We start from the raw sequence: 57,671 nt of genomic DNA, 5'->3' as shown, positions 1-57,671 counted from the left end.
GCCCACTACCATGGCACCTGCCTCTTTTGCTTCTTCAGGCATGATCTCAGGATTAGGATTGGCCATCGCAAAAATAATAGGGTCCTGCTTCATTGTCCTGACCATATCTGATGTCAGAGCTCCTTCTGCAGAAACTCCAATAAATACGTCTGCATCGACGATGACATCCGCCAGGCTTCCTTGCTTATTGTCGCGGTTCGTGTATTTCGCCACTTCATTTTTAATATCATTCATGCCCTGCGGACGGCCTTCATAAATAGCGCCTTTTGTATCGCACATGATGATATCCCTGACGCCATAGCTGTACAAGAGCTTAATGATGGCAATTCCGGCAGCGCCTGCACCATTGGCTACGACTTTGACCTCATTCATCTTCTTTCCGGCTAGCTTAAGGGCATTGACCATCCCTGCAACTGTCACGATTGCTGTGCCATGCTGGTCATCGTGGAAGATCGGGATATTGGTTTCTTTTTTCAGCCTTTCTTCAATCACGAAGCAATTAGGAGCCGCAATATCCTCCAGATTGACGCCCCCGAAGGTCGGCTCAAGAAGCTTTACAGTTTCAACGATCTTATCAATATCGGTTGTATTCAGGCAGATGGGAAATGCATCAACGCCTGCAAAGCTTTTGAAAAGGACCGCTTTCCCTTCCATTACAGGAAGCGCAGCCTCCGGGCCGATGTTGCCGAGTCCAAGCACGGCTGTCCCGTCTGATACTACAGCAACCATATTGCCCTTCATTGTATACTCATATACTGTTTCCGGTTTATCATATATCGCCTTGCACGGCTCAGCCACTCCCGGCGAATAAGCAAGGCTCAGATCCTTGGCATTACGTACCTGGACCTTGGATTTCGACTCCAGCTTTCCCTGGTTTTCGCGGTGCATATGCAAAGCTTCTTCTCTTAGTGTCAAAACGGCTCACTCCTTCGTTTATGCAGAAAAGGTTTCATTTGCTATATTATTAAATACTTATTTTAGTGGTCAGACCAGTCAATCTATTTACCAATATAACATATCCTGATTTGATGTAAAGACAAAACAACCGGTCCAAATGACGTATTTTCGTCCGTTTCTGCCTAATTTCAGGACGACTTGCTGCTGTAACCTTTCTGCCGGAAGAAGCAAAATTCCTGCCTGTAACAGGCAAGAATCCCACTATTTTATAATTACATTTTCAGTGCCGAGCACGCTGCCCAGATCTTTGAGCAGCTTTTCAGAGGCATCTGCTCCGTTCCCTTCTGCCAGGCGGATCGTCTTTTGGGAACCTGCATAATGAAGGACGACCGGAACAGATCCAGGATTCCTCCCCAGAATAGCTTTGAGCTCCTTCAGGCCTTCAGGTGTTTCTTTATCTTCGGAGACCTTCAAATATAATGTCCTCTCACTCTTGCCTGCTTCTGCTGCAGCCTGTCCCATCTCTGCCGCGCGGTTCACAATAAACTGCCTCTTTCCATCCCGCTCCTCGGCTTTTCCTTCCAGAAGGAGAATAGCTCCCTGCTTCAGAAGTGCCGAATCTCTCTTATATACCGCAGGGAATACGACTGCCTCCATTTCTCCGCTCTGGTCATTCAGGGACAGGAAAGCCATGGCCTCCCCCTTCTTCGTCCTGATTTTTTTAACTTCAGATAGATAAGCCGCAGTTCTTATATTCCTGCTGCCTGGTTCCATATCTGCCAGCTGTGTGACACCGAGGGAAGCAAAACTGGAAGCGTACACGGAAACAGGGTGGTCTGACAGATACAGGCCCAGATACTCTTTTTCATACTGAAGCTTATCTTCAATGCGGATGGGGTCATTTTCCGCGTACTTCGGCTTGATGGAAAATTCATCTTCAGAGAAGAAATCCTCCTGGCCGGACTCATCTGGCTTAACCAGCTCTGCATGCTCAATCGCTATATCCAGAGTGGCAAGCAGAACAGCCCGGTCCTCCCCGAATTCATCAAAGCTGCCCGAATGGACAAATGCCTCGAGAACCTTTCGGGATGCTGATTTTGCCGGAACCCTTATGCAAAAATCAAACAAGTCTTCAAAACGCTTCTGCCTCCGGGCGTGGAAGACATCCTTCAGGACTGATGCGCCTATCCCTTTCACTGCTGCAAGGCTGTAGCGGATGCCGCCGCTCTCCGCCTGGAAGGTATAGCCGCTCGAATTGATTGATGGCGGAAGAAGCGTGAGCCCCAGATGCTTCAGCTCACGGATATACTGGGCAAGCTTGTCTTCATTGCCTGAAGCCTGCGAAAGGAGTGCCGCCATAAAGTTCAATGGGTAATTAGCTTTCAAATAAGCAAGCTGGTAAGCGATAAAGCTATAGGCGACAGCGTGGCTTCTGTTAAAGCCATAATTAGCAAAACGCACAATCAGGTCATAAACTTCCTGGGCTGTTTTCTCGTCATAGCCGCTATTCACGGCACCTGAGGCAAAATGGGCCCTCTCCCGGTCCAGCACATCCTTCTGTTTTTTGCTGACAGCCCTTCTCAGCAAATCTGCTTCCCCCAAAGAAAAGCCGGCCATCTTGGAAGCAATCTGCATGATTTGCTCCTGGTAGACAATGACCCCGTAAGTTTTCTCTAAATATGGCTTCAAGTCAGGATGCGGGTAAGAAATCGGCTCCTTCCCATGCTTTCTGTTAATGAAGGATGGGATATTTTCCATCGGCCCCGGCCTGTATAATGCATTGACCGCCACGATATCTTCAAATCTGGTCGGCTTCAGCTTCTTGAGCACGTTCCGCATCCCATCGGATTCAAGCTGGAAGACACCTGTCGTTTCCCCGGAGCTCAGCAGTCTGTATGTCTTTTCATCATCCAGGGGAATCTTTTTTATATCGGGTTTCTTTCCTGTTTTCCGCTGTATGGAGGATAAAATCGTTTCAATAAGGGAAAGATTGCGCAGCCCGAGGAAGTCCATTTTTAATAGGCCGGCATCCTCCAAATGCTCCATTGAGTATTGCGTCAAGTAGACTCCTTCATGGCCCGCTTGGATTGGAACCACATTAACGAGGGGAAATTCGCTGATAACCACACCTGCAGCATGTGTTGACGTATGCCTTGGAAGCCCTTCAATTTTCAGCGCTGTTTCAAATAACCTCTTATTCAGGCTGGATTCTGCCGTAAAAGCACGCAGCTGTTCTGATTCTTTGTAGGCTGTTTTCAGGTTTGTGCCTGGGCGGGACGGGATCAGGCGCGAAACCTGCTCAAGCTCTTTTGCATTCAGGCCGAACACCCTTCCTGTGTCCCGCATTGCCGCTTTGGCTGCCAGCGTGCCAAACGTAATAATCTGGGCCACATGGAGCTCGCCGTATTTTTTTGCGACGTATTTGATGACCTCATCTCTCCTATGGTCTGGAAAATCTATATCGATATCAGGCATGGATATCCGCTCGGGATTCAGAAAGCGCTCAAACAGAAGCTCATGCTCAATTGGATCCGCATCGGTTATATAAAGGACGTACGACACCATGGATCCGGCCGCTGATCCCCGGCCAGGGCCAGTAAGGATGCCATTTTCCCTGGAGAATTTGATAAAATCCCAGACAATCAGAAAATAATCGCTGAACTTCATTTTTTTAATGATGCCTAACTCGTATAGAAGGCGTTTGCGGTGAACCTCCGAAGCATCAGGATAGCGTTCCTCAAATCCTTTCCAGCACAGTTCTTCCAGCAGGGTATCTGCATCCCCCTCCGGAACAGGATATTTTGGCAGATGCTTCTTATCAAGCTCCAGCATGACATTGCACTGCTCCATAATTTTAATGGTGTTCCCCAAAGCTTCAGGACTTTCTGTGAAAACCTCTGACATTTCTTCTGCTGTCTTAAGATAATATTCATTACTAAGAAGACGGAAGCGGTTTTCGTCCTGCAGTTTATCGCCGTTTTTGATGGCCAGAAGGCATTCCTGGGCAAAAGCATCTTCTTTTTCGGCATAAAACACCTGGTTTGCCGCAGCGGTCTGGATGCCATGCTTCACAGACATTTCCTTCAGCTTCCTGTATATCTTCTTTTCTTCCGGAAGGCCATGATCCTGATAGGCCAGATAAAACCGGTCTTTTCCGAAAATCTCTGTATAGAGGCGAATGGATTCAAGCGCCTTATCTTCTTCACCGCCCGCAATATACTGTTCGATTTCTCCTTCAAGGCCCGGTGTAAGTGCAATAAGCCCTGAGGAATAATGCTTCAGCCATTTGACAGGGATTCCCCCGTCCGCTTTCGTTTGAAGAGTGCTCGATATTTTCAGGAGGTTCTGGAAGCCGTCCTGGTTTTGGGCCAGGAGAACTAAAGGGCTCGGTCCCTTTTCCCCAGCCCCTGATTCAATATCTGCGCAAAGGCCGATGATTGGTTTAATAGAATGCTTGAGACATTCCTTGTAAAATTGAACCGTACCATACATCACATTCCGGTCTGTCAAGGCAATGGCACGGAAGCCTTTCTCCTTTGCCCGCGCCACAAGCTGTTCAACCGAAACGGTACTTGTCAGCAGGCTGTATGCACTATATACATGAAGGTGAATAAATGACATAAACTCACACCCTTAATCCGTCGTTCCGGGCACAAAGCCTTGCAGGGAATCTGAACCTCCCCCGCCGGCTCCGCACTAGAAAGAAACTTTTATAATATCAATTATAGAACGTCCGTTTCCAAAAAGAAAATAGAAAAGCGGAAGCGGCTTGCCCAATTAAGGTACGCAGGCTAAAAACGCCACATCCTGTGGCAACGCCTGCATGACCCGCGTCCTGCGGGCCCAGCATAAGACGCCTGAGAATAAAAGGCGTTCTTTGCCTTTAATTCTCAGGTGGCTTATGACTCGAGTCTCTAGCCGCTGGAGCTGGACAAAAAGAAATCCGGAAAAGCCTTGCTCATCTGCCTTAAAAATCCCTCTAATCTTTCCTGATCATGAACATAATGGCCGAAGTTTGTCCATAAGATGGAATAGGGGAAATTTATGAATCTTTTAAACGAGCGACTATCTCGATAAGGAAGGATTACACTATGAAACACCAGCCATTTTTTGCTTCAATGATGGAAAGCTATTTTATTGCACTGGGTGTTTTGATCGGCGGATCGATTATCGGGGGACTTGCAGCTTTCCTGACCGGCAAGCCGCCTCTGACTGAGGTGTTCCGCCTCTCCAATATGATCAGGATCTGGGCGATCGTCGCCGCGATCGGGGGGACTTTTGATGCTGTATACAGTTTTGAAAGAGGGCTGTTTCAGGGAGAGACAAAAGATATCTTCAAACAGTTCATGCTCATTCTTTCCGCATTGGGCGGAGCACAAACGGGGGCATTGATCATCAGCTGGCTCACACAGGAGCATATATCATGAGGATTCCTCCTTACTACAGGAAGCCGGCATGGCAGCAGCTGTTTGCCGGCATGGCCATTGGCGGCGCTGTCAGCTGGTTCATCTTTTTGTTTATCTTCGGCGTATGGCAGGAGGATTATAGTTTTAAGATAGAAAAACAGGAAGAAACAATTGCAGGGCTAAGAAATGATATCAAGCTATGGCAGGAGAGCTTCAAGGAACAGAACAAGAAAAGCCTTAAACAGATGACTGTCCAGGACATAAAAGTAAAAATAACAAACGCCGATAAATACAAGCTTGATACATTGAGTGTGCTTCAGGTCGAGGACAGCGTCAAGGAGGATATAAGAATTCTGGTGGCCAAGGATATGGAAAGCGTATCGAAAAGCACAGGGCTGATCAGGAAAGTCATCGAAAACCGGACATTCCGCATCAATGATAAAAGATACCGCCTTGAAGTAAGTGAAATGGTTATTTTCACAACATTGACGATTTCCCTGAAGATATCATTTGAAGATTAAGGAAAGGCGCCCATTTAGCCGGCGCCCTTTCAGCCCTGTTACTGGCAGATTTCCTCCAAATCTTTGATGACATTGTTCTTTTCTTCCCATGAATGGATGGAAGCACCTGCTGCCAGAGGATGTCCTCCGCCTTTATACTTTTTGGCCAGGCCATTGATGACCGGCCCTTTTGAACGGAGTCGGACTCTGATCTGGTCTTCTTCCTCTATAAAGAATACCCACGCTTTGATTCCCTGGACATTGCCAAGCACCCCGACAAGAAGGGATGCATCTGAGGCCTTAAGTCCGTATTGCTCCTGAAGCTCCCTGCTGATAGTCACGGATGCTGCCCCATTTGCAAGAACCTCGAAATTCTGCAGGACATATCCGTTCAGTTTGACCACATTCGGCTTCAGCTCGTACATCTTGTCATAAAGATCTGTACGGGAAAAGTTATAGCGGATCAATTCTCCAGCAATTTCAAAGGTTTTTTCCGTTGTGCTCGGAAACAGGAACCGTCCCGTATCCCCGACAATTCCCCCGTATATCAGCCTTGCTGCCTCATCAGACATCTTTAAACCGGCATCTTTCCCATCCAGGTAGAATTCATAGATCATTTCACTGACAGAGCTGGCATCGGTATCAACCCACATAAGGTCGCCATAAGGATCTTCGTTCGGGTGATGGTCGATCTTAATGAGCTTATCGCCCATCGTATATCTCTGATCACAGACACGCTCCTGATTGGCTGTGTCGCACACAATGACCAAAGCCCCTTTATAGGCTTCATCCGGGATGCTGTCAAGCCGCCTCATGAAGTTTAGCGACTCTTCCTCCTTCCCGACCGTATATACCTTTTTTTCCGGGAAAGAAGTTTTAATAATTTCCGCAAGCCCGCCCTGGGAGCCGTATGCATCAGGATCAGGCCTTACATGGCGGTGGATGATGATGGAATCATATTTTTTTATTTCATCAAGAATTTTTGCTTTCATTGTGATCTCCTTTTAGAAAGAATATCTAATTATTAGCATAAAAGAATCAAAAGAAAAAGAAACGTCCTGCTCTTTTTATGGCTTTTCCTCCTGATTATCGTTAAAATAATAGAGGTGCCGGCTCATAATCAGCTGTCACTTAAACTAATCTTAAGAGAATGATCCCGGAGGAATTCAAATGCCTGTTTTAGTCATACTGATTATTATTTCCATTGCATTCTATGTATTCTATAAAATAAAGACTGTAAGAAGCCAGAGGCCTGCGGAAAAAAAGTGGCTGTCTGCCAAGTCAAGCATCGCGCTGGGACTGTTTGTCGCCTTATTCGGCATCAACCAGCTCTTCCTTTACAGCACAACTGTCACCTATATTGTCGCTGCTGTCTTCATTATTCTCGGCGGAATCAATGTCTGGGCAGGCTTTAAAGCCTACCAGCACTATCTCCCATATGCCGCTAAGGAAGCAGAAGAAATTCGCAAACAGCAAAATTGAAGCCTTTTTCAAAAAGCCGTTCCTTATGGAAGCGGCTTTTATTTATGGCTTGGTTAAAGATGCGGATGCTGCCTCATGGGCAAGCCGCCTCCGCTTTTATCATTTACAGTTATTCCTCTTCGATCTTCTAAAACAGTCCAGTTCCGGGCGCTAGCCCCTCGAGGTTTTAAGTTAAGCAGATCAAAAGGTTAGGCTCTGTTAAAGTCTGTTGTTGAAGATTTGATTAAATGGAAATATAAAAGCAGGAAGCCTTATTTGAGTGACCAGCAGGGCTTAAATAAGCGGAGATTCTCCGGTTAATTGCTGAATATGGCACGATTAGGTGCAAATAAGCGGAAGATTTCCGTTTAAGCGGAGCGAGGTTGCCCATTTTCCTGTTTTTTGAATCGATAGCCGGAATCTCTCCGTCTATTTGAGCTATTTTTAGCGCTTTTTTGAAATTAGGGGGAATTTCTCCGCTTATTTTTCAACCTATCATTGATCCCTATTCAGGTCCGGGAAGGATCCGCTCTTTTATGGCTGGACTGGGATTGCTCTTAAATAGATTTTAACTATAGGGCGCATCAGCTTAACAAGCAAATCTTACAAAATGGAACTTTCCACAAATCAGGAAGCCCATTTTTTATTTTTTATATCAACACTGAACTTTAACAGCGCCAAAGGTTAAAGAGCAAATCATTCGCTCTGTTCGTCTTATCCTTGTCGCCGTCTCTGGGCAAGCGCCCTCCACTTTTCTTAATGCCGGTCAATGAGCTGGCACATCATCATGGCTTTCCCTACGAGGATGCCTTCGCTGAAGACTTCTACGTCTACTTTGCCGAATTTGCGCCCTGCCTCAAGTATTTTCGGGACGATTTCGAGTATGCTGTCGATCTGGACGGGCTTTAGGAAGTAGATGGTCATATTCTCTACGACAAGATCCCCTTTTTTATAGCTTCTCAGGACTCTGTTGGCTGCTTCGGTGACAATGGTTGTGAACACGCCGTAAGAGATGGTGCCGAGCGGATTGGTCATTTGGGGGCTGACCTCGCAGCGGTATACATCTTCTCCCCTTGCCTTTCCGCGCGACAGGACCAGCTGGCTTGTTACGGTATCATCTATCGTCTCACCCACCTGCGGCTGCCTTTGGATCATCTGCAGCGCCTTGAGCACATCCTGCCTGCTGATGATTCCCTGAAGCCGGTTTGCCTCATCCGCAACAGGAAGGACCTCGATGCCTTCCCAGACCATCATATGGGCGGCAGAAGCTACACTTGTCTTTCCGTTTACAGTCATCGGGCTTTTGGTCATCAGTTTATCGATAGCTGCGTCCGGAGCATGTCCCATAATATCCTTCGAAGTGATCATGCCCTGGATTTTCATATTCTGATCCACGACAGGGAAGCGGCTGTGAAGGGTTTCCCTGTTGCGGCCATGCCAGTCTGAGACAGTTTCAGAGGAATTAAGGAATACCGTTTCCTGAAGAGGGGTCAATATATCCTCCACCATGACAATCTCTTTTTTGATCAGCTGATCATAGATGGCCCTGTTGATCATCGTGGCTACAGTAAACGTATCATAGCTTGTAGAGATGATTGGCAGCTGAAGGTCATCTGCCAGCTTTTTGACTTCATCATCCGTATCAAATCCGCCTGTGATCAGGACCGCCGCCTCTGCTTTCAGGGCAAGCTCATGGGCGCGTGTCCTGTTCCCTATGATCAGCAGGTTTCCGGCGCCTGTATAGCGCATCATGGCTTCCAGCTTCATGGCGCCGATCACGAATTTGTTGAGAGTCTTATGGAGGCCGTCGCGCCCTCCAAGGACAGTCCCGTCTACAATATTGACCACTTCAGCAAATGTCAGTTTTTCAATATTCTCTTTTTTCTTCCTTTCGATCCTGATGGTGCCTACTCTTTCAATCGTGCTCACATAGCCTTTATTTTCAGCATCCTTGATTGCACGGTAAGCCGTCCCCTCACTCACTGACAAGGCCTTTGCTATTTGCCTGACGGATATTTTTTCACCGATCGGAAGCTCATCTATATATTGCAGAATTTGTTCATGCTTAGTAGCCAAAACCTTCACCCTTTATTTAAAATTGCTGTTCATCTTGTAAAATTTTCTTATTTTATTATAAGGTGAATTCCCGGCCGATTCAATTTTACTATTGATGTTATAACAAATGATCGCAGAACTGAAGCCTTCAGGCTACTTGCTGAAGCTCCTGGCCGGCCTCTTTTTCCTTTTGGCTGCTGCTCCCGCAGAAAGCCTTGCCTTTGCTTTGACTTGCGAAAACAGGAGTCCGGATAAATTGCCGGCCATCACAAACAGGGCCAGCAGCAGCCAGACCCCGGCAAAAATGCCTTCCGCCCCCGGGCTTTCAATCGACAGCTTCGGGACCGCATAGTATAGCATCATCCCGCACAGCAGGATACACAGTAAATACCGATTGTTCTTCATTGCAACTCCTCCTTTTTCTATTTTATATCTATGCGGACATGCCTGAAAAAGACCTTTAGAGAAGGAGAGTTTGGTTGCAGGAACAAAAGCGCAAGCGCCTTGATCACCCTTAAGGAACACAGACTAAGAACGCCACGACCTGTGGCAGCGTCTGGATGCCCCCCCTTCCTGGGGGCCTCAAGACGAACCTCCCGGAAGGGCGTTCTTGCCTTTTTGGGAGGTTTGGCTTGTGATCTCGGCGCAGCTGCTGGACGTTGATCAAGAATTGATATTTATCCACAAGACTTACAATTTATAAATTCCTTTACAGAAAAAAAGAAGTGCAGCCGCAGCTGCACTTACAGTTCGATGGATTCTCCCGCTTCAAGCACCTTGCCTTTGCCTTCAGGAAGCATTTCAATGAATTTTTGCGGATCCTGTTTGATCGGAGGGAAAGTATTAAAATGGATAGGGACTGTCACCCCTGCCTGCAGCAGCTCAGCTGCATATGCTGCATCCTCAGGACCCATTGTGAAGTTATCTCCAATCGGAAGGAATGCAGCATCAATCGGATGACGGTCGCCGATCAGCTTCATATCGGAAAATAATGCAGTATCTCCTGCATGGTAAACCGTTTTGCCCTCAGCCATGAAAAGAACGCCGGCCGGCATGCCAAGATAGATAATCTCTTTATTTTCTGTCATCAGTCCCGTGCCATGAATGGCAGGTGTAAGCTTTACCTTTCCAAAGTCGAACTCATAAGCGCCCCCGATGCTCATCGCATGCGTCTTGATGCCCTGCCAGCCTAAGTAAGCTGCAAGCTCGGCATTTGCAATGACAAGAGAATCATTGTTTCTTGCCAGCTCTACTGTGTCTCCCAGATGGTCGCTGTGGCCGTGTGTCAGGATAATGACATCCGGTTTGACGTCCTCTGCCTTCAGGTCTGTCAGTTCATTGCCTGTGATGAATGGATCGAATAAGATCACTTTGCCTTTTGTTTCAATTTTTACGACAGCATGCCCATGGTATGAAACCTTCATCGCTATCTTCTCCCTTCAAATTCTTATGTAAACTAATGTTCAACAAAAATACAGGATTTCCTCCTGGATATAGTCCTATACCCTTTCTTATTCACAATTAAAAGTTTACAATTAACGTGAAGCAAACTGCACTTACATACGATTTAGGAGGTTTTTTGCATGGACAGCAGAATCAGCAAGTTATCACAATGGATGAAGGAAGAGAATATAGACTTCAGCTTTATCACTTCTCCCGATAATGTCTTTTATTTAAGCGGGTTTCTCAGCGATCCTCACGAACGCCTCCTTGGCCTGGGCGTTTTCCAGGATGAAGAGCCTTTCCTTGTCTGCCCCGGGATGGAAAAAAATGATGCAAAGAATGCCGGATGGAATTATGAAATCATCGGCTACAGCGATACGGATAATCCTTGGGAATTCATCTCGTCGGCCATCCAGAAAAGGAATCAAAAAGTCAGCAGGGCTGCAGTTGAAAAAGAACATATGAATGTAGAGCGATACGAGGCAATTTCTGCTTTATTCTCCGGCGGAGCATTCGTTTCTGCCGAAGAGAAGCTGAGAAAGCTAAGGATGGTGAAGGATGAGAAGGAGCTGAAAATCATCCGTGAAGCTTGCGCCCTGGCCGATTTTGCCATTCAAACAGGCTGTGAGGAAATTAAAGAAGGAAAGACCGAGATGGATGTCCTCGCTGCGGTCGAGTATGCCTTGAAGAAAAAGGGCATCAATGAAATGTCCTTCTCCACGATGGTCCTGACCGGCGCAAACGGCGCTTCCCCGCACGGAACTCCGGGAATGACCAAAATCAAGAAAGGCGATCTTGTCCTTTTTGATTTGGGTGTCGTAGTCGACGGCTACTGCTCAGACATTACCCGCACTGTCGCATACGGGGAGATCAGCGAGAAGCAGAGAGAAATATATGATACAGTTCTTAAAGCGCAGCTGGCTGCCGTGGAGGCATCAAAGCCGGGGGCTGCCTGCTCTGAAATAGATATGACGGCAAGGAATATCATCGCAGAGGCCGGCTATGGGGAATACTTCCCTCACCGCCTTGGCCACGGTCTCGGAGTGAGTGTACATGAATATCCTTCATTGACTTCAGCCAACTCCCTCCAGCTTGAAAAAGGCATGGTATTTACCATTGAACCTGGCATCTATGTACCTGGTACTGCCGGAGTCAGGATTGAAGATGATTTGGCCGTAACAGAAAACGGCGTTGAGATTTTAACGAAATTCCCGAAGGAACTTCAATTTGTCTGATTGACGGAACAAAAGCGCAAGCGCCTTGATCACCCTTAAGGAACGCAGACTAAAAACGCCGCGTCCTGTGGCAACGTCTGCATGATCCCCTTCCTGGGGGCCTCAAGACGAACCTCCCGGGAAGGCGTTCTTTGCCTTTTTTGGGGGGGTTCGCTTGTGACCTCGGCGCAGCTGCTGGACGTGGATCAAGAATTGAAAATTATCCACAAGTCTTACAATTTATAAATTCCTTAACAACAAAAAGATCCGGAGCAGCTGCTCCGGATCTTTTCTGTTTTACTGCTGCTCAAGCAGTGTCGCTGTATCAGAATAGTCAAGGCCATGTGCCTCGGCTACAGCTTTATACGTAACATAGCCGTTAAGGGTATTAATGCCCTTCAGCAAAGCTTCATTATCAGCGCATGCCTGCTTATAGCCTTTATTGGCGATCTGGACCGCATACGGCACAGTGACGTTTGTCAGGGCAATCGTCGATGTGCGCGGCACAGCGCCAGGCATATTGGCGACCGCGTAATGAACGACGCCATGCTTTTCATAAGTTGGATTGTCATGAGTAGTGATCCTGTCAGTCGTCTCAAAGATCCCGCCCTGGTCGATCGCAATATCAACCACGACAGAGCCTGGGTTCATACTCATGATCATTTCTTCTGTCACAAGCTTTGGCGCTTTTGCTCCCGGAATAAGAACCGCACCGATTACCAGATCAGAATCTTTGACTGCTTCCGCAATATTATATGGATTGGACATTAATGTTGTCACATCATTACCGAAGATATCATCCAGCTGGCGCAGGCGTTCCGGGCTCAGGTCGATGATAGTCACCTTTGCACCAAGTCCTACCGCCATTTTAGCTGCATTGGTACCGGCAACACCTCCGCCGATGATCGTCACTTTTCCGCGCTGCACGCCAGGCACACCGGATAATAGAATCCCTTTGCCGCCGTGGACCTTCTCCAGGAACTGCGCTCCGATCTGGGAAGCCATCCTTCCGGCAACCTCGCTCATAGGGGTCAAAAGGGGCAACGCATTATTGGCAAGCTGGACCGTTTCATAAGCGATCCCAACCACTTTATTATCAATCAGAGCCTTCGTCAGCTCCGGCTCTGGAGCTAAATGCAAGTATGTAAATAAAATCAAGCCTTCGCGGAAATAAGCATATTCACTAGGCAGGGGCTCTTTTACCTTCATGACCATTTCCATGGACCATGCTTCCTCTGCACTGTTTACAATTTTCGCGCCAGCAGCTGTATAATCTTCATCAGTGAAACCGGATCCCATGCCAGCCTGGGTTTCAATAAATACTTCATGGCCAAAATTCAGCAAATTGACAACGCCAGCCGGTGTCATTGCGACACGATTTTCATTGTTTTTTATCTCTCTGGGTATTCCGATACGCATGCTGCATACCTCCTGCAAAATATAGTAAATAGGATAGAACCGATACTACTATAACACCTTTATAGGAAAAGAAGAAAGAAAAATTTTTATATTGCCTGCAAACCCTTACATTGCCGTCATGATACGCTCTGGTTAAAATTGCATAGTTATTAGGTGATGATGACATCTTTGCGGGCCGGCGATAAAAAAATATCCTGCGGCAGCACTGCTTATTGTAAAATGGGTGTTAGAAAGAGAGCTGATGCAAGTATGGCTTCAACTGCCAACATACAACAAGACAGCAGGGGAAAAATTGAGCAGCTTGGGCTGGAGGCCGTTCCCTCCCACCTTAAACAAACTCCCTGGTATGATTTCACGATTCTGCAGATGGCCTTTTCGGTAAATTCGGGGAATTTCCTTGTCCCTGCACTTGCCGTGATTTCAGGGGGGCTTTCTTTTTATGCTGCCGTGGCATCCACTATGATTGGGGCTGCTTTCGCCTTTCTGCTTGTGTCCTTCTTGACGCTTCCCGGATCCCGCTACGGACTTCCTGCCCAATATGCAATCAGAAGCATGCTTGGCACAGGGGCGGCAAGATATGTTTCGTCCCCGATCCGTACTTTGACATCCTTATACTGGTTTGCTGTTCAGACGATTGGCGGGACCGCTGTACTGACTGAGCTGGGGAGCAGGCTTTTTTCTGTCAGGCTGCCTTTTCTGGCAGTTTCGGTCTGCCTTGCCCTGATCATGGCCATATTGGCTCTTGTCGGCTTTGATGCGGTGAAAAAGGCAACACGTTATTTTATGCCATTTCTGCTGATCGGCCAGGCTGCACTATTTGTCCTGCTGATCCAAAAAGCGGGCCAGACTGATTACAGTCCGATTCTAAACCATGGCGGCTGGGAGCTTTCTTCATTCCTGTTCTATTCAAGCCTGGCTTTTGTCCAATACGTTTCAGGAGTCAGTGCCTCTTCTGATATGGCAAGGTACGCGAAATCAGAACGGGGGGCTTTTTGGGGGCTTTTTTCAGGAAATACAGCTGGCTTTGCGGTCACAGCCGTTTTAGGCGCACTGTCTGCAAGCCTCCTGGGAGAGCTGAATCCTTTTGTGTCTGCAAGCACCCTCACATCTTCTGTTCCCCTGCTGGTGCTGATTTTCGCCTGTGCCATGATGTCCATGATTTCCATTAACCTGAATAACGCCTATACAGGCGGATTCAGTCTGCTGAATACACTCCAGGGGCTTGGAAGGATAAAAAGTGCATGTCTATTCGGGCTCGCTGCGGTCATTCTGAGCTGCTTCCCTGATATCGTTGAATCAGCGCAGAAATACATATCTCTGCTCGGCACCTTTGTCATTCCCATTTCTGCGGTTATTGCAGCAGATTTTCTTTTTGTAAAAAGGCGGAAGCTGACTGAAGCAGATCTGCTCGTCCTGCGGGAGCCTGGTTTTGTAAATAAGCAGGCGATCATCAGCATGGCTTTTGGGATCATTTTTTACAGCCTCCTGCCAGAAAATGCTTCTCCAGGCTTTGTTTCATTTATAGCCACCGCTTCCCTTTACATCTGTCTTCAGCTGCGAAAAGGGAGGCAATAAAGGGAAAAGCGCAAGGCAAACGCCCTGCACTTTTTTCAATGTTTTATTTTGTTTCCTCTTTGCTGCTGTAAGTGTCGACTCTTCCATTTTCCTGGTCGATGACACCGCTGTTGTACGAATCCATGATTTGTGCACTTACCTGGCTGTGTCCCTGATCGTCATAGATATAATGAGACTGCCCTTTTGGCTCTTTTGGCATCGTCATTTCCCCCTTATAAATTTTTTTCATCTTTACTATCTTTCGAATTTCTGTAACAGTTATGCATTTTGGGGTAATGTATAATAAAGGTAAAAGGAGGAGATGCAAATGACGCTCACGTATAAAAACATTTTAGTAGCAGTAGACGGCTCCAAAGAGGCGGAATGGGCCTTCAAGAAGGCAGTCGGGATAGCGGTCAGGAACAAAGCCAGGCTGACCCTTGCCCATATCATCGATACACGCACCTTTGCAACTGTCGAAGCCTATGACAGGACAATTGCTGAAAGGGCTGACACATTTGCAGGCGAGCTGCTTAAAAAGTATCAGCAGGAAGCAGTGGAGGCTGGAGTAGAAGATGTGGAATATGTGACAGATTATGGTTCTCCGAAAGTGAAGATCCCCAAGGAAATTGCCAAGGTCCAGCATGCAGATCTGATCGTCTGCGGGGCAACTGGTTTGAATGCAGTCGAACGCTTCCTCATCGGCAGCGTTTCCGAGCATATCACCCGCTATGCCCCTTGTGATGTGCTTGTGGTCAGGACCGAAAAAGACCCGGAATAAAAGTTAAAGGCCGCTGCCTCCCGGCAGCGGCCTTTATTGTTATGAATAGACTTTGTCCTTCAGGCGCCCTTTTGCTTTTTCCAGCGCCTTTTTTATTTGGGCAAACCCTGTGCCCCCCTGGCTGTTCCTTCTCGCGACAGCCGCTCTCGGGTCAAGGACTTCATAAATATCCTCTTCAAAAAGTGCGCTTGCCTCTTTATATACATCCATTGGCAGGCCGGAAAGGAAGCAGCATCTATTCACACAGTCAAGTACAAGCTTCCCGACAATTTCATGCGCTTCCCTGAATGGCAAGCCTTTACCGGAAAGATAGTCAGCCAGTTCTGTCGCATTGGAAAAATCGCTTTTCGTGGCATTTTCCATTACTTCACTGTTAACCGTCATGGACCCGACCATGCCGGAAAAAATTTTAAGTGAGCCAATAACCGTTTTAACCGTATCAAACATTCCCTCTTTATCTTCCTGCATATCTTTGTTATAAGCAAGAGGCAGCCCCTTCAGCACCGTAAGCAGGCCGACAAGATTGCCATAGACACGGCCTGTTTTTCCGCGGATCAGCTCTGCCATATCCGGGTTTTTCTTTTGCGGCATAATGCTGCTCCCTGTCGCAAAGCTGTCATCGAGCTCAATGAACCGGAATTCCTGGCTGGACCAGAGAATGATTTCCTCGCTGAAACGGGACAGGTGCATCATCAGGATGCTGCTTGCTGAGAGGAATTCAAGGATAAAATCCCTGTCGCTTACGGCATCCATGCTGTTTTCATAAATATTATCAAAGCCGAGCAGACTCGCTGTCAGCTCGCGGTCGATCGGAAAGGTTGTACCGGCAAGGGCGCCTGCACCAAGAGGAGAAACATTGATCCTTTTCAGATTCTCACTGTATCTCTCCTTATCCCTTTCCAGCATCCAGAAATAAGCCATCAAGTGATGCGCAAACGAAATGGGCTGGGCTCTCTGAAGATGAGTATAGCCCGGCATGAGGGTTTCCACATTCTCCTCTGCCTGGGAAAGCAGTGCTGCCTGGAGCTCTTCAATCAGCTCGATAACATGTGCTGCCTGTTTCTTTAAATACAGGTGCATATCTGTTGCTACCTGGTCATTCCTGCTTCTGCCTGTATGAAGCTTGCCGCCGACAGGCCCGATTTCGTCCGTAAGCAGGCTTTCCAGGTTCAGATGGATATCCTCAAGCTTTACGGAGAAAGGAAGCTCCCCTTCCTGGGATTTTTCCTTTAACAGCTTGAGCCCCTTTTGGATCTGTGCTGCTTCCTCTTTTTCAATGATGCCGCAGCGGGACAGCATTTCCACGTGCGCAAGGCTTCCCTCTATATCCTCCTCAACAAGCTCCTGGTCAAAGGAGATGGAGGCGCCGAATTCATCCACCCATTCCTCTGCCGATTTCGTGAATCTTCCTCCCCAAAGTTTCTTCACACTGTCACCTTCTTATTCTGTACAATGCTTTGAACCTTGGTCGGCAGACCCCATAACTGGATGAAGCCAACAGCAGCATTATGGTCGAATTCATCTTCAGAGGTATAAGTGGCCAACTTTTCATCATAAAGGGAATAAGGAGATTTTCTGCCTTCGACGATGCTGTGCCCCTTGAACAGTTTCACCCTTACAGTTCCAGTCACATGCTTTTGCGTTTCCTCAAGGAAAGCCGTTAAAGCCTTTTTCAATGGTGAGAACCAGAGCCCTTCATAGATCAGCTCAGTCAGTTTTTTCTCGATGACTGGCTTGAAATGGGCAAGCTCTTTCACAAGGGTAAGGTCTTCAAGTTCTTTATGCGCTTTGATCAGCGTCATGGCTCCGGGACATTCATATACTTCCCTTGATTTGATGCCGACAAGTCTGTTCTCAACATGGTCAATGCGGCCGATCCCATGCTTGCCTGCCATAAGGTTCAGCTCAAGGATCAATTCGGATAACGGATAAACTTTGCCGTTCAGGCTTACCGGCACCCCTTTGCTGAATTCAATTTCCACGATATCAGGGGTGTCAGGCGTATACTCAAGGCTGGTTGTCAGATCGTATGCTTCTTCAGGCGGTGCAGCCCATGGATCTTCCAGGATTCCGCATTCATTGCTGCGGCCCCAGAGGTTTTGGTCTATGGAGAAGGGGGAATCCAGATTGATCGGAATCGGGATATGATTATCCTTTGCATATTGGATCTCTTCTTCTCTGGACCATTTCCATTCCCTTACAGGCGCGAGCACCTTGAGATCTGGATTAAGCGCCTGGATCGATACCTCGAACCTTACCTGGTCATTTCCTTTTCCTGTACAGCCATGGGCAACCGCAACGGCGCCTTCCTTTTCAGCCACTTCAACAAGCTTTTTAGCAATAAGAGGCCTTGAAAGAGCGGATACAAGCGGGTATTTGCCTTCATAAAGAGCGTGCGCCTGAAGGGCTGCTAGTGCATATTCATTCGCAAACTCTTCTTTCACATCCAGCACATATGACTGGACGGCTCCCACTTTTAGCGCCTTTTCCTGGATGAACTTCAGATCTTTGCCTTCCCCAACGTCAAGGCAGCATGCAACCACCGAGTAACCCTGGTCGCCAAGCCATTTAATCGCCACAGAAGTATCCAGTCCGCCTGAATATGCTAAAACAACTTTTTGATTTGACATGAAAATTTCCTCCTCTATAGATAAACGAATAAATATTCATTTAAATTATGTTTTTATACAATTAACTAGTTATTACTCTAACAATATTCCAGGATTAATTCAATAGTTATTCGTTAAAATGTATAAAAATTTATCACATCACCCATGGTGACAGGCACCTGTACCAGTCGGCCGGCTGGTATAGGTGCCTGTCACCATGTACAATAAAAGCAGCCTATTTTTGGGGGACGGATGAGATGGAGGATGTTTTTGTTTTGGATGGACGCCTGGGGATTGCGGTTCCTGTGCTGGATGGCGAGTGGGAAGAGTACCCGCAGGAAGAGCGCCAGGAAATCCTGTATACATGGGAGAAAATCCGCGGGGGGATCCCGGACAGGATTTCAGAGCTTGAGTCGCAGATAAACGGCAGGCAGGATCAGCTTGCAGATGAAGAAAATTTTGAGCTTTCATGCAGACTGAACAGCGAGATCGCGGACCTTGCTTCCATCATCAACGATCTTTGGCTGTGGTACAGGGCCAATCAGGAAATCAGGGGAAAACTGCACCGCTGAATTAGCTCTACAGAAATAATGTGCACGAAAGCAAAAAGGCGGGGCGCCATAATGGCACCCCGCCTTCATTTTATTTAAGATCCTTCTTTATTTCCCTTACAACATGCCCGAGCTCCGGGATGATTAATTTATTCATAGCCAGCCTTACTGCACCCGATGATCCCGGTGTGGAAAAGACTGCCGTATTCTCAATGATGCCAGCAGAAGCGCGGGAGAGGATTGCAGCCGAGCCGATGTCCTCCTGGTAGCTTAGCATCCGGAATAATTCCCCGAAGCCGGTAATTTCCTTTTGATAAAGAGCGCTCACCGTTTCAATGGTTACGTCCCTTAAAGCAATTCCAGTCCCTCCATTGGTAAGTACTGCATCGATCTCCGGGTCTGAACATCCCTCCAGAACCGCCTCGCTGATTTTTTCTTTTTCATCCGCCACAATCTGATAGGAAGATACCAGATGGCCTTCCGCTTCAAGGAACTCCTTCATCAGCTTTCCGCTTTTGTCAGTCTCCGGATTTCTCGTATCACTGATGGTAATGATTTTGCAGTTGACTGTTTTTGGAGCTGCTTTTTTATGTTCTTCGCTGCTCATCGCACTTCTCCCTGTTTCTTCAGCAAATACCTGTACTGATAATATTTGTGGGCGAAACCAGTGACCTTCCTGGTAAACTGATAGTTTGCCCCAGCTCCTATGGCCATGCTGACAAGCGGGATGCCCTGGATGGATTTCCTTTTGAATGCCGCTATAGCCAGGCCTTTAAAAAGCTGTTTAATTGGCTGGCCCATCCATGCGATGTCTGTCAGTTCCTCCTGCCCCTCATAAAAATAAGCTTCTTCCGCATTCTCCAGTTCGGCCAAAAGCTGCTCCCAAGCCTGTCCCTGCAGGCGCGGAGGCAGGATCGATGCGCAAAACACCTTTAAGGAAGCCATCATCTCATAAGGCGTGTTCACTTCAATTCCATATGTCATTGCAATGAGCTGGACTGCACGCAAATTGATGACAGCCATGGCAGGAAGATCGGATCCAAGCAGCAGCACTCCGCCGGTCCCGGAAGCCCCTCCCTGTGCAAATGAGTAAAGGCGGTGGCGTGCAATCTGCTGATTGGCTATGTATTGCAGCTGATTGATATCTAATGAGGCCAGATCTTCCACTGTTTCAATGCCCTCATCAAAGATGCGTCCAGCAGAAAGGATCCGTTCCTTTGCATCCAGCTGGAGCTGTGAGCTTTGGATCAAGGCATGGAGATGGAACAGCCAGTTATCCAGGGACGCAAAAAATTGCTGCTGAGTCTTATCAGGAAGCAGCAGGAATGCCTTTTCTAAATATTTGTCATAGGTCAGCTCCAAATCATTGGATTCATACTGCGCCAGCTTGTCTTCCCATTGTGCAATCTCAGATAGAGCCTGTTCTTCCCGTCCGTTTAAAGCCATATCTTCATCCTCCTTGCCAGTGTTTTTGTTCAGTATAGCATATAGGTTCAGGCAATTCCTGTTTCATTGAATGGAGAAGGCAGAAAAACAAAAGGACAAAGAAGCCTCGGCTCCTTTGTCCTTCCAGTAATTCAAATATTATTTCGCAAGCCTTACTACATCCCTGGCGATCATAACTTCTTCATTTGTCGGGATGACGATGACCTTGACCGGTGAGTGAGGATAGTTTACGAATGTTTCCTCTCCGCGGACCTTGTTCAATGCAGGGTCCCAATATACGCCCATGAATTCCAGTCCCTGAAGAACACGCTCACGGATTTCTGCACTATTTTCGCCGATGCCCGCTGTAAAGATAATGGCATCTACACCGTACATGCGGGAAGCATAAGAGCCGATATATTTGTGGATCCGGTTTGCAAACACTTCAAGAGCAAGCTCTGCTCTTTCGTTGCCTTCAGATGCTTGTACCTCGATGTCGCGAAGGTCGCTTGAGAAACCGGAAACTCCAAGCATCCCGCTCTCTTTATTCAGTACATTAAGTACTTCATCAGCTGACTTGCCTGTTTTCTCCATGATGAATGGAATTAAAGCAGGGTCAATATTCCCTGAACGGGTACCCATTGTCACACCGGCAAGCGGTGTAAAGCCCATGGATGTATCGATTGATTTTCCGCCTTCGATGGCCGCGATGCTCGCACCGTTCCCCAGGTGGCAGGAAAGCAGGCGAAGCTGCTCAAGCGGACGGCCAAGAAGCTCTGCTGCACGCTCTGATACATATTTATGTGAAGTTCCGTGGAAGCCGTATTTACGGATGCCGAACTTCTCATAATACTCATAAGGAAGGCTGTACAGGAACGAGCTCTCAGGCATTGTCTGATGGAATGCAGTATCAAAAACAGCTACTGCCGGCACATTTGGAAGCACCTGCTGGAATGCCTTGATTCCCGTAATGTTTGCAGGGTTGTGCAGAGGCGCCAGCTCGGAAAGGGCATCGATTTTGTTGAGCACCTCTTCCGTGATCACTGCAGAATCTGCAAACTCTTCTCCTCCGTGTACTACACGGTGGCCGATTCCTTCAATTTCATCCAGGGATTCAATGATCTTTAGATCAGTCAGCTTATTGAGCAGAAGCTTGACTGCAACCTCATGGTCAGGGATTTCCGTTACTTCCGTCTGCTTCTCGCCGTTGACAGAAATACTGAAAACCGCATCATTCAGACCAATTCTTTCAATTAAACCTTTTGTAATTACTTCTTCGTTTGGCATTTCAAATAATTGAAATTTCAATGAAGAACTTCCAGCATTAATTGCAATAATTTTCGCCACGATATGTCGCTCCTTTTAAATGCGGACTCGCATACGTCCTGTATGTTTAACCAGTGCAATGGGGACCAAGGGGAAAATGTATCTCTCTTCCCTCCAGGATGCCAGCCTTTATATAACACTGATGCTTATCTAATGCCTGATGTGGTACACATTTATTGTGTGCAACTGGCATCATTTTATCTCTCAATTCCCCATTTAATCACTGTACTTGCATGATTTCAAGGAACATTCATAATTGGTATCGTTTACAGTAAAAATTAAGTGTATTCCGACATTTCGGTTATCTTCGCTTCTTATTTCCCCATTACCCCTGCGGCTCTTCTGCTAAAACAAAACTTCCCTTTAAAGACTGCCGATTAATGCTGCAGCATTCGCATACCCCTCATCCTGAAGACTTCTGCGGGCAGGTATTGAGGGTGGACAGCCCCATTAATTATTGGCTTCTCATGCAAAAAGTAAAAGCATGATCCACTTTGGAATCATGCTTTTGTCTTTATAACTTGTTTTCCCTGAACCAGGCGTCCACCTGCTTAAGGATCCTCTCGACCTGTTCAGTTTTTGATAGGCTCGGCATGTTCACAAGCAAGGCTTGCTTCGGAGCTGTGACCCCTTCACCTTTTTTCTGTAGGATAAAAACGCTTTTTGCGGCATTTTTATTTTTAAACAATGTTTCTGGCAGCTGAAGCAGGCCCTGGATGATGCTTGTCTTGCCTATATACTCCTTCAGCTTGTCCGCCTGTTCACTTTCAAACAGGCCATTAGGCACAATAAGGAATAGATAGCCGCCTTCCTTTACATGGCGCATGCTCTGTTCCAGGAAAAGATGATGGGCATAAGAATGGCCCTCGTCTGCCTTCAGTTCATACTCCTGCGCCCTTATGTCGTTGGGATAATACCCAACTGGAAGGTCGCTGATGACTGCATCCACGCTTTCAATGAACAGCGGCTCAAGGCTGTCCTGGTTATAGAATTGGATCGGGTGCTTCTGAAGATTGGCATTGATGTAGGCAAGCTTGATGAGAAGGTCGTCCACGTCTGACCCGACAGCTTCAATGCTCTTTCCTTCCTGCTGATTGATGACAGTAGTAAGGAGATTGCCTGTCCCTACCGCCGGATCCAGAAGGCGGAAAGATTTTGCCCCGACAAATTTATTCACAAGGTAACCCGTCAGCATTCCGACAGCATCCGGTGTCATTTGATGGTTTGGCTGCACATTTTCCTTCATGCCCTTTAAAATCGCCAGCTGAAACGACTTTCTGATATTCTCGCTTGTATAAAGGTCAAGATTCAGCGTCTCATAGCTTTTTTTCAGCCTTTTCACGTTCAGCTCACTGAGCCCGTCCTGGAGAATGGACTCTTGAAAAATATTATCGCCTGTTTCTGCAAGCGCCTCTAAATATGTACATTGCAGTTCTTCCTGCAAGATCATAGCTGTTTCGTTAAAGACTGAGAACAGTTCTTCTACGGGAGTGATACTCACTAATTCATTCCTCCTGCTAAAATATTATTGTCTTATTGTAACGGGGTTCCGGCAGGATCACAAGCCCGCCGCCTGCAGTCAGGGGATCCGGTAACGCAGCCTGTGCATTCTTAAAGGCATACAAAAACCCCGATTGCCCGGGGTTCCTAGAAGAATTATTCAGCTTGCCTTGCAGCTTCCACTGCGGCTTCATAGTCAGGATGGTCAGTTGCCTCGCTCACATATTGGGCATAAACCACTTTGTCGTTGGAATCAACAACAAATACTGCGCGTGCAAGAAGGCGGAGCTCCTTGATCGCTACCCCGTACGCTTCACCGAACGAAAGATCGCGGTGGTCTGAAACTGTCTGGACATTTTCAATGCCGGCAGCCGCGCACCAGCGCTTCTGTGCGAAAGGAAGGTCTACGCTGACTGTAAGAACTTTTACATTATCAAGCTTTGATGCTTCTTCATTGAATCTGCGCGTCTGGGCGTCGCAAACGCCTGTGTCAATAGAGGGAACAACACTGATCAGTCTTACCTGGCCCTTGGAATCCGCAAGCGTCACCTCAGATAAGTCATTGGCAAGCACTTTAAATTCCGGAGCCTGGTCTCCTGCTTTCACTTCATTCCCCAGCAAAGTAACCGGATTTCCTTTAAAAGTAATTGATGCCATTGGTTTCTTCCTCCTTATTTTTCATATATGTACAGTGCAATCATACTTCCTGGAAAATCTTTTTGCAATGAAAAGCCATTCCATTTTTGCAATAGAAAAGGCTGTCTCCGGGGACGAAGGCCAGCCTCTTCAAACAACCATTTTAGAAGTCCAGGTCATGCTTTGGTCCATTGTATTCGTTCGAGCGGTTCTGGCTGCTTTGGCCTTCGCTCTTTCCATCCTGGCCGCTGCTTCCTGATCCGTTATTTTTTGACATCATCTGCTGGATCTTATCAACAGCCTGAGGGGCCAAATCAAGGATTTTTTCATAAAGATGTGTGCTTTCGTCCAGGTGGACCATTTTAACTCCGTGGGAACTCACGATTAAAAAAGCAATCGGCGTAATGGAAACCCCGCCGCCGCTTCCTCCGCCAAACGGATGCTTCGGCTTGCCTTCTCCCTCGCGGCCTGATCCTTCAAGCATAAACTCACTGCCGCCTGCTGCAAATCCAAATCCAACCTTTGATACGGTAAGGATCACACTTCCATCAGGAGTTTCAACCGGGTCCCCGATGATTGTATTCACATCAATCATTTCTTTCAGATTTTCCATTGCGGTCGTCATCAAGCCTTGTATCGGATGATCAGACATAGTAAACTTCCTCCTCATCTAAACGGATTTTGTTTTATTATCAGATAGCACGGATAACGGCTTTGTCCTAAAGTCCGGCATTCCGCCTTTCCAATATTTAATCAGTTTAATTCCTGCCAACATAGCTTGCCCGATGCGGAATTGAAACATACATGAAAAACGGGTTTGGGAAACAGCTGCCTGGAAATGGGGGGTCACCGACAAAACGGGCATGTCCCTCATCCTCATATAGTGGCTGAGGAAGCCGATCAGACTTCCTTTTGCAGACCAGATTACCCCGGCAAGGACAGCAGTATGCGCCGCATCCCCAATTCCGGCCAATGTATGCCATTCGATATCCCTGATTGCCACCTTTTTCAGAAATCTCCGGATAATAATGTGCAGGCCAAATACATGCCGTATCAGCTCCTCGGCATCCTTGAGACTGTCCAGGAAGTCCTCCGGCGTGAATTTTTTCCGGTCTTCCTGCTTTTTCTCCTCCTTCTGGCCGGCTTCTAATTTCTCTTCAACAACAATGGAAGGGGAGTTATCATCAATTTTTATCAGCGGAACCTGTATGTTATAGCGGATAAGGCCGAACCAGGCCCTGAACTTTATTGATATATGGTCATTATCCTGGCCATGATAGAAGTTAAAGAAAACTGTAAGCTTTGAGAAAAGAAGAATAATGAGCAAAAGCAGAATGACTGCTGCAGCTGCCCCCAGGATCACCCACCACATCCGATCACCCCCTATTAACGGGCTGGTGTATTTTTTCGCATTATGATTCTGCTAAAGATATCCAGACGCTAAATCTAGGCTTTCCTTTTGGGAAAAAAAATAAACCTGCCGGCAGCAGGCCGGCAGGTTGATTCTTTCAATTATCCGTTATTTTCTTTCGTGAATGACGCTTGTATCGGCAAACAGGTCATGAAGCCCCTGTTTTTTCGGCAGAAAAGCGACAATGATATAGCCAATATAGATAGTGGCGGAAATGAAGCGCCCGACCCACTCCCTGAACAATATGGTGCTCCAGGACATTTCTTCATCTTTAAGACTGATTACTTTCAGCCCAAATATCATTTTCCCGAGCGTCTGCCTGAAATACTTTGTCATCAGGACAAAATAGGCGTAAAAGATGATGCTTGTAACGATATTTGCCGGAGTGAAAATCCCCGAATCAGCAAGGGGAAGATCCGCCGCCCGAAAAATTGGATGCACAATGATGCGATTAATGCTGCCAATGACAATGAGATCGGCCAGATAGGCCCAGAACCTCATCCAGAAACCGGCAAAACGGGGTGCTGCCAAATGATCTTCATAGGGCTGGCTGGCTGGTGAATGATTGTCAGCAGGAGAATCTTTTTCCAAATGGCTGTCTATTGTGGTCATTTGCCATCCCTCCTCATTCTGAATACATGTACATCAGGCGCGGGGCATTCGGCTGTGACAATAGCTTCATCATGCCGGCCATTTCAATATCATCGCCCATTACTTTCCTTGCACCCATGCTGAACAGGGAGCCAAAGCCCATATTTTCCGAATAGCTGACAACCTGTGCACCCTTAAGCTTATGGTCTTTCTTCAGTTCATCGACAACATCTTCAAAGAAGCCGAAACCATCAATCAGATTCAGCTCTTTTGCCTGGCGGCCGTCATAAATCCGTCCGTCAGCGATTTTCCGTACCTGTTCTGCCGGGATGCCCCTTCCTTCTGAAATGACTTTAACAAAGCCTTCATAAGAATTGTCGATCATAGACTGGAGGATCTCCCGTTCTTCTTCGGTCATGTCCCTTGTAGGGCTCATGATATCTTTATAAGGCCCGCTTTTGATCGTTACGAATTCCACGCCATACTTTTCTGCAAGGCCTGCATAATTATAGCCCTGCATGATGACACCGAGGGAACCTGTAAGCGTCTCCGGACTGGCATAAATTTTCTCGGCCGGAGCAGAAATATAATAGCCGCCGGAAGCAGCCATTGATCCCATTGATATGTACACAGGCTTTTTCGCTTCCTTCTGGATTTCCACGATCTTATCATGGATCTCCGAGCTTTCCACTACACCGCCCCCTGGGGAATTTACGCGGAGAATGACCGCTTTCACGCTATCATCCTCTTTAACATGGTCCAGCTTTTTCATGAAAGTTTTGTGGTTATAGCCGGGACTGGCAAACAGTGAGCTGGCATCTCCGGCATCCTGGATGGTCCCATCTACATTCAGGACGGCAATTTTCTTTGTACTGCTGCCCTGTTCAATAATTTCTTCGGCAAATGCTTCATCAACCGGAAACAGATCCGCAAATGTGCTTTCGGCATTCCTAAATGCGAAAGTCGACAGCACACTAGTAATTATGGAGAAAAACAGCAGTGCAGCAGCTATCCCTAGAGCCGCCCATCTTTTTCCATTCATAACTTCTCCTCCTTTTTTCCTTTTCCATGTGTTAATACGCAATAACTTTTAAAATGTTTCAAAAACATGTACACTGATGACAATAAACGTTATTGCCGCAAAATACCAATCATACGCAAATATTATCATTTTGAATGGGAGGAATGAAAGTGACGCGCCGAAACTTATATTTTTACCATAAGAAAGATTCTGAAATGATGGAAAAAGCAGGCCATCTTTATGAGCTGGCCGAAAAATACGGATTTACCCTAGTCAATGACTTTAAACAGGCTAATATCATTGTGAGCATTGGCGGTGACGGGACCTTTCTTCAGGCCGTCCGCAAGACCGGTTTCCGCGAGGACTGCCTGTACGCAGGCATCTCTACAACCGGCACATTGAGCATGTACTGCGATTTCCATCTGGATGACACATCCAAAATGATTGAAGCGATGGCCAATGAACAGATCGAAGTCAGGAGATATCCGACCATGGAGATTAAGGTGGATGATGAATCCTCCTTCTATTGCCTGAATGAATTCAGCATACGGTCTGCGATCATCAAAACATTTGTAATGGATGTATTTATCGATAATCTCCATTTCGAAACCTTCAGGGGCGACGGCATGATTGTCGCAACCCCGACAGGCAGTACAGCCTATAATAAATCGGTCAATGGCGCCATCGTTGACCCTATGCTCCCCTGCCTCCAGGTCAGCGAACTGGCATCCCTGAACAATAACCGCTACAGGACACTGGGTTCTTCATTCATCCTGAGCAGCGGCCGCAGCCTGACCCTCAGAGTCATCCAGGACGGCAATGACCACCCGACAATGGGAATGGACAACGAAGCACTAAGCATCCAGCATGTCGAAAAAATTGAAGCCAAACTGAGCGGCAAACAAATCAAGACCGTCAAACTTAAGGACAACTCCTTCTGGGAAAAGGTGAAGAGGAGTTTTCTATAAAAAAGGCGGGATTGTCTGAACAAGTCATGTATCCCGATACAGGATGGGATACATGACTTCTCTTTTTTCTCCACACTCATGTATCCCAGGAGCCGGTTGCGATACATGGCTTACCTTTTTTCCCCACACTCATGTACCCCAGGAGCCTGTTGGGATACATGACTTCTCTTTTTTCTCCACACTCATGTATCCCAGGTGCCTGATGGAATACATGACTTCCTTTTTTTCTCCACACTCATGTATCCCAGGAGCCTGTTGGAATACATGACTTCCTTTTTTTCTCCACACTCATGTATCCCAGGAGCCTGCTAGGATACATGACTTCTCTTTTTTCTCCACACTCATGTATCCCAGGAGCCTGCTAGGATACATGACTTCTCTTTTTTCTCCACACTCATGTATCCCAGGAGCCGGTTGCGATACATGACTTCCTTTTTTTCCCCACACTCATGTACCCCAGGAGCCTGTTGGGATACATGACTTCTCTTTTTTCTCCACACTCATGTATCCCAGGAGCCTGCTAGGATACATAACTTCCTTTTTTATCCAGACCATAACATCTAAATATAATTCGTCCCACAGCCAAAAAGGCCCTTTGTCCGCCCTCCTCGCACCTAACCTGCAGCCCTGGCCAAGGGACGCACAATTAGAAAAAGGAAGAGGCCTTCGCCTCTTCCTTTTTACATCCCCAGCCCTTTCCCATGTTTCCATTTCATATTGGCAAATAACTTAGTCCTGGACAGCGAGTAGACGGTCAAAGCCAGCCAAATGAACAAGAATGCGACCAGGTGGGTCTTTGTGAATTCTTCACCATATACAAAAATGCCGAGCAGCAGTGTTAATGTCGGAGCGATATACTGCAGATAACCCAGCATGGAAAGCGGAATTTTCTGTGCTCCTTTGGCAAAATACAGAAGCGGGATCGCGGTGGCTGCCCCTGCCCCGATCAGCAGGAGATCCGTTCCTGTGGAAATGGCCAGGAATGACTGTTTTCCGTCTGCAAATAAATAGATCAGATATCCAAGTGCCAATGGCATGACAACCATCGTCTCAAGCGTCAGTCCAATGGCAGATTCCACCTTGATCAGTTTTTTTGCCAAACCGTAAAGGCCGAAAGATAAAGCAAGCGCAACCGCAATCCATGGAAATCTGCCATAAGAGAAGGTCATGATAAGCACACCCGCAGCCGCCAGCAGGAAAGAAACTGTCTGCACAGAGGAAAGCTTTTCTTTTAAAACGACTATACCCAGAAGGACACTGACCAGCGGGTTGATATAATAGCCAAGGCTTGCTTCAATCATCTGGCCGGAATTGACTGCCCAAATATATATGAACCAGTTGCAGCTTACGAGCAGAGAGGCAATTGTCAGAGCGAGCATTTGCTTCTTGTTATCCCGTATTCCTCTCAATGTCTTGATAAAATCCGGCCATTTCCTGGTCAGGGCAAGTACAGCCAGCATAAAGATGAAGGACCAGAAAACCCGGCTGGCCAGAATTTCATCAGCACTCACATGATTGAGAAGCTTCCAGTAGATCGGCAGGATGCCCCATATCAAATAAGACAGCCCTGCGTACAGGGCCCCTTGTTTTACTTCAGTATCTGTCATTTTTGGTTAGCCTCGATTCTTTCTAATATCGAAATAATTATAAAGCCAAAAGAAAAAAACTGGCAACCTATTCGTTTTAGCAGCATTCGCTCGTTTAATTCTGTCCGCGCTTATAAACGGTTTTTCCTCCTATGACTGTCTCATTGACTCTTGTACGGAGGAGTGTCTCCGGATCTTCTTCGAATATATTACGGTCAAGGATTGTGAAGTCAGCAAGATATCCTTCCTTGATCATTCCCCTGTCACCTTCATGGCAGATTGCATATGCGCTGCCTTTGGTATATAAGGAAACAGCTTCGTACATGGATAATGCCTCCTCTTTGATATAGGCGATCCTCCCCGGGTCATCGCTGCTGGTTCTTGTAACCGCAGAATGGATGCCGAGGAGCGGGTCAGCTTGCTCGATTGGCGCATCAGATCCGCCTGCACACGGAATTCCTTCATCAAGCAATGTTTTCCAGGCATAACAGTAATCCATATGCTCTTCGCCGATCCTGCTGATGACCCACGGAAAGTCAGAAGCCAGGAATCTTGGCTGGATATCCAGTATAAGCGGCAGCTTTTTTGCTCGCGGAAGGAGTTCTTTCCGTAATATCTGTGCATGGATAAGCCGGTCCCTGCCTTTTCCTTTCAGCGGGTATTTTTCAATGCTGTTCAGCGACATTTCAAAAGCCTTGTCACCAATGGCATGTATGGCAACCGGCATATCCAGCTCCCTGGCTTTTTTCAATAGCCCGTCAAGCTGATCCTGTGTAAAAATGGCCACTCCTGAGGTTGAAGGATCATCCGCATACGGATGGCTCAGCAAAGCGGTCCGGCCTCCCAAAGCCCCGTCAGAAAAAATTTTCATTGCACCGAATTCTATCCACTCATCCCCGCCAAGATAATTTCCGCCCTCAAGCTTCATCTCATCGATAACCTCATGATGGACGAGCAGGTGGGCACGGAAAGGCAGTTTATCTTCGCCAATGACCTCCTTAAATGTCCCATAGGTACCCTGGAAGCCGCCATAATAATTAAGATCCTCAGTATGTGCCCCTGTCAGGCCCAGTGCATAGGCATCCTGTATGGCTGCACGCATCGCCGTTTCGAGATACTCACGCGATGCCCCCGGCAGAATAGAAAAAATAAGCTCCTGGGACTGATCCTTCAATAGTCCAGTTGGAAGGCCTGCCTCATCTTTTTCAATGACCCCGCCTGGAGGGCAAATGGTATCCGGGGTGATTCCGCCCGCTTCCAATGCTTTCGAATTGACGGCGATTGCGTGCCGGCAAATCCTCTTCAGGCAGACTGGATGTTCAGGAACCGCTTCATCAAGCTCCTTTGCCAGCAAGGGGTCAGGGCTGTCCCATAAATTTTCATTCCAGCCCTCGCCGATGATCCAGCTGCCTTTTGGAAACCTGCCTGCATATTCCTTCACAGCATCGAGCACTTCTGTTTTAGAGGTGCAGCCGGACAAGTCAAGTCTTATCAGCCTTTCCCCATGTCCGATCAAGTGCATATGGCTGTCCACAAATCCGGGCAGCATCAGGCTTCCCTCAAGGTCCCTCATTTCAGAGGGTTTTACCGAGTAGATTCTTTTCATTTCTTCCAGCAGCCCTGCCCCCAGGATCTTTCCATTCTCCGTCATGACCGCTTCGGTTTTTTGTCCTTCTTGCTGAAGGGTGTATATATGTCCTCCATGCCATAAAGTTCGCATCTTTTTCTTGCTCCTTTGCTTCCTATTCTGGCACAGAAACAATAATCAGTGCCTGCTGATATGATTATATCTTCTTTCGGGACACAAAAAAACTGAGCTTTAAAAAAGCTCAGGGTTAAAACCAATTTATATAGGGGCTTCCCAGGTGGATACTAGCTGCGGGCAGCCTCCTCCATTTCTTTTTTCCTCAGCTCTACCCTGCGGATCTTTCCTGATGTGGTCTTCGGAAGCTCTGACAGAAACTCGATCCTGCGGGGATATTTATAAGGAGCAGTCAGCTCCTTTACATGCTCCTGCAAGGTACTGATGAGATCCGGCTTATCTTCCGCGATGCCATCCTGCAGGACGATAAAGGCTTTGACGACTGCTCCGCGGATTTCGTCCGGGCTCGCCACGACGGCGCATTCCTTTACGTACGGGTGCTTGACAAGGGCATCCTCCACCTCAAACGGCCCGATCGTATATCCGGAGCTGATGATAATATCATCTCCCCTGCCTTCAAACCAGAAGTACCCGTCTTCATCCTTTTTCGCTTTGTCTCCGGTTACATAGTATTCACCCCGGAATTGCATGGCCGTCCGTTCTGGATCCTTATAATAGTTTTTAAATAATGCAGGGGTTTCAATGTGGACGGCGATATCGCCGACTTCCCCTGGTCCGCATGCGTGACCGTCTTCAGTAATAATCTCGACAGAATTTCCGGGGATCGGTTTGCCCATTGAACCCGGCCTAAGCTCCATGCCTTTTGTAATGCCGACCAGAAGGGTGTTTTCCGTCTGGCCGTATCCGTCCCGCACTTCAATATTAAAATGCTTTTTGAAAGTATCAATCACTTCGCGGTTGAGCGGCTCCCCTGCCGAGACGGCACTATGAAGATCCGGGAGGCTGTATTCAGCAAGATTGTCGACCTTTGCCATCAGCCTGTATTCTGTAGGGGTGCAGCAAAGGACATTGACTTTGTAGTCCTGAAGGAGTGCCAGATATTTTTTCGGCTCAAATTTCCCGGAATATACCAGTCCTGTTCCTCCTGATCCCAGCACGGAGAGGAAGGGGCTCCATATCCATTTCTGCCAGCCCGGGCCAGCAGTTGCCCAGACAGTATCCCCCTCATTGATGCAAAGCCAGTTAGGACCGGCGGCACGGAGATGTGCATATGCCCAGCCATGTGTATGTACGACTCCCTTGGGATTGCCCGTTGTGCCGGAAGTATAGGAAAGGAAAGCCATATCGTCCTTGCTTGTTCCCGCAGTCTCCATGATATCAGAGGCTGCATCCATCTTTTCGTCCAGAGGAATCCAGCCTTGCACAGGCTCTCCAATCACAAACTTAGGCAGGTCCTCTGCTTCAGGAACATCTGCAAATTGCTCTGTAAACGGCGAAAAGCATACAATGGCCTTCACATCGCCATGATTGATCCTGTACTGAATATCTTTAGAGCGGAGCATCTCAGAGCAGGGAATGACTACCAGGCCCATTTTAAGTGCAGCTATGTACGTCTGGTAAGCTTCTATCAGGCGCGGGACCATGATCAGGACCACATCCCCCTGCCTCAGGCCGTTCCCGGAGAAAACGTTTCCAATTTTATTGGCATTTGATAAAAGCCTGGAATATGTAATTTCCTTTCTTTCGCCTTCCCCGCTTTCCCAGAGGATGGCTGTCCTTTCAGGCTTATCAGCAAACTTCTCCATTTCAGAGACCAGATTATATTTTTCTGGCGCCAGCAGATCTTCACGCTTCATGTCATATGTCCTCCTCATCTGAAATTGTATCAATAATTATATTATACATAATTTTTTAAAAATTTAAAAATATATAACAAAAAGTAAAGGAGCAGGCTGGTGAGCCTGCTCCTTTGTAGCCATATTATTTATTTTTCGATTAGCGCTGGAAACCTCCAAGCTGTTGTTCAGCCATTTGAACTAAACGCTTAGTGATTTCTCCTCCTACTGAACCGTTAGCACGTGAAGTTGTTTCTGCGCCAAGGTTTACACCAAATTCAGTAGCGATTTCGTATTTCATTGAGTCAAGAGCTTGCTGTACGCCAGGTACTAGAAGCTGGTTAGAGTTGTTGCTGCTTGCCATGTGATCTCACCTCCTTGTGAGTTTAGAATGTGTAGAATCACATGGCTTCATGCAAATATTAATTGGTAATGTTTTCTTCACCCGTCCGACTTTCAGTCTCCCTAGAAAAGATCGTCCTCACTGTCACTACCGGCTTCATACGGCTTGATGCGAATTGTTTCAATATGCTCCACAGCTTTTGCAATAAGCGCATCAAAATCAACAAAGCTTTCATAATATGCTGCCTTTTCAAGCTTAGGCTTCGTTTTGGGCGAAGCCGGGACAAATACGGTGCAGCAGTCATCATATGGCAGGATTGATATATCATGGGTATCAATTTCCTGGGCGATCTCAATGATATCGGTCTTATCCGTTGTTATCAGCGGGCGCAGGACCGGCGTGCTTGTCACTTCATTGATGGCATACATGCTGTCCAGTGTCTGGCTTGCAACCTGGCCGAGGCTCTCACCTGTAATGACAGCGAGCCCTCCATGCTTTTCCCGGATCAGATCCGTAATTTTAAGCATCAGCCTTCTGGTGGTTGTCATCGTATAATTTTCAGGCACCTGCTTTTGGATAAGCTGCTGGATGTCCGTAAAAGGAACAATATGAAGGACCATTTGCCCTGTATATCCCGCCAGCTTTTCAGCCAGGTCAACCACCTTTTGCTTGGATCTTTCGCTGGTGAAGGGAGGACTGTAGAAATGGACAGCTTCCACATCAAGCCCTCTCTTCATGGATAAATAGCCTGCGACCGGGCTGTCTATTCCCCCAGAAAGCATGAGCATCGCCTTGCCACCTGATCCGGCAGGCATACCTCCGGCTCCCTGAATATTTTCGCATGAAAGATAGGCAGCTTCCGGCCTTATTTCAGCCTGGAGATTAATATCCGGCTTTTTTACATCCACCTTCAAGCCTTCCATATTCTTCAGGAGATGTGAGCCAAGGGCATGGTTCAGTTCTCCGGTGTCAAGGTGAAAGCCCTTGTCCGCTCTACGCGCCGATACCTTGAAGGTATCTCCATCCTTGTATACCCGCTTTAAAAGTGCCAGGGCAGCTTCCTTGATTTTTTCTATATCCTTTTCAGCTTTCACAGCAGGACTGAAGGATTGAATGCCAAAGACCCCTTTGAGCTTCTCTATGATCTCTTCCCCATTTTCACCGTTAAGCTGGATGAACATCCTGTCCCTCTGGCCCTCGATCCTGACGGCCGGGTAGCTGTGCAGGACTTTCTTAATGCTTCTTTTCAGCTTCTCGACAAACTTCCCCCTGTTTCGGCCTTTTGTTGAAATTTCTCCATAGCGGATTAATATGCGGTCATAATTCATTTATTTCATTACCTTCCTTAGCTTTTTCGCTGTTTCTTCAATTGCCTGCAGCACAGCTTCTGCTTCCTCTGCTGTATTATCATAAGAAAGGCTGATTCTGATGCTGCTTGCCGCAGCCTCTTCAGGAATGCCCATAGCCAGCAGTGTCCTGCTGACAGCTTTCTTTTTCGAGGAACAGGCACTTGTGGTGGAGACATATATATTTTTTTCCTCAAGGGAATGCACAAATACTTCTGCCTTTAAGCCTGGTGCAGAAAAATTGAGGATATGCGGCGCCGAGTCTTCTAGCGGTGTATGGACAGAGATGCCTTCAATGGATTCCAGTCCTTCCCTAAGCAAAGATTTTACGTGTCTAAGCTGCTCCAGCCGGCTCCTGTACCTTTCAAGGCTGATTCTGAGCGCCTTGGCCATACTGACAATCCCTGGAACATTCTCTGTTCCGCTCCGCTGGTTCCATTCCTGGCTTCCGCCTGAAAACAGCGGTGAAAGCTTGACGCCTTCCCTGATGTAAAGGACACCTGTGCCTTTTAAACCGTGGAATTTATGGGCAGAAATGGTGCAAAGGTCTATTTCATTTTTTTGAAAATCAAGCGGAACCTTTGCAATGCCCTGTACATGATCCACATGGAAAAGCACTTTTGAATAGGGCTTGAGCATTTTGCCGATTTCAGCAATCGGCTGGATGGTGCCAACCTCATTATTAACATGGATGACGCTCACAAGAATCGTATCATGGCATAAGGCAGCTTCTATGTCCTCCGGCCTGATTCTCCCATCCTGGTCTACAGGAATATACGTAACCCGGAACCCGAGCTCTTTCAGCTGTTCAAATGCTTCTGCCACTGATGAATGCTCCGAGGCAGTCGTAATAAGATGGCGCCCCCTGCTTTTATGCATCATGGCAGTCCCTTTTACAGCCAGATTATTTCCTTCAGTTCCGCCTGAAGTAAAGAAAATTTCCTTCTGGCCGGCTCCCAGGAGCTCGGCAATCTGCATCCGGGCCTGTGACAGGAGCTTTTCTGCCCTGCCCCCGATTCCGTGCAAAGACGAGGGATTGCCAAAGTAATCTGAGGCCACCTTATTAAATGAATCCAGCACTTCTTTATATGGTTTAGTTGTTGCACTATTATCAAAGTAAATCATGGGTCTTCCCCTTCCTTGAAAAACCGTTTAGCCAATAGTAAATCTTATCACACTGGGACAATGTTTTCATCTGCATAATCTTTTATATTTCTTTTGGAAACCAAAAACATAACAAAAGACAGAATTATAAGTCTGAATGTTTTGACTATAATTCCTTTCGACAAATTTCTCATTTCCTGTGTTAGTATGTTAAATGTTCTAAACATTTCGATAGACAGTCATGGAGGTTTGTATGAATAATAAGAGCCTATCCAGCAGAGAAACAATCGCAATAGGACTGATGCTTTTCGCTCTTTTCTTTGGAGCAGGGAATATGATTTTCCCTCCATATCTCGGCCAGGAATCTGGTGTCAGCATGGGAAAGGCCATCATCGGATTCCTCATAACCGGCGTCGGCCTGCCGCTTCTGGGAGTCATCAGCATAGCCAAGGCTGGAGATCTCAGAACGCTGGCCGGCAGGGTCCACCCTGTTTTCGGGGCTATCTTTACTTTGCTTTTGTATCTTGCCATCGGCCCGCTGTTCGGGATTCCGCGGACCGGAACCGTAGCCTACGAAATTGGCATCACTCCGTTTTTGCCTGATACCGTTTCTAAGTACGGGATGGCACTGCTTTTTTATACCATTATCTTTTTTGCCGTCACAGCCTGGCTTTCAATGAATCCTTCTAAGCTTGTGGACCGGATCGGGAAGTTATTTACTCCGATTCTTCTTGTTATATTGGCCATTCTGGCTGTAAAGAGTATCATCACTCCTTTGGGAGAGCCAATGGCTGCCAAAGGCGCATATGCCGAAACGCCTTTTTTTAAAGGTTTCGTCGAAGGCTACTTAACCATGGATGCAATCGCCGCCCTTGTTTTTGGCATAGTTGTGATCGGTTCAATTAAAGAAAGAGGCATCAGCAGCTCAAGGCAGATTGCAAAAATATGCATCTATTCAGGACTTATTGCAGCCGCTGCCCTTATGCTTGTTTACCTTTCGCTCGCATACATTGGGGCATCCGGGGCAGAATCGATTGGGTTTCAGGAAAACGGGGGAGCTCTCCTTTCCGCCGCCGCTTCCCGTCTTTTCGGATCTTTTGGGGCTGTCATCCTTGGGCTGGCCATTACTTTTGCCTGCCTTACCACTTCAATTGGGCTCGTCTCTTCCTGTGCACAATATTTTTCAAGAATTGTGCCAGCCATATCTTACAAGACATTTGTGCTGATTTTATCCTTATTCAGCATGATGATCGCCAATATCGGCTTGACGCAGCTCATTTCAATATCTTTGCCAATGCTCACGATGATCTATCCGCCGGCAATCGTTCTGGTATTGCTCTCTTTTCTGCATCATGCCTTTGGCGGCTCAAGAGCTGTATATGCAGGAGCCCTGATTCCGGCAGGTCTGATCAGTATTATTGATGCAATAAAAGCAGCCGGGGCAGATACCCGTATTTTTTCAGAAATGCTTGGGTTCCTTCCTCTCTATGCAGAAGGACTCGGCTGGGTCATTCCAGCCATTGCCGGTGGCCTGCTCGGTCTTCTCATTGCCGGAAGGGGCAGAAACACAGCAGAATAGACAGATTAACTTTCCCCATATAAAAAACCAGATCTGCCAAAGCAGATCTGGTTTTTTATGCATTTTCTTCTTTTTCGCCGATCATTTCTTCTATTCTTTTCAAAGCTCCTGGCTCAATCTCTTCAATAGATGAAGCAGCCTGCTCCAGTGCCTCTTTATAATTGTAGTTCCTGAATGAATCCTCCGCTTCTCTCAGTGCTTTAGCGATGGAAGGATACTTGCTTCGATACCTGTTTCCATATTGGATGACCTTTTCAGCCAGCTGGACGGTTTCAATCATTTCAGCCGTGCTGTCTGCAGCTTTATCAACTGTCATCACCGCTATTTCCAGATACTGCTGGACAGCAGGGATATCAAGGGGCTTTTCATCAAGCTTGTCAATGACATTTTGAATGCTTTCCTTCGTGTCTTCCATTAAATACCGGTAATTTTGGGACAGCCCAGGTATATTGCTCTTGGATACGAGCCTGATGGTTTCCGACAGCTTTTTGCTGATTTCCTTTACCTTTTCCCGTGCGGAGAGCTCGTCCTTCCTTAAGGCCTGCAGCTTTTCGGCAAAATGGACCTGCTCTTCTGACAATGCTTCCAGTTCATTTTTTATATATTCTAATTCTTCACCAAGAACTGAATGGGCAGAGCTTTGATTGCTGATTTTATGCTCAAGTATTTCAAAGCGTTTAAAAAGCTTGGTCAGCTTCGTTTCAAGCAGGCTGTGTGTTTCTTCGTCCTTTTCCTGGAGGTGGTAGCTTTGCTGTACGATGCCGAGCTCTTTCTTCAGCATAAAGTTTGCATCCTTGGCATTGTATAACTCTGTACGGACCTTTTCATCATGCGATTGGATGAACTTTCTTGCATACACTTCTTTCTCAAGCAGATCATAGAGCGCATCTATTTTCTGCTTGATATCCTCAAGGCCCTCATGCGCTTCTCCGGTCTCTGCGCGTTCGATCATGGCGAGATATTCGGCAGCCTCTTTTTCTAATGACTCTGCTTCCTTGTCCACTTCTACATGTTCAAGAATATATCCCTGCTCCTCCATTTCACGGAAGCCTTCTCTCACCTCAAGAAGCTGGGATGGGATATTTGACCCGGCATCCACCAGCAAATCGGGGATAACTTCCATTTTCTTTTGGATACTGTCAAGCTGTGCCTGGATGGTCAGGACGATTTCCCTGGCCTGAAGATAGTCGCCGTTTGCTGTCCGGTCCTCAAAGTCCTGGAACTTCGCAAAAGCTTCATCAAGCTGGACGCCCAGGATGGTTTCAGCCTTTCCATAGGTATGCCGATGGGCGAGCAGCGCCTTTTTGCATTCCCTGTACTGATCTTTGAGTCCATCGATCTCGGTGCGGTTCTTTTCTTCGCTTCCGACCAGCTCATTGATTTCAGCAAGGAGGGATTTTATTTTATCCTCTATGCCTGCAAGGCTCTCCTCGATTGCCTGCTGAACTTCCTTTGCCTTCTTAAAGCGGTAGCGGTCGATATATTCCTCTGCGTCAAACAGCAGCTCCTCCACTCCAGGAAGCTGCCCGGTAACGATATCGTCCCACTCATTCCGCCAGCGTTCGAACAGCTCCTCTGTCTGGCCTGTCATATTCAGCTGCTTCACTTTGGACATCTCGTCGAGGACCGGCCTGTCCGTTATGTCCATTTTCCAGCCTTCCAGCCTGTCTATTTCTTTATAATACTTCTTTTTCATTAGGTATCCCGTCAGAAATAGTGCAATCGCGATCACTATTCCTCCAATTATGTACTCCATTGAAAGCCCCCTGTTCTGCTGCCGAGCTGATAACTGATAGATATATGTAAAAAAAACTTGAAATATGCAATTCAATGTTTTTATGATACCATGTAAACGACAATTTTTGACTATTAATTTAATTTTTTTTGAGAGAAACTTGCTATTATAACCTGCTTGCCGTTTTTGTGCAAAACCCGGGATTCAGAATTGACTGTTCCACTGCTCCCTTATTGATGCCTTGAGCTTGTTTTTCCTCCTGGAAACTGGAACTGAACGTTTTTTTAGCCCGGCACCTATAATTGAACAATACGTTTTGCCGCATTACAAATAATTCGCATTTTTGATTTTCGACAGAATGGAGCGATGCCCCTATGCTAAGGGATGGACATATACATACACCATTTTGCCCCCATGGTTCGAAGGATGCTTTTGAAGAGTATATCGACAGGGCTCTTTCGCTCGGTTTTGCAGAACTGACCTTCACTGAGCATGCCCCGCTCCCCGACGAGTTCACAGACACAGCCCCTGCACGGGACAGCGCCATGCAGGCAGATGATCTTGGAGCCTACTTCGAAGAAATCAGCCGTGTAAAAGCTCTCTACAAAAATAAAATCAAAATCAATGCAGGGCTTGAAGTGGATTTTATAGAGGGATTTGAAAAAGAAACAGGCAGCTTCCTCTCAAAGGTCGGGCATCTTCTGGATGACAGCATTCTTTCGGTCCATTTTTTGTATTATGATGGGCAATATGAATGTGCAGATTACAGCCCGGACGTCTTCTCCTCCATGATCAGCCGCTACGGTTCCGCAGAGGCTGTTTACAGAAAATACTATGAAACCGTCAGAAGGTCGATTACAGCTGACCTGGGTCCCTATAAGCCAAAGAGGATCGGCCATATTTCGCTGATCCATAAATTCCAAAAAAAATATCCTGCCGGCTTTGAAGACAAACAGGAAATTTCAAATATCCTTCAGTTGATGAAGCTCCACGGTTACGCACTGGACTGCAACGGGGCCGGCACCGCAAAACCGCTCTGCCGGGAGCCTTATCCGCCGGAATGGGCAGCTTCGATGGCCAAGTCCCTTGGCATCCAGCTCGTCTATGGTTCGGATGCACATCAGGCTAAAGAATTGGGGCAGGGCTTTAGCAGTTTCTTCTTTGAAGGCTAATTGGCCATGACGATTTCCCTTGCACCATGTTCCCGGACGGCTCCGTCAATCCAATTATAGATTTCAATTAAGTATTTATCTGCGAAATATCTTTCGTTTGGAAAAACGTGAAGCACCTCTGACAGATACTGCATATTTAAAAATGGCATCGACAATAGCCCTTTAAACTGGATGATAAAATAACTTGGGTGCTGAGAGCGGAATTCCTTCGCTCTCATTCCGAATTCAAATACTTTATTCAGATAATATTTTTCCTTCGTCAAATAGGTAGACATAATTTCCCTCACCACCTGGGAGTCCAGCGAAACTTCCCTCAGGATAAAACGGGTCAGATGGATATTCCGGCTGTGATACAACAGGATATTTTCTGAAATAATTTTCAAGGCAGCCGCTGCCCCCAGGTGCAAGCAAGAAAAACCCTTCTCTATTTCAGCAATGTATCCCTCAAAGAATTCAGTGAAACAATGTTCCAGCAACCCATGCTTATTGTGAAAATAATAGGCAATATTGGCTGCATTCACTTTGGCTTTCGCGGCTATGTCACGTATGGATGTGCCGGTAAATCCGTTTGTATTAAAAAGGGAAATCGCTGCAGCAACAATGGCATCTTTCGAATTTTTTTTCATAATCCTACCTCGCTTCTTAAATTCCCATTGGCACAACGCAGTATAAATGGATATACAGGGACTGGACAGCAGAAAGTGGTATACATCGCATATCAGTGCAATTACCTTTCTTAATAAAACATTCTTTTTATTTTCCGGTTGTCCTTTTAAAAAATATCGACAAAGTCTCCTCTTTTTCATCTCTATTTGATAGAATGAATAATAATTCTTCGAATAGTGGAGGGAAACACGTTGTTTAAAGTCGAAACATACAGCGAAGACCGCAAAAAAAATTACGCATTATTAAATAAACAGCTTCATGCTCTTTTGGAAGGCGAACCAAACCGCATTGCTAATCTGAGCAATGCAGCAGCACTGCTTAATCAATTTCTTGACCGCATTAACTGGGCCGGCTTTTATATCATGGAGGATGGGGAGCTGGTCCTCGGTCCTTTCCAGGGGCTTCCGGCCTGCGTGAGGATCGCGCTCGGAAAAGGGGTCTGCGGCACTTCTGCCCAGAAGCGCGAGACATTGCGAATTGAGGATGTCCATGTATTCCCAGGGCATATTGCCTGTGATGCAGCATCCCAATCAGAAATTGTAGTTCCCATCATAAAAGATGGAGAAGTATTCGGCGTCCTTGATATTGATTCTCCTGAAAAGAACCGCTTTGACGAAATCGACCAGCAGGGCCTTGAAGACTTTGTTGAAACACTCGTAAAACATATATAACAAAGAAAAAAGCCTGTTCCGCTCGGAATCAGGCTTTTTTGCTGCTTTCTAATGAGTTATATTACAGGTGCTGGCCGCCGGCAGACCCGTTAATAGAGTAGCTTACCGTGATATCCGCATTTAAAGACTTTGAGACAGAGCAGTATTTATCGTTTGAAAGCTTGATGGCTCTGACCACTTTATCTTCAGGAAGCTCCCCCTCCAATGCATAGTGGATATGGATATCAGTGAACCTTTTCGGATGATCCTCAGCCCTTGACCCTTTTATATCCATATGGAAAGAAGCTGGCTCAAGCCGCATCTTTTTCAGGATAGACACAATATCAATTCCCGTGCAGCCTGCCGCCGCGCTCAACAGCAGCTCTGTCGGCCTAGCTCCGGAATTCTCTCCCCCGGCTTCCTCAGATGCATCCATCACAATTTTATGGCCGGAAGGCGCAGCCCCATCAAACGCCATTTTTCCAGTCCAGGTTACCGTCATATCCATGATATATCCTCCTTTATGGCCATCCTTATATAAAAAATCTTTGCTGTTTATATTCTTCCGGCAGAAGGCCGGGGGCATTCATTTTTTTGCCATCACTCTGTACCGGTCCATTCTTATTCTATTGAAGCAAAAGCCTGTTCTAAATCATCCCGGATATCTTCCCAGGCTTCAAGCCCGGCAGACAGCCTGAGCATTGTGTCAGAAATCCCCATCTTCTCCCTTGTTTCTGGCGGAATTACCGAATGTGTCATGGTGGCAGGATGCTGGATAAGGGTTTCTGCGTCCCCGAGGCTTACAGCAATTTTTATGAATTGAAGCTGATTCATGAATTTCTGGGCCCTCTCCTTTGTGCCTTTAATTGAAAATGACAGGATTCCGCCTCCGCTTCTCATTTGCTTTTGCATGAGAGGATAATCTTTATGCTCGGGATCGCCAGGATAATAAACGTCCGTTACTTTTGGATGGCCCTTTAAATATGCGGCCAGCTTTTCCGCATTGCTTGTGTGCCGGTCCATCCTTACCGGCAAAGTCTTCAGCCCCCTTAAAAGAAGCCAGGCATCAAATGGGGAAATAACGCCCCCGATATCCTTTTGGGTTGTAAAGGAGATTTCATCCATCAGCTCTTTCCTGCCCGCTGCAATGCCGGCAATCACATCTCCATGGCCGCATATATATTTAGTTGCACTATGGATGACAATATCGCAGCCCAATGACAGCGGATTTTGCAGATACGGCGAGCAGAAGGTATTATCCACTATAACCGGGATTCCCTTTTCCCTGGCGGCCTCCACAGCCATTTCCAAATCAACGAGTTTCATAGTCGGATTGATCGGCGTTTCAATATAAAGACAGGCAGTCTCCGGCCTGATTGCCTCCAGCAGCTGCTCCTTCGATTCCATCAAGGAAAAATCATGGCTGATACTGTATTTCTCTTTCATCAGCTGAAGAAGGCCAAATGTACACCCATATACTCCCTGGGAGCATAATATATGATCCCCCGCCTTTGTCAGGGCAACCAGCACCGCGGAGACAGCAGCCATCCCCGAGCTGAAGGCCAATGCAGCCTCAGCCTGCTCGAGTGCAGCCATCCTTTCTTCAAGGACAGAAACAGTCGGATTGCCGAGCCGTGAATAGATATATCCCTCTTCTTCTCCAGAAAACCTCCGTTCCCCCTGTTCTGCATTATCAAACACGAACGTGGAGGTTTGAAAAATCGGCGGTGCCAGACTCCCTTTAAACTCCCGGGCATCATAACCTTCATGGATCACTTTAGTCTCGAACCGCACATTCTTTTTCTCCATTGAATATCCCCCTTAATTTGAAAGCGTTTTCAACATCCTATATTTACAGGATATGTTATTTTTCTGTTTTTGCAAAGCAATTTGAGTGTATAAAGGAAAATGAAAAAGACAGGCTTTGACTGGCCTGTCTTTAAAGAATGCTGAATCCCTGGACCACAACCTGGTTTTTTCCGGATTCTTTCGCTGTATATAAAGCTTTATCCGCCCGCTTGAACAGCCAGGAATAGGAATCCTCCCTTGCCATGTTCCAGTGGGATACCCCGCAGGAAATGGTGACAACGGGATTCGTGCTTTCAGAGACCTTCCTGACGATCCGCTCTGCAATCGCAACGCCCGTTTCCAGGGAAATAGAGGGAAGATAAACGGCAAGCTCTTCTCCTCCCCATCTGGCGGCAACATCGGTGCCGCGGATGCTGTTCATAATAATCCCGGCTACCTGGACAATGACTTCATCACCGACTTGATGGCCGTATGTATCGTTGACAGATTTAAAATTATCAATATCAACCAGAATAAAAGCACCCTCTGAATCCTCTTTTAAGGACTGGTGTATCCGTTCATCCAGATAATTCCGGGAATAAAGTCTGGTCAGGTGGTCTGTGACGACCATCTTTTCAAGCTCCTCTCTCAGCATTGAATTCGTGAGGGCCAAAGTGGAATGGTGGATTAGGGACTGAAGAAGCTTAAATGTTTCAAATGAAAAATGATAAGGATCTCTGTGCAGGATAAGGGCAAACCCTTTCAGCACACCAGACTGGGACATTGGGACCGCCATGACGGATTTGAACTGCTCAATCAGTGCATCGTTCTGGAGGTCAAGCTCGCCAATGAACAGGCTGTCCTTGTCTTGCCTGATCTTTTCTTTGATATATTTTATATAGATGCCGGATTCCCTTGTCCGGAAGAAAGAAGTGCTTCCTTTAAGGATGCTGACTTGTTCGGATTCTTCAGACAAAAGGACGAAGCCTGCCTCTTCCGCATCAAAAGACTTAATAATCTGTTCAGCCATATAGGTCATCGTTTCCGTCAGGCGAAGATTGGAATTAAGCTGGTGCGAAGTCTCATTAATTAGCTGGAGGTCGGCAATCAGCCTCTTCGACTGGTGATACAGCTGGGCGTTCTCAAGTGCACCCCCTGCCGTATTGGCGAGAATGGAAATGAATTCGACTTCGCTTTCAGGAAAGACGAGTGCATTCGGAGCAATGACCTGGAGCACGCCGTATACACCCTGCTTTCCTTTTAGAGGGGCATAAAGGACAGACTTTTTCTCAGAAATTGAATCCTCAAACTGTATGGCGCCAGTGACATATGCCTGCATGGCCGCTATATTTTGGCTGTCATATTCAAGATCTTTTAAAGGGAGGTCCCCATGGCTGTTATTATCATGCGAAAGCATTAGATAATAGGTAAATTCAGGATAAACTTCCTGAAGAGTTTTGATGATTTCTCCGAGGACAGCATCCATATCCATTGAGGAATGAAACTGCTCAGTTACGCGAAAAAGCTGCTTGTAGCGCTTTTCCCTGGCTGAGATTCCCCCGAGTTCCCTGGCCTTCATGATGAAGGCGGCACAGGCAGAGCTCAATTCCCTAATGATTTCTTCATTCAGGGGATCCGGGAGCCCGTTCAGCTCAAGGAATCCCAAATCCATTGACCTGGCAGAAAGCGAAATCCGGCAGCACGCGGCACCCCTGAGTTCCGCTTCCCCTGCCGGATGGCCAATCTGGCCATATCCCCCAACTGAGGAATCTGTACCTATGACACTGCCGCCTGGACCCTGATAGCGGACTTCGGAGGCCTCAGAAAAGTCTTTGACGGCTCCGAGCATCTGCTCAATCAAAGAGTCAGAATGAATAAATCCGTCAGTTGTATCAATCAGGTCAAAGAAGCGGCTTTTCAAGCACATTATTTTCTGGCTTTTGAGCATTTCCATATTCATCACCCTATTTACCCAGTTCATATAGGCATTCTTATATAAATGCCGTGTTACAGCGTCCTCCCGGAGGCAATTCTCACCCCATCCTCAAGCAGGATAAGCCATGAAGAATGATCGGCTGTGAGGGCATGGACGCTCTCCGGCCTGCCTGTAACATTGAAGGCTACTTCATATTGGCCCTCCGCTTCAAGAACGGTATGATTTGAAGTCTTCCTTACTTCAAAAGGTTCTCCATCCGAAGTGATGGTGCCCCGAAGGCCCGGTTCACGCTCCCGCACTTTCAGGTCCGGATCCAGATAAACCCATTTTCCATCCAATTCAGCCCAAAAACCGGCACCCTCTCGATCAACTGCCAATTTCTCAGGGGCGCTCTCCAAAGAGGCAGACTTGATCAGGCGAAACTTAAAATCATTGTCTTTTTCTACCTCATAAAGGGCCAGCACATGGTCCTGTTTTTTTTCATCATATAAAACAACTAGGGGGTCTGTGCCTCCGGCAGAGCCCTCCTTTATGACCAGGGCAAGCGGGCTCCCTGTCCCGCCCGCCGGCTTGAGATACTGGAAGTACATGGCGGCAAGGGCCACTCCAGCAAACGCCAAAGCCAGAAAAAGGCGGATTTGTTTTTCCTTCTTCGTTTCTCTCAATTTCATCAACACTTTTACTAGAATTAATTAAGACTATTATACCACAGGAAAATTCTCCCCGTTATGATATGATAAAAATATTTTCCAGTAAATTGCCCTCTATGCCGGCATCATAAGATGATAAAATTGAGAAGGCAGGAGCACTTATTCCGCGAAAAGCAAAACATGCCTTGACATAAAGTTTATAAAAATTATATAATATCCTTTGTGTAAAATATCGCAGCAAATGTGACACTTTAGGTGATCATTTTGTTCCTCAATAAGGCACCGCTTCCCATCTCTTTTGAGGCGGAAAGCACGGGTTTAGGCCCAAGATGCCGGTAAGCATGGCATTTTAGCCTTTTATTCGAAGGGGTACTGTGTAACCCGCTGCTGCTAGGGCGAAGGTACATGAAAACAAAATGAGCTTAATGATCGTACGCATCTGTTTTTATTTTACAACAAAATAAAAACACAAGGAGGAGTCATTCATGGCTCGTTATACAGGTCCAAGCTGGAAACTATCCCGCCGTCTTGGAATTTCTCTAAGCGGAACTGGTAAAGAATTAGAAAAGCGTCCTTACGCTCCAGGACAACATGGTCCAAACCAGCGCAGAAAAATTTCTGAGTACGGTTTACAATTACAGGAAAAACAGAAACTTCGCCACATGTACGGAGTTACTGAGCGTCAATTCCGCAACCTATTCGACAAGGCCGGCAAAATGGCTGGTAAGCACGGTGAAAATTTCATGGTTCTTCTAGAATCACGTCTTGACAACGTTGTTTACCGTTTAGGTTTAGCACGTACTCGCCGTCAAGCTCGTCAGCTTGTAAACCACGGCCACATCATCGTTGACGGAGGACGCGTTGATATTCCTTCATACCGCGTTCAGCCTGGTCAAACGATCACATTGCGTGAAAAATCACGCGGTCTTGACATCGTTAAAGAAGCAATCGAAGTAAACAACTTCGTACCTGACTTCCTGACTTTCGATGCTGACAAATTGGAAGGTTCATTCACTCGTCTTCCTGAGCGTTCTGAACTTCCTGCTGAAATCAACGAAGCTCTTATCGTTGAATTCTACTCTCGTTAATCGGGAAAACCAAGAAAGCACCTGCCTTTTGGCTGGTGTTTTTCTTTTTTCCAATTAAACAAAAAGGTCCGCCTCCAGCCGGAAGCGGACTTTTTTGCGGTTTAATATTTGATAAGAAAGTATTTCTTTTTGCCGCGGCGGATGATTGTGAACTGGCCTTCAATGCGGTCTTTTTCTGTTAGTTCATAATCTGTTGCTGTAATTCTTTCACCATTTACATAGACGGCGCCGTTCGATACATCTTCCCTGGCCTGGCGCTTGGATGGAGAAATCTTTGCAGCCGTCAGCAAATCGACGATTCCCTTCTCTTCGCCTGTCGGCTCATAGGATGGCACATCCTTGAAGCCTTGAGTAATTTCTGATGCTGTAAGGTTTTTGACATCGCCGCTGAACAGTGCGGCTGAAATTTTAATAGCCTGTTCAAGCGCTGCTTCACCATGGATCAGCTTTGTCATTTCTTCAGCAAGCGCCTTTTGCGCCCTGCGGAGATGCGCTTCCTCTGCAAGCGAGTTCTCCAGCTCCTCAATTTTTTCTTTTGAAAGGAAAGTGAAGTATTTCAGGTATTTGATGACATCGGCATCAGCTGTATTAATCCAGAATTGATAGAACTCATATGGAGAAGTCTTTTCAGGATCGAGCCAGATTGCCCCGCTTTCTGTTTTGCCGAATTTTGTTCCATCCGCCTTCGTTACAAGCGGGATTGTGACACCATAGCCTTTAGCACCTTCAGGCATCATCTTTCGGATCAGCTCAAGCCCTGTTGTAATATTGCCCCACTGGTCGCTTCCGCCAATCTGCATTTTGCAGTTATGCTTCTCATACAGATGAAGGAAATCCATTGCCTGCAAAATGGTATAAGTAAACTCAGTAAATGAAATACCAGTATCAAGACGTGATGCAATTGTATCCTTAGCCAGCATATAATTGACACCGACATGTTTCCCGTAATCCCTCAGGAATGTAACAATGTCCATCGAGCCTGCCCAATCATAGTTATTGACCATAAGGGCACCGTTCTCACCCTCAAAGCTGAAGATTTTCTTCAGCTGCTGCTGAATGCTGCTGACATTATGCTGGATGGCTTCCAGCGTCTGCAGTTTACGCTCCTCGCTCTTTCCGCTCGGATCGCCGATCAGTCCTGTGGCCCCCCCGACTAGCACAATCGGTCTGTGACCTTCATTCTGAAAGCGGCGCAGTGTTAAAAACGGCAGCAGGTGGCCGATATGCATGCTGTCAGCCGTCGGGTCAATCCCGCAGTATAACGAAATCTTCTCTTTTTTCAGCAGCTCTTCTGTTCCTTCCTCATCTGTCTGCTGGTAAACAATGCCTCTCCATTTTAAATCCTCAAGCAAACTCATCTTTCTTCCTCCATTCATTTCTTCAAACGCCGGCAGCCTCCGTCGGAAAAAACAAAAAAGCGTCCCTGCAAATATGCAGGGACGCTTAACAGCGCGGTACCACCCAAATTGAGGACACAGCTGTCCTCCGCTCTTTTCCTGATAACGGTTCAACCGTCCATTGCTACTACTGCATACGCAGATTCGCAACAGAAGCTCCGGGAGGTAATTCATCCTTCTGCATGCACCGGCTCACAGCAACCGCCGGCTTTCTGAAACAGAGACAGAAGCACTACTCATTCCCATCAAAGCAGCTATTCAAATTCATAAGATAATACAAAAGTTTTACCATAAAGAAAGGGGGTGTGTCAAATCGAAATGCGGAAAAGCCTTGTTCAGCCCCGACAAGCATAAGACGAGCAGGACGGAAGGTTGTTCTTTAACCTTCTGGCCTGATTGGCTTATGACTCGAGGGGCTAGGCTTTGGAGCTGGACAATCGAAATGCGGAGGCGACTGTTGAGGTGCGACAAGCATAAGGCGCTTTGGAATTGAAGGCGTTCTTTGCCTTCGGTTCCAAAGTGACTTATGACTCGAGCACCTAGGAGCCGGAGCTGGACAAATCGAAATGCGGAAAAGCCTTGTTCACTAAGGAACGCAGACTAAAAACGCCACGTCCTGTGGCAACGTCTGCATGACCCGCGTCCTGCGGGCCTCAAGCATAAGACGAGCAGGACGGAAGGTTGTTCTTTAACCTTCTGGCCTGATTGGCTTATGACTCGAGGGGCTAGGCTTTGGAGCTGGACAATCGAAATGCGGAGGCGACTGTTGAGAATTAAGGAACGCAGGCTAAAAACGCCACGTCCTGTGGCAACGCCTGCATGACCCGCGTCCTGCGGGCCCAGCATAAGGCGCTTTGGAATTGAAGGCGTTCTTTGCCTTCGGTTCCAAAGTGACTTATGACTCGAGCACCTAGGAGCCGGAGCTGGACAAATCGAAATGCTTGTCGGCTCTAGCCGCTGGAGCTGGACAAATCGAAATTCAGAAAAGCCCCTTGTTCAATAAAGGAACGCGGAGGACGCTTGCCAGCCCCGCCATCGAACGGCTAAAACTCCATTCAAAATACCCCAGGCTGCAGATATTTGCGAGATTTCTACTATATTTGCGGGTTTTTCGATATATTTGCGCCATTTTTGATATATTTGCGGGTTTTTCATTTTATTTGCGAGTTTCCCCATATATTTGCAACTGGCCTCCTTCCCCCCTTTAAACCCAAATAAATTCCCCATCCTCATTTAAAAGGAAATTTCAGAAAAGTGTCAGTGCTTGTCAAATGGCGCCTGGGTTTGTGCTATAATGTATGTGGTTTTGGGGGTTTATAAAAAGAAGGGGGAAAAACATAATTTGAACAATAAATTCAGGTCCTGGCTAAGCCTTTTTACAAATAAAAAGACAGTAAAAGGCGCTTCTATTACCTATCAAGTCGTGTGGAATTTAACTCTTCTGTTCATTATACTCGTTGTTCTCGGAGGAGCTTTTGCAGGAGGAGTGGGTGCCGGGTATTTTGCCTCCCTGGTGAAGGACGAGCCGATCCGTTCCTATGAGAGCATGAAGAAAGATATATACAATTATGAAGAAACATCAGAGCTTTATTTTGCCAATAATGTCTATCTCGGAAAGCTCCGGACAGACCTTGAGCGGGAGGAAGTGAAGCTTGAGGATGTTTCAGTGCATCTGAAGGATGCAGTCGTTGCGACCGAAGATGAATATTTTTATGAGCATGATGGTGTTGTGCCAAAAGCAATTCTGCGCGCACTGTATCAGGAAGTATCAAACAGCGCTGTACAGAGCGGCGGAAGCACCCTGACACAGCAGCTGATCAAGAATCAGATCCTGACAAACGAAGTTTCATTCGAAAGGAAGGCAAAAGAAATCCTGCTCGCGCTCCGGCTTGAAAAATTCTTTGATAAAAAAGAAATTCTTGAAGCCTACCTGAATGTGTCGACATTTGGGCGCAACTCTTCCGGCCGGAATATCGGCGGCGTGCAGGCAGCCGCGAAGGGAATCTTCGGAGTTCCTGCCAGCGACCTTAATATTGCCCAGTCCGCGTTTATCGCCGGTCTTCCGCAGAGCCCTTTCGGATATACCCCTTTTACAAACAAAGGGACCGTTAAAGAGGATCTGGAACCTGGATTAACAAGAATGAAGACCGTTCTGAAACGGATGTATGATGACGGAAAGATATCCGACAAAGAATATCAGGAAGCACTTGCTTATGATATTACGAAAGATTTCGTTCCCGCAGGCTCAAGTGCGGTTGAAAAATACCCTTGGGTCACATTTGAGATAGAAGAGCGGGCAGCTGAAGTCATGTCCAAGGTGCTGGCTGAAAAAGATGGCGCAATGGAGCAGTACAATAATGACAAAGAGGTCAAGCAGAGATATCTGGCTTTGGCTGACAAGAATCTGCGCCAAAACGGCTACAAGATCCACTCGACCATCAATAAGGAAATCTACGATAGAATGCAGCAGGTAAAAAATCAGTACCAGCATTACGGTCCTGATAAAGCCCAGAGGGTGACTGATCCAGATACCGGAGAAGAGGTAAGCATCATGGAACCAGTCGAGGTGGGGGCTATCCTCATCGAGAATTCTACCGGAAAGATCATCAGCTTTGTGGGCGGCCGTGACTATAAGAAAGAGAAGCTGAATCACGCCACACATGCAGTCAGGCAGAATGGCTCTACCATGAAGCCTCTCCTGGTTTACGCACCTGCCTTTGAGCTTGGGAAAGCATCTCCGGGCACCATACTTCCAGATGTGCCGCTGATGCTTGCACCTGGCTTGAATAGGCCATGGCCAAATAACTATGATTTACGCTATACCGGACTTGTAACGGCAAGATACGCTCTTGCGAAATCCTATAATGTCCCGGCCGTCAAGCTCTACAAGGATATTGTCGGCCAAAGGCCGGCAGAGTATCTTAAAAAGATGGGCTTCACTTCTCTGCTTGAGCCGGACTATACGAACCTGGCAACTGCCATCGGCTCTCTGGAAAACGGTGTGACAGTCGAGGAAAATACCAATGCATTCGGGACTTTTGCCAACAGCGGCAAATTCGTTGATGCCTATATAATTGATAAAATCACTGACAGAGACGGGAATATCGTTTACAAGCATAAACCTGAGCCTGTTGAGGTCTTCAGCCCGCAGACGGCATATCTTACTTACGATATGATGCGGGATGTCATCAACAGCGGGACTGCCACCTCTTTGAAAAACAGGCTGAAATTCAGTTCTGACTGGGCCGGAAAGACCGGTACAGGCAATATGTTCCATGATGCATGGTTTGTAGCGACGAACCCGAATGTCTCCTTCGGCATCTGGACCGGATATGACACGCCGAAGTCATTAAAAACAGGCGGCATGAGCTACAGCATGCGGAATATTTATCTTTGGGCAGATCTGATGAATGCAGCCTACGATGTTGCCCCGGATCTCGTTGATCCGAGCGAAAGCATCAAGATGCCAGGAGGGATTGTCAGAAGATCCTTCTGCGGTGTATCCGGCCTTCTTCCATCAGCAGCCTGCTCACAGGCCGGCCTGGTGGAGACAGACCTGTTCAACAGCAAATATGTGCCGACCAAAACAGATGACAGCCTTGTGAACGGTAAATTCGTCCGCATTGGCGATAGGAAATATCTGGCGCTTGATTCAACGCCAGCCGAATTTGCTGAATCAGGGCTTATCCTTAACCCTGATTATATTGAAAAGCTATTTGGCGTGAATGTGGATCCCAACCAGCTGATTCCGCAAAAGGACAGATGGTCAAAGGTTCTCGTTCCCCAGGATAAAATCGAGGATAACGGCAAAACGCCTTCCGCTCCGTCAATCAAAGGATCAGGAAGCTCTATTGTATGGGGGCAGCATCCTGAATCTGATGTAATCGGCTACAGGGTCTACAGCGGCGGAGCCAGAGTCGGCAGCGTGAAAGCCGGATCAGGCCTTTCATTCAGCGGCGGCAATGGTTCCTATTATGTGACGGCAGTCGATATTGCCGGCAGGGAATCTGGTCCATCAAACACGATTCAAATCGGCCAGGCCGCTCCGCCGGCATCAGACAAGCCTAAAGAAACGAAGCCGGCCGACCCACCTGGAGATAAACCAGAGGAAAAGCCTGAAGATAAACCGGATGAAGAAAAGCCCGCTGAAGGGGAAACTAATCCTGATGATGGAAATCAGGATGACAGCGGCAGCCAGTAAAATAACGAAGGGAGAAGCCAAAATGGCTTCTCCCTTTTTATTAATCTTCCATTGTTGATAAATCGCCTGTAGGCAGATCCAGTTCCCAGGCTTTAAGGACCCGCCGCATGATTTTTCCGCTCCGGGTTTTTGGAAGCTTGTCGCGGAATTCGATTTCGCGCGGTGCTGCATGGGCGGCCAGCCCTTTTTTGACAAACTGGCGGATATCTTCAATCAATTCGTCAGACGCTTCATAGCCATCTCTCAATGCAATGAAAGCCTTGATGATTTCCCCGCGGACTGGGTCCGGTTTGCCGATGACCCCAGCTTCAGCGACAGCCGGATGTTCAACAAGCTTGCTCTCAACTTCGAATGGCCCTACCCGTTCCCCTGAGGTCATGATGACATCATCGATGCGCCCCTGGAACCAGAAATAGCCGTCTTCATCCATATAAGCTGAGTCACCGGAAACATACCAGTCTCCAGGCATGAAATAGGATTGATATTTCGGTTCGTTATTCCAGATGGTCTGCATCATGGAAGGCCAGCCCTTTTTGATAGCCAGATTCCCCATCCGGTGAGGCGGAAGGATATTTCCCTGATCATCCACAATGGCGGCTTCAACGCCTGGGATCGGCTTGCCCATTGATCCCGGCTTGATCTCCATGCAAGGATAATTGCAGATCAGCTGTGCACCGGTTTCAGTCATCCACCATGTATCATGGATCCTCAAATGGAAGACCTTCATTCCCCATCTGACCACTTCAGGATTCAGAGGCTCCCCGACACTTAAAATATGGCGCAGGCTGCCCAGATCGAAGTTCTTCACCACTTCATCGCCGGCCCCCATCAGCATGCGGAAGGCTGTTGGTGCACTGTACCAGACCGTAACCCCATATTCCTCGATCATTTTATACCATGTTTCCGGATTGAAGCGCCCGCCGACAATGACATTGGACGCACCAGCCAGCCATGGAGCAAAGATTCCATAGGAAGTCCCGGTCACCCATCCAGGGTCGGCTGTACACCAATAGACATCCTCTTCCTGCAGATCCAGCACCCATTTGGCTGTCTGGTAATGCTGGATCATAGCGTTATGTACATGCAGGACTCCTTTTGGCTTCCCTGTGGAGCCGGAGGTATAATGAAGGATCAGCCCGTCTGTACGTTCCACCCATTCTATTCCCAGCTTTGTGCCGGCCTCAGCGAATCTTTTATTAAAGTCGATGAACGGGCCCTCTTCTTCTACTCCATCCCCAACCAGGAATACAGTCTTCAAATCTGGAAGTTCATCCACCGGCACTCTGTCAAGCAGCTCCGGCGTTGTGACAAGAACCTTAGCCCCCGAGTCTTCAAGGCGGTCGCGGACTGCTCCTTCCATGAATGCTTCGAATAAAGGCCCTACAATAGCCCCGAGCTTTATGGCTCCAAGGACAGAGAAATACAATTCAGGCGAACGCGGCATGAAAATAAAGACGCGATCCCCTTTCTCGACATCACCATAATTTTTTAAAACATTGCCGGCCTTGTTGGAAAGATCCTTCATTTCCTTGAAGGTATACTTCTCTTTTCTTTGGCCGTCCCGGTAATATAATGCCACTTTGTTTTTTCGGAAAGATTCTGCATGTCGGTCTATGGCTTCATAAGCCATATTGACTTTCCCGGTCTCGCTCCAAGAAAACTCTTTTTCTGCTTCCTTCCAGTCAAATTGACTGTACAGTTCGTCATAGTTTGCCAGGTTGAAGTTCCCCTGGACTGCTGGCAGCGCTTCCACTTTCATTTGCATGCTCCCCCTTTTACAATGTTTGTCATTATTATAGTACAAAACATTTCTTTTCTCAATTTTTAAAATATTGCAAGCGATTCCGTGTAACAATTTAATACTTTTGTCATACAGGAAATATACTATCTTTTAAGATTAAATATTTGCAATTTATTGATAAAATAGTTTGAAAGCGCTTTTAATGTTCGATTTTATGTATAATAGGAGTACAACTGAAATGCAATGATTTTTTGGTGGTGAATTGATGGAACATACAATGACTTATAATGCGAAAGAATTAAAGACTGTTAAAGGGAGCCTGATCATCGAGGGTCCCGTCCCTTCAGAAAAATTGGCACAGTATGAGTTTCACGAGGACCTGGTCGCATTCCGCCCTCCTCAGCAGCAGCATAAAGCCCTGATTGAAATCTCGTCCCTTCCCGAAGGCAGAATCATCATCGCCAGAGACGGGATGACGATTGTGGGCTATGTGACCTATCTGTACCCCGATCCCCTCGAAAGATGGTCGGAAGGCAATATGAAAAATCTGATTGAGCTTGGGGCCATTGAGGTGATCCCGAAGTTCAGGGGCTCAGGTACAGGAAAAAGCCTGCTGCAGGTATCCATGATGGATGATTATATGGAAAATTATATTATCATAACGACAGAATATTATTGGCATTGGGATTTAAAGGGGACAGGACTGAATGTGTGGGAATATCGCAAGGTAATGGAAAAAATGATGAATGCAGGCGGCCTCGAATGGTATGCCACCGACGATCCGGAAATCAGTTCCCATCCGGCAAACTGTCTGATGGCAAGGATCGGAAAAAGAGTGGACCCTGAATCTATCCAGAGATTTGATCAGCTCCGTTTTATGAACAGATTTATGTACTAGCCTTTTCTATTTCTCTAGTTAAGGGGGAGAAGTCCATGATTGTAGAAGACATAATGAAAGTCGATGTAGCCGCACTCTCTCCTGACCATTCTATTGCAGAAGCCCTCAGGCTTATGAATGACAGGAAAATCCGCCATCTTCCGATCATAGATCCGGAGCGGCGGTTAGTCGGCATCATTTCTGACAGGGATATCCGTGATGCAGCTCCATCCATTTTCCAGCTGGATGCGGACAGGAGCGAGCTTGGCAAGCCGCTGAAGACAATCATGAAAACAGATATCATCACAGGCCATCCGCTTGATTTTGCGGAGGAAATTGCAGCAGTGCTATATGAACATAATATTGGCTGCGTCCCTATCGTAAAGGAAGGGACACTGGTCGGCATTGTAACGGAAACAGACCTGCTGTATACCCTGGTGGAGCTGACAGGCGCCAACCAGCCCGGTTCACAGATTGAAGTGAGGGTTCCAAACAGGGCCGGCGTTCTGTCGGACCTGACTGAGGTTTTCAAAGATCGCAAGGTCAATATCCAAAGTGTCCTCGTCTATCCTGACAAGCAGGATGAACAATATAAAATCATTGTGCTCCGGGTCAGGACTATGAATCCGCAAACCTTGATATCAGATCTTAAAAAGTCCGGATATCATGTGCTGTGGCCAAATGTCCAGGGGATGCTGACATGACCCGCGATAGCATTTTTATATTTTCAGAGGAGCTGCTGAACTATAAGTTCAATCCCCAGCATCCTTTTAACCAGCAGAGATTAAAACTTACACTTGATCTTCTTGAGCAGGCCGGGGCCATTGATCCCGGCAGCATTATCCCGCCCAGGCCAGCTTCAGATGAAGAAATATGCCTTATTCATGATCCCAATTATGTACAGGCAGTGAAGCTGGCAGGCCAGGGCAAGCTTCCGGCGGAAATGGCCGAAAGCTATGGAATCGGCACAGAGGATACCCCGATTTTTGCTGATATGCACGAAGCCAGCTCCCTGCTTGTCGGGGGAAGCCTGACTGCGGCAGATTATGTAATGGAGGGCAAAGCGCGGCATGCGCTCCATCTCGGCGGTGGCCTTCACCACGGATTCCGCGGCAAAGCATCGGGTTTTTGCATATACAATGACAGCTCTGTTGCCATAAAATATCTTCAGGAAAAGTATAAAGCCCGCGTCCTTTACATCGATACCGATGCTCATCACGGTGACGGGGTTCAATGGGCGTTCTATGATGATCCTGATGTGTGCACCCTGTCTATCCATGAAACCGGCCGCTATCTTTTTCCCGGAACCGGCAATGTCAATGAAAGAGGGCAGGGGAAAGGCTATGGCTATTCTTTCAATATCCCGGTGGACGCCTTTACGGAAGATGAATCATGGCTTCACGCATACCGGGATTCAGTAAGAGAGATCGCCGACTTTTTCCGCCCCGATGTCATCGTGACTCAAAATGGCGCCGACTCTCATTATTTGGATCCGCTTACACACTTATCTGCAACAATGAAAATTTATCGCGAAATTCCTAAGCTGGCGCATGAAATCGCCCATCAGTATTGTGATGGAAGATGGATCGCCGTCGGCGGGGGCGGCTATGATATCTGGCGGGTTGTGCCAAGGGCCTGGGCCCTGATCTGGATGGAAATGACGGGAAATACCAATTGCTATGGGAGATTGCCTGAGGGATGGATCCAGAAATGGAAAGACCAGGCTCCGGTCGAGCTGCCGGAAGAGTGGGATGATCCGGACAATCTGTATCCGCCCATCCCCCGCAAACCTGAAATAACCGAGAAAAATGCCAATACAGCAGCCAAGGCCCTGTACCCTATCCGCAATAAGACACATTCTGAATCTCTCTAGTTTTTCCGGCAAAAATACTGCCAGCCATGCCTTTTGTCCAAGCTTATCCTTTCAGTTTGCATACAATATGCTGCGATGCTTTCTATGAAAGGAGATATGCAATTTGGGGAAAATGAGGACTCTCACCACAGGTGTTCTGCGCAAGGAGCCAGGAACAGTGGCTGCGGTTATCAATCTGGCCAACACAGGGCAAAGCGAGCAGGAAGTGATTGTGGAAGTATGGAACTGGTCGTCCTATTCAAAACCGGCAAAGCTTCCCGTCCTTATCGGGAAGAATAATGCGGTGATGTTCCCGCACAAGCTGGAATCCGAGAAGCTGGCGGTCATGTATACAAATCTAGCTGATGTACTTTTCTATGAAATCCGGATTATCGGCGGCAAGGAAGTGATAGCGAATTGCTTTGGCAGAAATGCCAGCCTTGCTGCCCAGGAAGGGAATACAGTTCTCTACCAGCAGCTTACGCCTTTAGGCGGGAACGAGGACGGCAAATTTGAATTAAATTTAGAATCCTTGCCCTGGCCCTGGCTGATCTCGGAGTTTGGTAAGAACTTTCTGGATAAAAAATAACAGATGAAGGCAGAAAAAGGCTGTATCTCAAGAAACCATTCTAATGAGATACAGCCTTTTCCCTATTTCTCTCAATCTGTATTTTCCTCATAGCGGGGGTCTGAAATAATAACTTCAACCCGCCGGTTCTTTTCAAGGTTTTCCGCCGAATCATTCGGGACAAGC

Annotated in this window: 51 protein-coding genes and 1 other annotated feature (2 of these 52 cut by a window edge); of the genes, 17 read left to right on the top strand and 34 right to left on the bottom strand. The window is 47.1% G+C overall.

The window, feature by feature from the left end; genetic code table 11:
- Positions 1-915: the 5' portion of an NADP-dependent malic enzyme gene (gene ystJ, locus ACQCVH_RS00890; protein ID WP_426834060.1), read on the bottom strand. The gene continues 324 nt to the left of window position 1, outside the view; only the first 915 of its 1,239 coding nucleotides appear in the window; it begins with the start codon at positions 913-915; its stop codon lies beyond the left edge, outside the window.
- Between the two features lie 243 nt (positions 916-1,158).
- Positions 1,159-4,518, bottom strand: coding sequence for a DNA polymerase III subunit alpha (dnaE, locus tag ACQCVH_RS00885; protein WP_426834059.1), 3,360 nt, complete (start codon positions 4,516-4,518; stop codon positions 1,159-1,161).
- A 470-nt stretch (positions 4,519-4,988) separates the two neighbouring features.
- Between dnaE and ytrH the strand changes: the two genes are divergently transcribed.
- Both ytrH and ytrI read left to right on the top strand, forming a co-directional pair.
- Entirely contained in the window at positions 4,989-5,324 is a 336-nt protein-coding gene (ytrH, locus tag ACQCVH_RS00880; RefSeq protein WP_009791343.1) for a sporulation membrane protein YtrH, read from the top strand.
- The gene (gene ytrI, locus ACQCVH_RS00875; protein WP_009791342.1) at positions 5,321-5,824 is read left to right on the top strand and encodes a sporulation membrane protein YtrI; all 504 of its coding nucleotides are present in this window, start codon (positions 5,321-5,323) and stop codon (positions 5,822-5,824) included. The genes ytrH and ytrI overlap by 4 nt, the downstream gene beginning before the upstream one ends.
- Before the next feature lie 38 nt (positions 5,825-5,862).
- Here the strand turns inward: ytrI and ACQCVH_RS00870 are convergent, their stop codons facing one another.
- Positions 5,863-6,795 (bottom strand): DHH family phosphoesterase, encoded by a 933-nt coding sequence (locus ACQCVH_RS00870; RefSeq protein WP_426834058.1) that lies wholly within the window; start codon positions 6,793-6,795, stop codon positions 5,863-5,865.
- Between the two features lie 178 nt (positions 6,796-6,973).
- Between ACQCVH_RS00870 and ACQCVH_RS00865 the strand changes: the two genes are divergently transcribed.
- Positions 6,974-7,285 (top strand): YtpI family protein, encoded by a 312-nt coding sequence (locus ACQCVH_RS00865; RefSeq protein WP_224898449.1) that lies wholly within the window; start codon positions 6,974-6,976, stop codon positions 7,283-7,285.
- A 735-nt stretch (positions 7,286-8,020) separates the two neighbouring features.
- On the opposite strand, the gene ACQCVH_RS00860 is transcribed toward ACQCVH_RS00865, so the two are convergent.
- From ACQCVH_RS00860 to ACQCVH_RS00850, 3 genes are all read right to left on the bottom strand, one after another.
- Positions 8,021-9,340: a DRTGG domain-containing protein gene (locus ACQCVH_RS00860; protein WP_426834057.1), complete on the bottom strand. Its 1,320-nt coding sequence runs from the start codon at positions 9,338-9,340 to the stop codon at positions 8,021-8,023.
- A gap of 132 nt (positions 9,341-9,472) precedes the next feature.
- Positions 9,473-9,724: a hypothetical protein gene (locus ACQCVH_RS00855; RefSeq protein ID WP_426834056.1), complete on the bottom strand. Its 252-nt coding sequence runs from the start codon at positions 9,722-9,724 to the stop codon at positions 9,473-9,475.
- Between the two features lie 338 nt (positions 9,725-10,062).
- Positions 10,063-10,743 (bottom strand): metal-dependent hydrolase, encoded by a 681-nt coding sequence (locus tag ACQCVH_RS00850; RefSeq protein ID WP_426834055.1) that lies wholly within the window; start codon positions 10,741-10,743, stop codon positions 10,063-10,065.
- Between the two features lie 159 nt (positions 10,744-10,902).
- Here ACQCVH_RS00850 and ACQCVH_RS00845 point away from each other — a divergent pair, with 159 nt between their 5' ends.
- On the top strand, positions 10,903-11,997 hold the full coding sequence (locus ACQCVH_RS00845; RefSeq protein WP_426834054.1) for a M24 family metallopeptidase: 1,095 nt from the start codon (positions 10,903-10,905) through the stop codon (positions 11,995-11,997).
- Positions 11,998-12,273: 276 nt separating this feature from the next.
- On the opposite strand, the gene ald is transcribed toward ACQCVH_RS00845, so the two are convergent.
- Positions 12,274-13,395 (bottom strand): alanine dehydrogenase, encoded by a 1,122-nt coding sequence (ald, locus tag ACQCVH_RS00840; RefSeq protein ID WP_426834053.1) that lies wholly within the window; start codon positions 13,393-13,395, stop codon positions 12,274-12,276.
- Positions 13,396-13,644: 249 nt separating this feature from the next.
- On the opposite strand from ald, the gene ACQCVH_RS00835 reads away from it, so the two are divergent.
- Positions 13,645-14,970 (top strand): purine-cytosine permease family protein, encoded by a 1,326-nt coding sequence (locus ACQCVH_RS00835; RefSeq protein WP_426834052.1) that lies wholly within the window; start codon positions 13,645-13,647, stop codon positions 14,968-14,970.
- Positions 14,971-15,013: 43 nt separating this feature from the next.
- Here the strand turns inward: ACQCVH_RS00835 and ACQCVH_RS00830 are convergent, their stop codons facing one another.
- Entirely contained in the window at positions 15,014-15,169 is a 156-nt protein-coding gene (locus ACQCVH_RS00830) for a hypothetical protein (protein ID WP_224898436.1), read from the bottom strand.
- Between the two features lie 108 nt (positions 15,170-15,277).
- Between ACQCVH_RS00830 and ACQCVH_RS00825 the strand changes: the two genes are divergently transcribed.
- On the top strand, positions 15,278-15,730 hold the full coding sequence (locus tag ACQCVH_RS00825; protein ID WP_426834051.1) for a universal stress protein: 453 nt from the start codon (positions 15,278-15,280) through the stop codon (positions 15,728-15,730).
- Between the two features lie 39 nt (positions 15,731-15,769).
- Here ACQCVH_RS00825 and argH read toward each other — a convergent pair whose 3' ends face one another.
- Entirely contained in the window at positions 15,770-17,158 is a 1,389-nt protein-coding gene (argH, locus tag ACQCVH_RS00820; protein WP_426834050.1) for an argininosuccinate lyase, read from the bottom strand.
- Positions 17,155-18,360, bottom strand: coding sequence for an argininosuccinate synthase (locus ACQCVH_RS00815; RefSeq protein WP_426834049.1), 1,206 nt, complete (start codon positions 18,358-18,360; stop codon positions 17,155-17,157). Before ACQCVH_RS00815 ends, argH begins: the two co-directional genes overlap by 4 nt.
- A 236-nt stretch (positions 18,361-18,596) precedes the next feature.
- Between ACQCVH_RS00815 and ACQCVH_RS00810 the strand changes: the two genes are divergently transcribed.
- Positions 18,597-18,911, top strand: a complete 315-nt coding sequence (locus ACQCVH_RS00810; RefSeq protein WP_426834048.1) for a hypothetical protein — start codon at positions 18,597-18,599, stop codon at positions 18,909-18,911.
- Positions 18,912-18,981: 70 nt separating this feature from the next.
- On the opposite strand, the gene ACQCVH_RS00805 is transcribed toward ACQCVH_RS00810, so the two are convergent.
- From ACQCVH_RS00805 to sppA, 9 genes are all read right to left on the bottom strand, one after another.
- Positions 18,982-19,497 (bottom strand): MogA/MoaB family molybdenum cofactor biosynthesis protein, encoded by a 516-nt coding sequence (locus ACQCVH_RS00805; protein WP_426834047.1) that lies wholly within the window; start codon positions 19,495-19,497, stop codon positions 18,982-18,984.
- Positions 19,494-20,336: an EcsC family protein gene (locus ACQCVH_RS00800; protein WP_426834046.1), complete on the bottom strand. Its 843-nt coding sequence runs from the start codon at positions 20,334-20,336 to the stop codon at positions 19,494-19,496. Before ACQCVH_RS00800 ends, ACQCVH_RS00805 begins: the two co-directional genes overlap by 4 nt.
- 138 nt (positions 20,337-20,474) lie before the next feature.
- Positions 20,475-21,662 carry an acetate kinase gene (locus ACQCVH_RS00795; RefSeq protein WP_426834045.1) on the bottom strand — a complete coding sequence of 396 codons (1,188 nt, stop codon included), beginning with the start codon at positions 21,660-21,662 and terminating at the stop codon, positions 20,475-20,477.
- Positions 21,663-22,155: 493 nt separating this feature from the next.
- Positions 22,156-23,142, bottom strand: a complete 987-nt coding sequence (locus tag ACQCVH_RS00790; protein WP_426834044.1) for a class I SAM-dependent methyltransferase — start codon at positions 23,140-23,142, stop codon at positions 22,156-22,158.
- 155 nt (positions 23,143-23,297) lie between these two features.
- Complete coding sequence (gene tpx, locus ACQCVH_RS00785; RefSeq protein ID WP_009795332.1) at positions 23,298-23,798, bottom strand: thiol peroxidase; 501 nt, start codon at positions 23,796-23,798, stop codon at positions 23,298-23,300.
- A 142-nt stretch (positions 23,799-23,940) separates the two neighbouring features.
- Entirely contained in the window at positions 23,941-24,429 is a 489-nt protein-coding gene (gene ytfJ / locus ACQCVH_RS00780; protein WP_426834043.1) for a GerW family sporulation protein, read from the bottom strand.
- An 18-nt stretch (positions 24,430-24,447) separates the two neighbouring features.
- Positions 24,448-25,149, bottom strand: a complete 702-nt coding sequence (locus ACQCVH_RS00775; RefSeq protein WP_426834042.1) for a DUF2953 domain-containing protein — start codon at positions 25,147-25,149, stop codon at positions 24,448-24,450.
- Between the two features lie 147 nt (positions 25,150-25,296).
- Positions 25,297-25,800, bottom strand: a complete 504-nt coding sequence (locus tag ACQCVH_RS00770; RefSeq protein WP_426834041.1) for an RDD family protein — start codon at positions 25,798-25,800, stop codon at positions 25,297-25,299.
- Between the two features lie 13 nt (positions 25,801-25,813).
- Positions 25,814-26,821, bottom strand: a complete 1,008-nt coding sequence (gene sppA, locus ACQCVH_RS00765; protein ID WP_426834040.1) for a signal peptide peptidase SppA — start codon at positions 26,819-26,821, stop codon at positions 25,814-25,816.
- Between the two features lie 143 nt (positions 26,822-26,964).
- Between sppA and ACQCVH_RS00760 the strand changes: the two genes are divergently transcribed.
- The gene (locus tag ACQCVH_RS00760) at positions 26,965-27,768 is read left to right on the top strand and encodes an NAD kinase (protein ID WP_426834039.1); all 804 of its coding nucleotides are present in this window, start codon (positions 26,965-26,967) and stop codon (positions 27,766-27,768) included.
- Positions 27,769-28,448: 680 nt separating this feature from the next.
- Here ACQCVH_RS00760 and rarD read toward each other — a convergent pair.
- The 6 genes from rarD to ACQCVH_RS00730 form a co-directional block, all read right to left on the bottom strand.
- Positions 28,449-29,375 carry an EamA family transporter RarD gene (gene rarD, locus ACQCVH_RS00755; RefSeq protein ID WP_426834038.1) on the bottom strand — a complete coding sequence of 309 codons (927 nt, stop codon included), beginning with the start codon at positions 29,373-29,375 and terminating at the stop codon, positions 28,449-28,451.
- 94 nt (positions 29,376-29,469) lie between these two features.
- Positions 29,470-31,074 carry an amidohydrolase gene (locus ACQCVH_RS00750; RefSeq protein ID WP_426834037.1) on the bottom strand — a complete coding sequence of 535 codons (1,605 nt, stop codon included), beginning with the start codon at positions 31,072-31,074 and terminating at the stop codon, positions 29,470-29,472.
- 152 nt (positions 31,075-31,226) lie between these two features.
- Positions 31,227-32,813, bottom strand: coding sequence for an acyl-CoA synthetase MbcS (gene mbcS / locus ACQCVH_RS00745; protein WP_426834036.1), 1,587 nt, complete (start codon positions 32,811-32,813; stop codon positions 31,227-31,229).
- A gap of 139 nt (positions 32,814-32,952) precedes the next feature.
- On the bottom strand, positions 32,953-33,156 hold the full coding sequence (locus ACQCVH_RS00740) for an alpha/beta-type small acid-soluble spore protein (protein WP_009795341.1): 204 nt from the start codon (positions 33,154-33,156) through the stop codon (positions 32,953-32,955).
- 101 nt (positions 33,157-33,257) lie between these two features.
- The gene (thiI, locus tag ACQCVH_RS00735) at positions 33,258-34,463 is read right to left on the bottom strand and encodes a tRNA uracil 4-sulfurtransferase ThiI (RefSeq protein WP_426834035.1); all 1,206 of its coding nucleotides are present in this window, start codon (positions 34,461-34,463) and stop codon (positions 33,258-33,260) included.
- On the bottom strand, positions 34,464-35,606 hold the full coding sequence (locus ACQCVH_RS00730) for a cysteine desulfurase family protein (RefSeq protein WP_426834034.1): 1,143 nt from the start codon (positions 35,604-35,606) through the stop codon (positions 34,464-34,466).
- Between the two features lie 232 nt (positions 35,607-35,838).
- Between ACQCVH_RS00730 and brnQ the strand changes: the two genes are divergently transcribed.
- The gene (gene brnQ, locus ACQCVH_RS00725; protein WP_426834033.1) at positions 35,839-37,164 is read left to right on the top strand and encodes a branched-chain amino acid transport system II carrier protein; all 1,326 of its coding nucleotides are present in this window, start codon (positions 35,839-35,841) and stop codon (positions 37,162-37,164) included.
- 55 nt (positions 37,165-37,219) lie between these two features.
- On the opposite strand, the gene ezrA is transcribed toward brnQ, so the two are convergent.
- Positions 37,220-38,920, bottom strand: coding sequence for a septation ring formation regulator EzrA (ezrA, locus tag ACQCVH_RS00720; RefSeq protein ID WP_426834032.1), 1,701 nt, complete (start codon positions 38,918-38,920; stop codon positions 37,220-37,222).
- A 353-nt stretch (positions 38,921-39,273) separates the two neighbouring features.
- On the opposite strand from ezrA, the gene hisJ reads away from it, so the two are divergent.
- Positions 39,274-40,071: a histidinol-phosphatase HisJ gene (gene hisJ, locus ACQCVH_RS00715; RefSeq protein ID WP_426834031.1), complete on the top strand. Its 798-nt coding sequence runs from the start codon at positions 39,274-39,276 to the stop codon at positions 40,069-40,071.
- Here hisJ and refZ read toward each other — a convergent pair.
- On the bottom strand, positions 40,068-40,697 hold the full coding sequence (refZ, locus tag ACQCVH_RS00710; RefSeq protein WP_426834030.1) for a forespore capture DNA-binding protein RefZ: 630 nt from the start codon (positions 40,695-40,697) through the stop codon (positions 40,068-40,070). The genes hisJ and refZ overlap by 4 nt on opposite strands.
- Before the next feature lie 231 nt (positions 40,698-40,928).
- Here refZ and ACQCVH_RS00705 point away from each other — a divergent pair, with 231 nt between their 5' ends.
- The gene (locus ACQCVH_RS00705; RefSeq protein ID WP_426834029.1) at positions 40,929-41,408 is read left to right on the top strand and encodes a GAF domain-containing protein; all 480 of its coding nucleotides are present in this window, start codon (positions 40,929-40,931) and stop codon (positions 41,406-41,408) included.
- Between the two features lie 61 nt (positions 41,409-41,469).
- Here the strand turns inward: ACQCVH_RS00705 and ACQCVH_RS00700 are convergent, their stop codons facing one another.
- The 4 genes from ACQCVH_RS00700 to ACQCVH_RS00685 form a co-directional block, all read right to left on the bottom strand.
- Positions 41,470-41,895 (bottom strand): OsmC family protein, encoded by a 426-nt coding sequence (locus tag ACQCVH_RS00700; RefSeq protein WP_426834028.1) that lies wholly within the window; start codon positions 41,893-41,895, stop codon positions 41,470-41,472.
- A gap of 113 nt (positions 41,896-42,008) precedes the next feature.
- Positions 42,009-43,196: a methionine gamma-lyase gene (megL, locus tag ACQCVH_RS00695; protein ID WP_426834027.1), complete on the bottom strand. Its 1,188-nt coding sequence runs from the start codon at positions 43,194-43,196 to the stop codon at positions 42,009-42,011.
- Between the two features lie 130 nt (positions 43,197-43,326).
- Complete coding sequence (locus ACQCVH_RS00690; RefSeq protein ID WP_426834026.1) at positions 43,327-45,129, bottom strand: sensor domain-containing diguanylate cyclase; 1,803 nt, start codon at positions 45,127-45,129, stop codon at positions 43,327-43,329.
- Positions 45,130-45,182: 53 nt separating this feature from the next.
- Positions 45,183-45,776 (bottom strand): hypothetical protein, encoded by a 594-nt coding sequence (locus tag ACQCVH_RS00685; protein ID WP_426834025.1) that lies wholly within the window; start codon positions 45,774-45,776, stop codon positions 45,183-45,185.
- A 470-nt stretch (positions 45,777-46,246) separates the two neighbouring features.
- Here ACQCVH_RS00685 and rpsD point away from each other — a divergent pair, with 470 nt between their 5' ends.
- A complete protein-coding gene (rpsD, locus tag ACQCVH_RS00680) occupies positions 46,247-46,849 on the top strand; it encodes a 30S ribosomal protein S4 (protein WP_009795353.1) in 603 nt (200 codons plus the stop codon).
- A gap of 101 nt (positions 46,850-46,950) precedes the next feature.
- Here the strand turns inward: rpsD and tyrS are convergent, their stop codons facing one another.
- On the bottom strand, positions 46,951-48,207 hold the full coding sequence (gene tyrS / locus ACQCVH_RS00675) for a tyrosine--tRNA ligase (protein ID WP_426834024.1): 1,257 nt from the start codon (positions 48,205-48,207) through the stop codon (positions 46,951-46,953).
- A gap of 74 nt (positions 48,208-48,281) precedes the next feature.
- Positions 48,282-48,504: a binding site (T-box leader), on the bottom strand.
- A gap of 1,036 nt (positions 48,505-49,540) precedes the next feature.
- Between tyrS and ACQCVH_RS00670 the strand changes: the two genes are divergently transcribed.
- Positions 49,541-52,447 carry a transglycosylase domain-containing protein gene (locus ACQCVH_RS00670; RefSeq protein ID WP_426834023.1) on the top strand — a complete coding sequence of 969 codons (2,907 nt, stop codon included), beginning with the start codon at positions 49,541-49,543 and terminating at the stop codon, positions 52,445-52,447.
- 40 nt (positions 52,448-52,487) lie between these two features.
- Here ACQCVH_RS00670 and acsA read toward each other — a convergent pair whose 3' ends face one another.
- The gene (gene acsA, locus ACQCVH_RS00665; RefSeq protein ID WP_426834022.1) at positions 52,488-54,206 is read right to left on the bottom strand and encodes an acetate--CoA ligase; all 1,719 of its coding nucleotides are present in this window, start codon (positions 54,204-54,206) and stop codon (positions 52,488-52,490) included.
- A 247-nt stretch (positions 54,207-54,453) separates the two neighbouring features.
- On the opposite strand from acsA, the gene ACQCVH_RS00660 reads away from it, so the two are divergent.
- From ACQCVH_RS00660 to ACQCVH_RS00645, 4 genes are all read left to right on the top strand, one after another.
- Positions 54,454-55,086 carry a GNAT family N-acetyltransferase gene (locus tag ACQCVH_RS00660; protein WP_426834021.1) on the top strand — a complete coding sequence of 211 codons (633 nt, stop codon included), beginning with the start codon at positions 54,454-54,456 and terminating at the stop codon, positions 55,084-55,086.
- Between the two features lie 35 nt (positions 55,087-55,121).
- The gene (locus ACQCVH_RS00655) at positions 55,122-55,769 is read left to right on the top strand and encodes an acetoin utilization AcuB family protein (RefSeq protein WP_426834020.1); all 648 of its coding nucleotides are present in this window, start codon (positions 55,122-55,124) and stop codon (positions 55,767-55,769) included.
- Complete coding sequence (locus ACQCVH_RS00650) at positions 55,766-56,938, top strand: acetoin utilization protein AcuC (RefSeq protein WP_426834019.1); 1,173 nt, start codon at positions 55,766-55,768, stop codon at positions 56,936-56,938. Before ACQCVH_RS00655 ends, ACQCVH_RS00650 begins: the two co-directional genes overlap by 4 nt.
- A 103-nt stretch (positions 56,939-57,041) precedes the next feature.
- A complete protein-coding gene (locus ACQCVH_RS00645) occupies positions 57,042-57,506 on the top strand; it encodes a hypothetical protein (RefSeq protein WP_426834018.1) in 465 nt (154 codons plus the stop codon).
- Positions 57,507-57,577: 71 nt separating this feature from the next.
- Here ACQCVH_RS00645 and motS read toward each other — a convergent pair whose 3' ends face one another.
- A protein-coding gene (gene motS, locus ACQCVH_RS00640) for a flagellar motor protein MotS (protein WP_426834017.1) crosses the window boundary here: on the bottom strand, positions 57,578-57,671 show its final stretch. Its footprint extends 644 nt past the window's final position; 94 of the gene's 738 nt are visible here — the last part of the coding sequence; its start codon lies off the right edge, out of view — the gene reads right to left on this strand; the stop codon is at positions 57,578-57,580.

Source organism: Bacillus infantis, from assembly GCF_050107595.1.
Taxonomy (GTDB): domain Bacteria; phylum Bacillota; class Bacilli; order Bacillales; family Cytobacillaceae; genus Bacillus_AB; species Bacillus_AB infantis_C.
The sequence above is the reverse complement of the archived record's forward strand: the minus strand, read 5'-3'. Positions and strand labels throughout refer to the sequence as shown.

Bases quoted from the DNA above. Each gene is read 5' to 3' on its own strand.
- dnaE (WP_426834059.1), bottom strand. From the start codon at position 4,518: ATGTCATTTATTCACCTTCATGTATATAGTGCATACAGCCTGCTGACA.
- ytrH (WP_009791343.1), top strand. From the start codon at position 4,989: ATGAAACACCAGCCATTTTTTGCTTCAATGATGGAAAGCTATTTTATT.
- ytrI (WP_009791342.1), top strand. From the start codon at position 5,321: ATGAGGATTCCTCCTTACTACAGGAAGCCGGCATGGCAGCAGCTGTTT.
- ACQCVH_RS00870 (WP_426834058.1), bottom strand. From the start codon at position 6,795: ATGAAAGCAAAAATTCTTGATGAAATAAAAAAATATGATTCCATCATC.
- ACQCVH_RS00865 (WP_224898449.1), top strand. From the start codon at position 6,974: ATGCCTGTTTTAGTCATACTGATTATTATTTCCATTGCATTCTATGTA.
- ACQCVH_RS00855 (WP_426834056.1), bottom strand. From the start codon at position 9,724: ATGAAGAACAATCGGTATTTACTGTGTATCCTGCTGTGCGGGATGATG.
- ACQCVH_RS00850 (WP_426834055.1), bottom strand. From the start codon at position 10,743: ATGAAGGTTTCATACCATGGGCATGCTGTCGTAAAAATTGAAACAAAA.
- ACQCVH_RS00845 (WP_426834054.1), top strand. From the start codon at position 10,903: ATGGACAGCAGAATCAGCAAGTTATCACAATGGATGAAGGAAGAGAAT.
- ald (WP_426834053.1), bottom strand. From the start codon at position 13,395: ATGCGTATCGGAATACCCAGAGAGATAAAAAACAATGAAAATCGTGTC.
- ACQCVH_RS00835 (WP_426834052.1), top strand. From the start codon at position 13,645: ATGGCTTCAACTGCCAACATACAACAAGACAGCAGGGGAAAAATTGAG.
- ACQCVH_RS00830 (WP_224898436.1), bottom strand. From the start codon at position 15,169: ATGCCAAAAGAGCCAAAAGGGCAGTCTCATTATATCTATGACGATCAG.
- ACQCVH_RS00825 (WP_426834051.1), top strand. From the start codon at position 15,278: ATGACGCTCACGTATAAAAACATTTTAGTAGCAGTAGACGGCTCCAAA.
- ACQCVH_RS00815 (WP_426834049.1), bottom strand. From the start codon at position 18,360: ATGTCAAATCAAAAAGTTGTTTTAGCATATTCAGGCGGACTGGATACT.
- ACQCVH_RS00810 (WP_426834048.1), top strand. From the start codon at position 18,597: ATGGAGGATGTTTTTGTTTTGGATGGACGCCTGGGGATTGCGGTTCCT.
- ACQCVH_RS00805 (WP_426834047.1), bottom strand. From the start codon at position 19,497: ATGAGCAGCGAAGAACATAAAAAAGCAGCTCCAAAAACAGTCAACTGC.
- ACQCVH_RS00800 (WP_426834046.1), bottom strand. From the start codon at position 20,336: ATGGCTTTAAACGGACGGGAAGAACAGGCTCTATCTGAGATTGCACAA.
- tpx (WP_009795332.1), bottom strand. From the start codon at position 23,798: ATGGCATCAATTACTTTTAAAGGAAATCCGGTTACTTTGCTGGGGAAT.
- ytfJ (WP_426834043.1), bottom strand. From the start codon at position 24,429: ATGTCTGATCATCCGATACAAGGCTTGATGACGACCGCAATGGAAAAT.
- ACQCVH_RS00775 (WP_426834042.1), bottom strand. From the start codon at position 25,149: ATGTGGTGGGTGATCCTGGGGGCAGCTGCAGCAGTCATTCTGCTTTTG.
- ACQCVH_RS00770 (WP_426834041.1), bottom strand. From the start codon at position 25,800: ATGACCACAATAGACAGCCATTTGGAAAAAGATTCTCCTGCTGACAAT.
- sppA (WP_426834040.1), bottom strand. From the start codon at position 26,821: ATGAATGGAAAAAGATGGGCGGCTCTAGGGATAGCTGCTGCACTGCTG.
- ACQCVH_RS00760 (WP_426834039.1), top strand. From the start codon at position 26,965: ATGAAAGTGACGCGCCGAAACTTATATTTTTACCATAAGAAAGATTCT.
- rarD (WP_426834038.1), bottom strand. From the start codon at position 29,375: ATGACAGATACTGAAGTAAAACAAGGGGCCCTGTACGCAGGGCTGTCT.
- ACQCVH_RS00750 (WP_426834037.1), bottom strand. From the start codon at position 31,074: ATGCGAACTTTATGGCATGGAGGACATATATACACCCTTCAGCAAGAA.
- mbcS (WP_426834036.1), bottom strand. From the start codon at position 32,813: ATGAAGCGTGAAGATCTGCTGGCGCCAGAAAAATATAATCTGGTCTCT.
- ACQCVH_RS00740 (WP_009795341.1), bottom strand. From the start codon at position 33,156: ATGGCAAGCAGCAACAACTCTAACCAGCTTCTAGTACCTGGCGTACAG.
- thiI (WP_426834035.1), bottom strand. From the start codon at position 34,463: ATGAATTATGACCGCATATTAATCCGCTATGGAGAAATTTCAACAAAA.
- ACQCVH_RS00730 (WP_426834034.1), bottom strand. From the start codon at position 35,606: ATGATTTACTTTGATAATAGTGCAACAACTAAACCATATAAAGAAGTG.
- brnQ (WP_426834033.1), top strand. From the start codon at position 35,839: ATGAATAATAAGAGCCTATCCAGCAGAGAAACAATCGCAATAGGACTG.
- ezrA (WP_426834032.1), bottom strand. From the start codon at position 38,920: ATGGAGTACATAATTGGAGGAATAGTGATCGCGATTGCACTATTTCTG.
- hisJ (WP_426834031.1), top strand. From the start codon at position 39,274: ATGCTAAGGGATGGACATATACATACACCATTTTGCCCCCATGGTTCG.
- refZ (WP_426834030.1), bottom strand. From the start codon at position 40,697: ATGAAAAAAAATTCGAAAGATGCCATTGTTGCTGCAGCGATTTCCCTT.
- ACQCVH_RS00700 (WP_426834028.1), bottom strand. From the start codon at position 41,895: ATGGATATGACGGTAACCTGGACTGGAAAAATGGCGTTTGATGGGGCT.
- megL (WP_426834027.1), bottom strand. From the start codon at position 43,196: ATGGAGAAAAAGAATGTGCGGTTCGAGACTAAAGTGATCCATGAAGGT.
- ACQCVH_RS00690 (WP_426834026.1), bottom strand. From the start codon at position 45,129: ATGGAAATGCTCAAAAGCCAGAAAATAATGTGCTTGAAAAGCCGCTTC.
- rpsD (WP_009795353.1), top strand. From the start codon at position 46,247: ATGGCTCGTTATACAGGTCCAAGCTGGAAACTATCCCGCCGTCTTGGA.
- tyrS (WP_426834024.1), bottom strand. From the start codon at position 48,207: ATGAGTTTGCTTGAGGATTTAAAATGGAGAGGCATTGTTTACCAGCAG.
- ACQCVH_RS00670 (WP_426834023.1), top strand. From the start codon at position 49,541: ATGTATGTGGTTTTGGGGGTTTATAAAAAGAAGGGGGAAAAACATAAT.
- acsA (WP_426834022.1), bottom strand. From the start codon at position 54,206: ATGAAAGTGGAAGCGCTGCCAGCAGTCCAGGGGAACTTCAACCTGGCA.
- ACQCVH_RS00660 (WP_426834021.1), top strand. From the start codon at position 54,454: ATGGAACATACAATGACTTATAATGCGAAAGAATTAAAGACTGTTAAA.
- ACQCVH_RS00655 (WP_426834020.1), top strand. From the start codon at position 55,122: ATGATTGTAGAAGACATAATGAAAGTCGATGTAGCCGCACTCTCTCCT.
- ACQCVH_RS00650 (WP_426834019.1), top strand. From the start codon at position 55,766: ATGACCCGCGATAGCATTTTTATATTTTCAGAGGAGCTGCTGAACTAT.